Raw genomic sequence first — 57,671 nt, 5'->3', positions numbered from 1 at the left:
GTGTGTCATTCGTTTTTTCGTTCATGGGCGGTACTATAAGTTAAATTAGACCAGTCGTCTAGTGGTCGGTTTTCGAGGGTATATTTGGTCGTTGTTACAGTAGCTAAATAGCTAAATAGCTAAATATCTAAAGAGGCTTCAAATGTTCAGATATAAAAAAGCCCCGACATAGCGCGTATGTTGGGGCTTAAATCAATCACTTCGATTATTTGATAGAGATGAGTTCTACATCAAAAATCAGAGTCGATGATGGTGGGATAGGGCCTGAACCGCCTTTACCGTAAGCTAGAGTGCTTGGAATAAATAGACGAACTTTTTGGCCTTCAACCATGTAAGTCAAACCTTCTTGCCAGCCTTTAATTACTTGCTTAAGAGCAAATGAGATTGGCTCGCCGCGCTCAACAGAGCTGTCGAAAACAGTGCCGTCGATTAGCGTACCGTGGTAGTGAACCGTTACTTTGCTGTTCTTAGTTGGGTGCTCTGTGCCTGTACCTTCTTCAAGAACAAGGTATTGAAGACCGCTTTCAGTCGTAATCACGCCTTCTTTAGTGCCGTTTTCAATTAGAAATTGTTGGCCTTGTTCGAAGTTTTCTCCGCCAGACTTATGATTCGTCCAAGTACGGTAAATCATGAAACCCGCCAAAAGAAAGACAATGACCGGGATGACAAATTTAGACATAGTAAAACCTATTTATATTGAGTGCTGAATTTCGTAGTTAATACAAAATGTGTTAATCAGTTGACTAAAGCCGTGATTATGGTTGAGTCAAAAGGTAGTTGATCGTTTTTGCAATGCCAGCAACGTCTTGGTGACCTGCTGTTAGTACTTGGTATTTACCGTTGATGATAAAGGTTGGTACTGAGTTGATCTGACCTTTTACTGAGATCTCTTCTGCTTGCTTAACGTAGTCGAAAAGAGCGACTTGCTGTTCTTTATTCAGCTGGTATGGGCTAACCAAACCACGAGAAGTAAACGCTGTCTCTAGTGCTTGTTGACGCTGCTCAGGTGTTGCATCTGCACCCATTTGAACGGCACCAAATAGGTCGTCCATGAATGCGTGGTCAGGCGTCGCATCAAGCTGCATCACTGCTGTGTAGTAGATCATTGCGCTGATTTGAGCGCTTTCGTTGAACGTCACGTGCATCTTGCCAATAGTTTGGTCTGTCAGAGATTCAATCTCTGGAATGGCACTTTCCATTTGACGGCAGTGACCACAGTTAAGAGAGAAGATTTCAGTGATCGGAGACAAGTTAAATTCTGTTAGAGCAGTAGGAAGCGCTTCGTATTGAACGCCTTTTTGTGGCTCGTCTGTTTCACTACAACCCGCGATAATGAGTACGGCAGCGAGTGCTGTGATGAATTTAGTAAATGGTTTAAACATAATGTTTGCTCTAGCGTTGAGAAGTCGTGAGATTCTAACTATTTAGTACGAATTGGAAAACAATTATAAGGTAAATAAATGCAAACAGTTCGAACTAGCGGCTGAAGACAAGCTAGTAGACGGTTAACTGTGATCAACAGCACTTTTTTGGGTTCTGCTTTCTTTTCGTCTAAAGTTTTTCCCTCGGTGCCGATATAGACATTAGTGAATGGTTTATCTGCATGAGTGGTTGGTGAAGTAATGAGATATTTAGCGATAATGTTAAGCATAGCTTTGGCTGGGTGTGAAGCCACGTCACCAACTGACTTACTTGGCGGTGACATGCTAGAGACTGCACCACAAACCGATTACGACTTGATGCATCCTGAATGGGGTGTGGTTCAAACGACTCATGTAGCAAGTAATCGTGGCTACTCGATTCAGAGCAGCACTCATCAACACAGAACCATCACGACCAACTACGGACGTGGCGTTTCGACTAACGATCCACTGGAAGTCTTTTTAAGACAAAACCGTATCGATTTTGAAGTGTTGCCGGGCAACCATGTGATGGTAAAGCTTGAGCAGCACGTGAACTTTAAAACAGGTTCAGCATTCCCTGAGCCAGCTTATAATCAATGGCTAGATACGCTAGGCAGCTACCTTGCTCAGCGCCAAGATATTGATGTGGTGATTGAAGGGCACACCGATAACACGGGCACAGATCGAATCAATGATCCGCTTTCAGAGCAACGAGCAAAAGAAGTGAAGGCTCGATTAGAGAGTAACTATGTGTCGAGTCGTTCTATTTATACTCGTGGCTTCGGTGAGTATGTTCCAGCTTGTACGAACGCTTCTGCGCAAGGCAAGGCGTGTAACCGCCGTGTGGAATTGATGCTGATTGTAGCGAAGTAGTCGTTTGAGTTTTCGCTCCCAATTTGAAGCGATTAACGCCAAATAACAGACATAAAAAATCCCTCACATTCGAGGGATTTTTTGTATCTGACTTTTGTTGCTTTATTGCTTATGCAAACTGCTTTTCTAAGTAAGTCACGATATCTGAAGATTCGTACATCCACTCAGTTTTACCGTCTTTTTCGATACGTAGACAAGGCACTTTCACACGACCGCCGCCAGCTTCAAGCTCAGCACGGTGTTGCTCGTTGTTTTTTGCATCACGAAGTTCAAATTGAACCGACTGACGTTTCATCGCGCGGCGCACCTTCACACAAAATGGGCACGCTTCGAATTGGTATAACGTGTGCGTTTTTGCTTGCTCATTTACTTTGCTTTGTTCTTCTTGAGAACGCTTCACACCACGTGGGCTGAAAACAAAATTCAATAACAAGATGACACGACCTAAAAACCAACGGATAAACTTCATAACTCTCTCTACATATTTAAAATTAGCGTTACAATTTGCAGCATTATATACACAAGTTTTGTCAGATGCTCGCAACAAACCGCTAATATCTATTTTGTCCGTTCGATCGTATGAGACTTAGCCACATTTAGCCCTAAACGCTTAGACAGTCGAGTCAGATTTGCTCGGTCTGTTTTCAGAACTCGCCCTGCTTGTGCCCAGTTAAAGTTGGCATCTTCCAACACCTCAGTAATGATACTGCGTTGAAAATCGTCCGTTGCACCACGTAGCCCTGCAGAAAGGTCGATCGTTGGTGTCGATAATGGTGTGTTTTTCACCTGAGTCGTCGCAATTGGCTGATCTTGGTCTAGAGGACCACAATCTTCCTTGGTGATTGTCACCAGGTTTTTATTGGTGCTGCGCGCTAACGCTTTCAATGCGGAACGACTGATCACATGCTCAAGTTCACGCACGTTACCCGGCCAACCATAACGGTTTAGGAAAGAAAGAACGTCGGAGCGGAATTTAACTTGGTTGATACCAAGTTTACGACGTGCCTGTTCTAGGAAGAAGCCTGCTAGCAAGCTGATGTCGTCACCTCGGTCTTTCAGAGCTGGCACTGCGATAGGGTACACACTCAATCGGTGGTATAAATCGGCTCTGAATCGACCGTCTTCAACTTCTTGCTTTAAGTCTCGGTTGGTTGCAGCTAAAACACGAACATCAATGGTTTGAATGTTGTCTTGGCCAACCGGTTGGATTTCGTTGTTTTGCAGCGCACGTAGGAGCTTACTTTGAGCGGCCAAAGGCAATTCACCAATCTCATCAAGGAACAGTGTGCCACCATCGGCTAAAGCAAATTTACCTAAGCGGTTTTTGTCTGCGCCAGTGAACGCGCCACGAACGTGACCAAACAGTTCACTCTCTACTAAGTTTTCAGAAATTGCAGCACAGTTTACGTAGACGAGTGGGTTACGTTTACGTTGAGATTGGTGGTGCAGGGTGCGAGCCACAAGCTCTTTACCAACCCCGGTGTCACCATGAATCAAGATATTAAACTCAGATGGAGCTACAACAGCGATGTCGTTCTTAAGCGCGACCATGGTGTCACTGTTACCAATCAACTCACCGCCGTCACGTTCCCACGCTTCTACGTTCAATTCTTCGAGTAATTGCTTTGACTGTTTTGCTTGATGCTCAAGTTGCGAGAAGGTCAGTGCCATCTGCATGGTTGAGGCTGCAATAGCTGCCAGTACTTCAAGGTTACGCGCCGGAATATTCGCGAAGACATCAGGTTTCAAGCTGTCTAGAGTCAGAATACCTAAGAGCTTATCGCCAAATAGCAAAGGCAAGCCCATACAAGCATGCATTGGTAAATCGCCATCATGGTCAATAAGCAAACCATCGAAAGGATCGGGTAAGGAGCTGTCAGCATCGAAACGAACAGGAGAGCGAGACGCGCAGATCTCTTCAAACCGTGGGTGTTCTGAAATGATAAAGCGACGACCGAACGTATCTCGGCTGAGCCCTTGCATTGCGATAGGTACTAGCGTGTCGCCTTGAAGGCTTAAAAGCGCGACACAATCACACGTTATGGTTTTGCGAATGGCATCGATCAGGCGATTGAAACGATCTTGATCGTTGACACCACTTGCGAGGCCAATGGTCATTTCCATGAGGGTAGATGCGGAGATATCTTGCATAAAAAACTCTAACTGTGTGTGTTTATCTACATAATAGAGTCTTATTGACTTAAAAAAAAGGTCTTTTTGACATTTTTATAAGATGAGTTTTGAGAAGAAAACCAGTAATGACGGGGATTGATAAAGTTGGCACTGATTGTGCAGAAGATACAGAGAAGCCCAATTATAGCGCTGATTAAACAGACTATTCTTGATCTCAATCAATCAGGTTGCATTAATCAGGTTTCGCGATTTTTTGAAATGAAAACGAGTCAAAATAACTCAGTTTCTAAAAATAACTAAGGTTTCAGAAAATCGATAAGTCATTCTTAATTTTTAGTAGTCAAAATGACATATAGGTCATAAGGCTCAGTGTTCGGAGTAAATTCATGCTTAACAATGCACATATCGAAATCATCAAATCTACTATTCCTCTACTTGAGAGCGCAGGCCCAGCTTTAACTCAGCATTTTTATCAACGTATGTTCACGCATAACCCTGAGTTGAAAGATATCTTCAATATGACTCACCAAAGAACAGGTCGCCAAGGCGTAGCACTGTTTGAAGCTATCGCGGCATATGCAAAGAACATTGAAAATCTAGCAGCGTTAACAACTGCCGTTGAACGTATTGCTCAGAAACACACAAGCTTTAACATTCAACCAGAGCACTACCAAATTGTTGGTTTGCACCTGATTGAGACATTACGTGAACTAGCTGCTGACGCCTTTACTCCAGAAGTGGAAGAAGCATGGACAGCCGCTTACCTATTCTTGGCGCAAGTATTCATCGATCGTGAAGCTGAACTTTACCTACAGCGTAAGCAAGCTGTTGGTGGTTGGGAAGCAGCGCGTGCGTTTGTGATTGCAGACAAAATCGAAGAGTCAGCGCTAGTAACAAGCTTTATCCTTCAGCCAAAAGACGGCGGTGAAGTTCTGGATTACACACCAGGTCAATACATCGGTATCGAAGTGAAACCAGAAGGCTCTCAATACAGCGAGATTCGTCAATACTCACTGTCTGATAAGCCAAACGGCAAGCAATACCGTATTTCTGTTAAACGTGAAGGACAAGGCCAAGAGACACAAGGCGTTGTATCTAACCACCTACACGATACGGTTGCTGTTGGTGATGAGGTTAGCCTATACGCACCAGCGGGTGACTTCATGTATCAAGAGCGCAGCAAGCCAGTAACACTTATCTCTGCAGGTGTTGGTGTAACGCCAATGCAGTCTATGCTTGAGTTCCTAAACACGGAAGATAAAAACGAGCCAGTACTTTACCTTCACGCTTGTGAGAACGTAGGCCAACACTCTTTCACGACTCGTGTTAAAGATATTGTTGCCGACAAAGGTTGGGAAGCGAAAACGTGGTACATGAACAAAGATGAATCTGCATGTGAAAACACGCATCAAGGTCAAATGGATCTAGCGTCTATCTCTGATACTAAAGGCTTTGAAGAGAGCGATTTCTACATCTGTGGTCCTGTTGGTTTCATGAAGAATATCGTAGAGCAGCTAGATGCAATGAAAGTTGACCGTTCACGCGTTCACTACGAAGTATTCGGCCCTCACGCTAACTTCTAATAGGTCTCGGCATTTCTAGTAACACTCGCCTGAACTATTAATACCTTGCCTATTCAAAGGCCTCACAGTGTGAGGCCTTTTTGGGTTTGGTTGGTTTTGTCTGACATCATCGACTACTGCAGAACACGATGGTTCAGCTAAGATCTTTTCGCTTTTATCTAAGAACGTTTCATCTTCTTGGACATGTAATCGGAATCGAAAAACTCAGGCCAGTACATTTTTACGTAACCACCGGCAACCCAAATCACTAGAATGGTGGCGATGGTTAGCTCAAAGAAACCAAACTTGTGTAGCCAATACCATTGTGGGTATTCCGCGCTGAAAAATGTAGTTAGACGATGCATGGCAATAGCGCTGATCACAGATGGGAAGGTGACGGCAGCAATCGAAGGTTGGAACTTCAAACGCATCAGGCGGATGTAACACAAGTAAATCAACAAAGTCATGGTGATGGCAATGCCCGCCAATGCACCTGTTAGAATCGGGTCTGGGTTGTCGAAGTTAACCAAGTAAGCGGCTAAAGATAAGTTAACCGGAGCTGCCATGATAGCGAGTGTTGGTCTTGCTCGGCGAGGAAGATTGCCTTCGAACACCAAGCGGTACAACACCACTGGCAACATAAGGAAATAGATACCAATACAAGTGACCGCAAGTGTTTCTGAAAATACGGTGTGCCCGAACTGTGTGCCAGCTAAGGAACTGCTGATCAAACCGACCGGATACAGAAACCAACTCGGTACAATGTTCGACATTTTGAAGTTGATGATCTGAAAACTGAAGAACAACACCATCATGGTAAAGTGAAGCAATAGCGCGCAGAACCAAACTGGGTAGGCGATAGCTGGCGATATCTCGGCTAAATAGTCGCACAGAATCAGTAAAGCCATGCTCATTGGTGCCATCAAGCTTCCGCTTAACGGGTGGCGAATATCATTAAGGAAGGTATTAAAGCTCGTTAAATAGCGCAGTAAAACAGGCAGCAATAATAGCGCGCCGAATGCAGCGAGGTAGGGACGAATTATCTCACCAATGCCCGGGATATATAACGCCCAAGCTTGTCCTAACCCAATAACGCCAAGTGCTAAAGACGCCTGAGATGGCGGCACATTTTTTACTTGGGTTAATCTTCTCCAGTTCAACGACTTGCTCCGACTTAGTTAATTACAGAATATTGGACTATTTGCCTTAGTTAGAGTGTGTAGGTCTTCCATCAATAGATTTTGAGGGCACTCAACTAATTTTGAGTGGATGATACCAAGTTTAACGTTTGCTTTTTTGATTTTGATACGGAATCGGGAGATTAAGCACGTTGAATGTGTGCTTTTGTTTCATGAGTCATTTGTAATTAACGTACTTCCTCTTGTTGAGGGAGATCTTGTTGTCTTAGTTTTTCGTTTTTCAGCGTACGGTTAAGCAGTTGACTGTAAATTGGCTGCCCACCTAACATTTGAGCAATGATTACCGCACCTAAGCAGGTGATGATCAACGGCAGGATCAGGTAGTAGTTATTGGTCATTTCAATAACTAACAGAATACCGGTGATAGGCGCTCGCACGGTGGCGGCAAATAAGGCTCCCATGCCAGCAATTGCAAACATACCCGGTTCAATATTCAGTTCAGGAAAGAATGCCGCCGCGATAAGCCCAAACGCGTAACCAAAGAGCGTTCCTAGAGCAAGCATTGGTGCAAAGATACCACCCGGTGCACCAGAGCCGAAACAAAGTAGCGTGGTGAGCACGCGCCCTAAGAAGATTAACAGCAGCACGTTTGCGCTGTAGTTGCCATTAGTGATGTTCGGGATGATACCAATACCACCGCCAGTCAACTCCGGTATATAGAGCAGCAATAAGCCAAAGCAACCGCCCAGCAGGGAACCTGTCATTAAGTAGCGTTTACGGTCATTCTTGTGTATTGCCACAAATAGGTCTTGCGAAAGTGTAATCAACTTATTGAAAATCACACCAAACATGCCGAACAACACGCCTAACAACAAGAATAACCACAGAGCATCCAGTTCAGGCGGTTGGTATTGAGGCATTGTGATAACGGCAGACTGCCCGTTGATTGATCGAAAAACGATGTTGGCTGAAACCGCGGAGATGATGACGGCTTTAATTGATATGAGTGAATAGCGAAACTGTGGTCTCATCTCCTCGACTACAAACATGATGCCAGCCAGTGGTGCGTTGAATGCGGCGGCTAAACCACCTGCGGCACCCGAAGCTAATAGTGAGTGGCGAGTGTCGTCATCTTTGACTCGAAAGATATCGGTGACCATGCGACCAATGCTGCCGCCCATTTGAACGGTTGGTCCTTCTCGACCTAAAACCATACCAGAGCCTAATGCGCCCATACCGCCAAAAAATTTTACTGGCAATACTCTCCACCATCGAACAGGGCGCATACCGTCCATCGCACCTTCAATTTCGGGGATGCCTGAGCCTGCAGCCTCTGGAGCAAAGCGGTGAACGAGGAAGTAACCAATAAAGGCAAATGCAGCACTAATAAGGAAAGCGGCTAGCCAAAGGGGTAAATAGCTACCGATTTCATCTTTAAGCCAATCGGTACGAGTTTCTGTGATGAAATGAACCGCGACTTCGAAATAGGTCCCCACTACGCCAGCAAGTACACCGACAATACAAGAAAGAAAGAGAACTGAAGCTGGGGTCTTATCTCTTGAGAGAAATTGATTAATAGCATCCCTTGGCATTTTTGCTAATAAGGACTGCTTAATTTTCTCTCTTCTGGTCATAGAAATAAGTTTCCTGAATGAGTTAAGGCGGGGTTGCATTAAATTATACGCTTCCTCCGCATATCCTATAGCAACAAAGATGAAAAGTTGAATTTCATTTATGGAATGTGCGTGTTACATAAATGGAATCTATGGTCAATAGTGGAATCACCGTCACAATTTTGATCGATTCTCTGGCGGCGGCTTGAATATCCCCAAAAATGAACCATAGTTAAATCGTAAAGCAACATAACGAACCGCAAGGAGAAGTGAGGTTTTACACACAATTTGGATGGATTCAGAAACAAAGTTTTAGTTCCTCGTTAAATGTTCAGGTCGATATTTAAGGCTTCCTGATTCGCGAACTCACGATTGAGTAACGAGGGTGAGGCGTACTGAGTAAGTACGCCTTTAGTTCGTCTGGAGCATCCCATTTCCACATTCTGCCTCTACTGTTTATCTCTTCTGATTATTTTCGCGCCAACCTCTATTAACGAATCTCAGTGTAAACAATCGATTGGGGTCAACTTTTTGGTGATTGAGTATATACTCCCTTAAAAAGGAGAACTGATATGACTAAAAAAGTTCCTACGAACATCATTACGGGTTTCTTGGGTGTTGGTAAAACGACAGCCATCTTGAACCTGCTAAAAAATAAACCTGAGAATGAAAACTGGGCTGTTCTGGTTAATGAGTTCGGGGAAATCGGTATTGACGGTGCATTAATGACAGATCAAGGCGCTTTGATTAAAGAAGTGCCGGGTGGATGCATGTGCTGTACTGCGGGCGTGCCTATGTCAGTGGGTATTAATGCCTTACTTCGCCAAAAGCCAGACCGTTTATTGATTGAGCCGACAGGGCTTGGTCACCCTAAACAGGTTATAGCGACACTGACTTCCGATCAGTACACACCATATGTCGATTTAAAAGCGACGCTTGGTTTGGTTGACCCACGAAATCTGTCTAATGAAAAGTACACCTCGAATCAGAATTTTAATGATCAACTAAATAGTGCAGATGTGATTCTTGGTACTAAGGTTGACCTTGTTCATTCTGAAGACATCGATGTGTTCAATGATTGGGTGACGGATCAAACGCCAGCAAAAGTCTTCCATAAGCTAATTCACGATGGTGAAGTGCCATTGGAAGTGTTAGACATTGAAAGAGTATACGGCAGTGCTTCATCTCATATTGAAGCGCATCATCACGATCACGCTGAACAAGAGCCTCAATTCCAACTTCCTCCTGGTGAAGCTTTCATCCGTAAAGAGAATAAAGGACAGGGCTATTTCAGTTGTGGTTGGTTGTTTGGCGCAGAGCATAAGTTCGACTTCGATGCGCTATTCTCTATGTTGTCAGATCTAACGGCCGAGCGTGTAAAAGCTGTCGTGAACACCGACCAAGGTTGCTACGCATTCAATGTGGCGAATCAAGTCGTGTCTGTGAACGAAATTACGCTTGATGGCTTTGAATCTCGACTGGAAGTGATCGACTCGCAGCTCATGCCATGGGGCGATCTCGAGCAGATTCTACTCAAGCTGTGTGGCATCAAATAGCCCTGTTTTTGCTGTTTGAACCAAGGATCTTGGTGTTTACCTCGTTGAAGGCGGGATAAACACCAGATTAAATGAGAAAGTTTGCGTTATATCACGATAAATGTGAGATAAATCACTCTAATTACTTTATAGTGCTCGGCTGAAATAAGAATGTAGGCTGTCTGCTTAAGGAACCCGTAACAATGTCATTTTCCTCTCAAGGTTTTGCTCCTGAATTAGTCAAAGCGTTGACTGAGTGTGGTTATGAAAAACTCACTCCAATTCAACAAAAAGCGATTCCAATGGCTCGTAAAGGCCATGATATTTTTGCTACTGCTCAAACCGGTACGGGTAAAACAGCGGCATTTTCATTGCCTGTTATCCAACACCTTTTGAACAGCGGTAAAAAGGCGTCTAGAGGAACGGCTCGCGGCCTTATTCTTGCTCCAACTCGTGAGCTTGCTGCGCAGATCGCTCAAAACATTAAAGACTACGTTAAATACACAGATCTAAGTGTTTCTGCGGTTTACGGTGGTAACAAGATGTCTTCACAAGTTCGTCAACTAGAACTGGGTGTGGATATTTTGGTTGCAACACCTGGCCGTTTAGAAGAGCACTTAGAAGCGGGTAACGTGTCTATTGCTAACCTAGAATTTCTAGTATTTGATGAAGCTGACCGTATCCTTGATATGGGCTTTATCAATGCCGTTCGTAAGATCATGTTGGATGTAGAAACATCACCGCAAATCATGATGTTCTCTGCAACGACTTCTACTCAGTTAAACCAACTGTCTGTTGATATTCTGCGTAAACCAAAACGTATTAGTGTTGAGCGCGAAAACTCAACGGCTGCTACTGTCGGCCACGTGGTTTACCCAGTGGATCAAGAGCGTAAAACAGAACTGCTTTCTGAGCTGATTGGTCGTAAAAACTGGCGCCAAGTGCTTGTTTTTGTTAACTACAAAGAAACAGCGAACGATGTAGTTAAAGAGCTTAAGCTAGACGGCATTAAAGCAGTACTGTGTCACGGTGATAAAGCGCAAAGTGCTCGTCGTCGTGCTCTAGACGATTTTAAAGAAGGTAAAGCGCGTGTAATGGTAGCAACCGACGTTGCGGCTCGTGGTCTTGATATCGAAGACTTACCACACGTAATTAACTACGACATGCCTTTCCTAGCGGAAGATTACGTTCACCGTATTGGCCGTACAGGTCGTGCAGGTAAGCAAGGTCACGCTGTCTCTTTCGTTAACCGCGAAGAAGAGCTGACTGTCGTTCAAGTTGAAAAACTGATTCAACAGCGCATTCGTCGTGTTGAACAACCGGGTTATGAACCGAAGAAACGTGATGCTTACATCGAGAAGCTGAACACTAAATCGGCTTACAAAAACCGTCAGGGTCGTAAGAACAACGCGAACGAAGAGCCACAAGATCAAGCAAGCGCTGAACGTCGTTTGACTATGATGAAGCGAATTAAAAACCGTCGTAAGTAATTACGGTTGGTGATTGAAAAGAGCCACTGTTATGTGGCTCTTTTTGTTTGTATTGATCGCAATATTGTTTATTGTCATTACTGCTTCGTTTCAACCTCGCTTCATTTCAAGCCCGATCAAGAAACAAGAACTAATAAATAAAAACAAGTCGATAAGGTAATAATATGGATAGCGCACTACTTTGGGCTTTTATTCCCACGTTTTTCTTCGTGTCAATCACGCCCGGTATGTGTATGACTTTGGCGTTGACACTTGGAATGAGTGTTGGATACAAGCGTACATTATGGATGATGATCGGTGAACTGGCTGGTGTCGCTGTGGTTTCTATTGCCGCGGTATTGGGTATCGCTTCGATCATGTTGAATTACCCATGGCTATTTACGGGCTTTAAATTTGTTGGTGCGGGTTACCTGTTTTATTTAGGCGTTCAGATGTGGCGTTCGAGAGGCAAACTGGCGATCAGTACTGACAACCAAACAACAAAAGTCAGCAATGATTGGGACTTGGTGGTTCAAGGTTTTGTCACTGCAATTGCGAACCCAAAAGGCTGGGCGTTTATGATTTCTTTGCTGCCTCCTTTTATTAACAGCAATAAAGACTTAGCACCGCAGTTACTCATTCTCGTGTCGATCATTCTGGTTTCTGAGTTTGTTTGCATGACTTTATACGCGACCGGCGGTAAGAGCTTAAAACATATGCTCGGCAAGGCGGATAACGTTAAGTTGATGAACCGTATTGCTGGTACGTTGATGATGGGTGTTGGTGTGTGGCTGTTCGTGAGTTAATTCTGAAAAGCGATAACGGTTAGAGATCTCCGACTCAGTCGTCCCTCCTTCTCGAGGATGACTAGAGCTTGGTATGACGAGCTCTTTGGATGATGATAAGTTTTTAAGGCTTGGTTCCTTACTTAAACCGAAGAATGCATAGAATATAAAAAGAGCAATAGGGCATTTGGCCTTATCGCTCTTTTTGATTTTACTGAGCTAGCGAACAGAAACTAGATAACAGAAATGTTTCTGCTCTTAGCTAGATTTGCGTATTAAACCGCGATTTCACCGCCGTCTTCACGACGAATCACAACCGTAGATGCTCTTGGACGAACATTGCCTTGAGTTTGTGCTGTTGCATCTTCAGACGATGGCCAGTTTGCAGGGTGTTGAATGTTCACAAACAGTGATTTGAAATCTGGGCTGATGGTAAAGCCAGTCACTTCACAACCGTTTGGACCCACAAAGAAGCGTTTAAGCTGTGCTTGGTTGTTTGCATCAATCACCGCACTGTTGCCGTTGTCATCCGTTAACTGAGATGGAACCACTGCCAGCATTTGGTCATTGGTGTAGCCAGTTACTTCGTCTGCGCCGTTATCTGTCTGAATCCACAAGATGCCACGAGCATCAAACGCTAAGCCGTCAGGGCTCGCGAATTGGTTCATGTCTGTTAGACCAGAGCGGTTAATAGACTTGTCTTCCACTGCTGGTGAACCAAATACGAAGATATCCCAATCGAACTCGCCTGCCGTTTTGCCTTCATCCCAACGGATAACATGACCGAACTTGTTGTCTACGCGAGGGTTCGCAGAGTTCGCTTCTTTACGCTTGTTGTTATTAGTCAGCGTTAGGTAAGCCGTACCCGTCATTGGGTCAACAGAGCACCATTCAGGGCGATCCATTGGCGTTGCACCAACAAGGTCGGCAGCGCCCGCTGTATTGATGATAAGCGCTGCTTGAGAGTCAAATGAATCACCTAGCTTGCCGCCGTTTGTAGTCTTGCTGCCCAACGTTAGTGGTAGCCACGTACCTGAACCGTCATCGTTGAACTTAGCCACATACAGCGTGCCTTTATCCATGTACTTGTCACCCGCACTTAGGCGATTACTCGGTTCTGCGTCACGCGGGTCCCATTTCTCTTCAGAAACAAATTTGTATAGGTATTCAAAGCGAGAATCGTGACCAGAGTAGAATACGATTGGCTCGCCTTCGGTCAACTTACCAAACGTACAGCCTTCGTGACGGAAACAACCCAGTGCAGAACGTTTCTTAGCGCGAGAGTTTGCTGTGTATGGGTCGATTTCAACAATGTAGCCGTGACCGTGTGCTTCGTTACGGTAATCGTCCATTGCTGACTCACCTGTTGGTGTTACGTCAAAGCGAGCAAATTCGTCTAGGCGTTCTTGTTTGTCACCAGAAAGCGTGTCCCAACCGTAACGTGTTTTGTCGGTAGCGATACCAATACGTTCTTGCGCTGGTGTTGTCTCGCCTTTGTTAACGAAATAACCCGGCCAGTTTTCTTCACACGTTAGGTAAGTGCCCCATGGTGTGTAGCCATTACCACAGTTGTTCAACGTGCCACGAGCTTGGCTGCCGTCTTGTGAGAACTTGGTTTTGGTAAATTCACTGTGTGCAACAGGACCAGACAGATCCATTACGGTCGCGCCTGTGTAGCGGCGGTTCAGAGGATCGTTATCGACCATCACCCATTGGTTGCCTTCAAGTTTTACACGAACCACACTCACGCCGTGTGCGTTGATCTCTTTACGTACTTCATCAAGGCTAGGGCGGTTGCCTTCATCGTATGTAGGACCATTAGCGTGCAGTGCTTTTTGGTCGATGTATTCGTGATTAATCACCAACAAACCGTCGTTGCTGTTGCCATTAAGCGGGAAGAAGTGCATGCCGTCGTGGTGCATGCCCAGTGAGTTTGCTTGATCTTGGGCGTTGTTGGTTCCATCTTTTAACCAAGCATTGCCTTGCTTGTTAAGTGGAGTACCCCAAGGAGCCAATACTTGTGCTGTATAGCCTTTTGGCACAACGACACTGTCTGTCAGTGAGCCTTTAACCGATTCGAATGCAAGTGTAGCAGTGCTTTTTTGCGGTGCGCTAGATGATGCTGTCGCCGCGTGCGCTGTGCTGTGGCCTGCTAAACCAAAAGCACCAAACGCCGTCATTGCACTGATGCCTAAACCGCCTTTGAGAACATTTCTTCTTGAAAGGTTCGCATCTAAAACTTCTTCGAAGGGTTTGTTTTTGCTCTTATTAAAACGAGTGCTATCAAATGTTTCCTTGCTCATCTCGACTGCTTCCTATTGGCTGATTTTATTATTCGTTATTCATGACTTACCCACCTACTAACTAATTGGTTAATAAGCTGGGTCAATGTGTGACTAATCGTGAAGCAGTTAAGTGACAGATTTTTATAGATTTGATTAAGGTTTTGTTTCTGTAGCACGATTTTTGCCATTAACACCCTTGTGTAATACAAAACTCTTGGGGATTGATGTGGAACTGTGTATAAATGCTTTATCAAACGAAAAGAGAGGCAGTTATGAAATTAGATAAAATCGAAAACAAAAATCGTCGCCTACGCAAAAAGCTATACCTAGGTGAATTCGCGATTCTGGGTTTTGAAGTAAGCTGCAAGACATCGATTACTGATTTTGATCAATACGATGTGTTCATTGATGAGTTCATTGATTTCATCGACAGCATCGGTCTGTGCTTTGGTGGCGGCGGCCTTGAGCTGTTTGAAGGTTTCTTATGCTCAATTGAGCGCTACCGTTCAGTAACAGAAGCAGAACAACTGCAAGTTGCTCAATGGCTTGAAGCTCGTGCTGAAGTAAGCAAAGTGGAAGTTAGCGAACTGATTGACGCAAACTACGCGTTCTAATTTGATGTTGTGTTGTTAGCTCGATTGAAAGGCCAAATACGGCTTAGGAAAGAGTAACAACAGTACGCTAGAATAAAGGCCGAATCGTTAAATCGATTCGGCCTTTTTGCGTTTTATTCGTTCCATTTCTATTCTTTATCTTCTTTTCTATCCCTTCTGACGTAAATGATAAATTGATATTTTTCGATTAAATATTAGTACTTTATCGCTATTTTTATTTGCAGTAATAAGTTTGGATAAACTTGTGAGAGTTTTATGAGAATTCAATGAAGTTGCTGATAGATTTGATCGTTATTCTTAGAGTCAACAACACCACAGTTCGTTCTGGCAAAGGTAACGGTATATCGCTGTTATTCGTTTTGTTGGCAACGATAGGACTCGATAAAGGATGGAATCAAAATGAATAAACGTACTCAAATCAGCTTAGTGATCAGCTCGGCTATGTTGGCCTTCGGAGCGGCTCAAGTTCAGGCTGCTGAGCTTGAAGTCACTGTCACTAATGCAACGAAAGGGATCTACTTTACGCCTATCTTAGCGGCGGCTCATGACTCAAGCTTGTTCATGTTTAGAACGGGTGAAACGGCTTCTTCGGAAGTAGAGTCCATGGCCGAAGGTGGCGATATTTCAGGTTTATCTGGTGTCATTGCCAACGCGGGAGGCGTGGTGGTTGAGAACCCAGCGGCCGGCATCCTCAATCCAGGCGTCGCAACTACGTTTGATATCAGTACTGGTGATTTAGAGTACCTATCATTGGGTGCAATGTTGCTGCCGACAAACGACGGCTTTGTTGGTCTAGATAGCTGGAAGATCCCAACTCAAGCGGGCACCTACAAAGCGACTCTAAATGGTTATGACGCAGGCACAGAAGCCAATGATGAGCTGGCGGGCAGTATGCCGAACCCTCCATTCATTACCTTTGGCGCTGGTGGCACAGGTGTAGAAACGGCAGTATCAAACGCTAAGGTTCATATTCATCCAGGTAACATTGGTGATGGTGATGGTGATGCGGCGGGCGGCATCAGTGACCTCGATAGCAGTAGCCATCGATGGTTAAACCCTGTTGCAACTATCACCATTGTTGTGAAGTAAGGGGGATGTATGAAAGCTAGAATTCTATTTATCGCTGCATCAGTAGCTGTGTTAGCGGGTTGTCCGGACGATGACGACGATTACTATCGCTATGATGTGAGTGTTACTAACCTCACCCCCAATCAACCAATGTCACCACTCGCGGTGTTGACTCACAATACGAATTTTGATCTGTTTGAAGTTGGGCAAAGTGCCTCTGTCGATCTGGAATACTTGGCGGAAGGGGGTAGTAATGCACAATTGCTTGCGCTCAGTGACAGTGACGCCAATGTTTATCAAGGCATCTCAGGCAATGGACTGATTCTTTCAGGTGAGCAAGACACGGTGTCGATTCGTGTCGACCCAAATCAAGAAGGGTATATCTCAGTTGCTTCCATGTTGGTGAACACCAATGATGCGTTTGTCGGCGAATCCGGATTATCGCTCAAGTCATTAGCGGTGGGTGATACCTTTACCATGAACATGAATGTTTGGGATTCGGGAACTGAGCTGAACGATGAGCTTGCTGCAACCATTCCGGGACCAGCAGGCGGTGGTGAAGGTTTTAATACCACACGAGACGACACCGATATAGTGAGTTTTCACTCTGGCGTAATCAGCCAAGATGATGGCCTTACGACTTCTACTTTAAGTGCAAATCATCGTTTCCTTAACCCCGGTGCAAGAATCACCATTACTCGAACTCAGTAACAGGTTGAAAGCACGATGAAAGAATTCCTGCTCTGTTCCGGTCAATTGAAAGGTGGGCGGACTCAGAATAGAGCAGGGATCATGAATAGTGCTGCGGTAAATTTGATGGCAAACATATTGTTGGTTGAAGACGATGATGACTTGGCTGAACTGGTGCAGATGCATCTTAAGTTCCAAGGGCATAACGTAATCAGAGCTAATGTGATTGAAAAGGCTCAGGCGCTCTATAAAGAGGGTCATTTCGATTTGATCGTACTGGATCGTGGCTTACCAGACGGTGACGGACTCGATTTCTGTCGAATGTTGCGTCAGCAAGAGGATTGGACGCCAGTACTCATGCTAACCGCAAGAGACGCTGAGTTAGATAAGGTGTCAGGCTTAGAAGCCGGTGTTGATGACTACATAACGAAACCTTTCAGCGTTCTCGAGTTTCAAGCAAGAGTGAGGAACGTGCTTCGCCGTTTAAGCCATGTCGAATCAGCGACTCAAGAGGTTGTGACAGCAGAATCGATTATGAACTTTGGTGTGCTCACTATTCAACCTGAACGCCATCAGGTGTCACTCAATAACCAAGACGTACCGCTGACAGCTACCGAGTTTACCTTACTTCATTTCTTAGCAACCCGCCCGGGGCGTGTGTATAGCAAAGACGAGCTGCTCGATCATGTTTGGAATACTCATCACTCTGGCTATCACCATACCGTGTGTAGCACAGTCAACCGTCTAAGAACCAAGCTTGCGATGCCGAATAGTGATGATGATTTCATTAAAACCGTTTGGGGTGTTGGTTATAAGTTTGAGTCGAAAGCTTAGGCCTATGTGTCGCGTCCGAAGTTTACTAAAAGGCCAGTAACACCTAAGAGCCATCGAGGAGAGAACATGAGTTTCAAATCGCGTTTAGTGTTGTTCACCAGTTTGTGGTTTCTGCTCGTGAGTGTGGTGATTGCTTACACCTATAATTGGCAAAAAGAGACCATAGAACAAAGAACTAAACAAAGCTTACATAAAGAGCTCGCGGTTCACATGCGCGATGATAACCCTCTGATGATTGGTACCGACTACAACCCTAAAGCGCTCAAATCCATATTTCACACCTTGATGTTAATAGGGCCAGATTTCGATATCTACTTCCTCGACAGTCAGGGCAAAATTACGACTCATGCTGCGCCAGAAGGCACTGTGTTAGCCAACCAGATAGACTTAGCACCCATTCAACAGTTTTTAAACGACGAGCCTTATCCCATTCTGGGGGAAGATCCGATCAATCCCGGGGCTCGTAAGGTGTTTTCCGTAGCAGCGATTGAAGAGCTAGGTTCGACCGTCGGGTATCTGTACGTTTTGATTGGCAGTAATCGTCACACCGTGATTGCCAATTCGCAGGTCGACACGCCATACATTGTACTCGCGGGGCTCATGCTGATCTCTATTTTGGGTTTTGCAGTTGGGGCTTATCTATTGGTTAAACGTAGCCTGTTAAACCCAATAGAAGCAGTAACCAACAAGCTGCAACAACAAGCAGAGCAAGATTTTCGATTGGACCCGAACTTCATTCATCAAGTACCAGAATTGGTGCCGATTGCACGCTCGTATCAGTTGATGGCGAAGCACATTCAACAGCAATTTTTGCAACTTGAATATCAGTCGTCACATCGAAGACAAAGCTTATTACAGCTCAGTCATGATTTGAAAACGCCATTGTCGAGTGTATTGGGGTATCTAGAAACGTGGAGGATTCAAAACCCACATTCGGATCCACTCATAGATGTGGCATATCGCAATGGCAACAAGTTATCTGAACAGCTCCATTCGCTGTTAGATAGCGCCAAGAATGATAACCCGGTACCCACATATCAATACGCTTCAATCGATTTCAATGGGCTGATGAGCGAATGCTTAGAAACGATACAAAGCAAATATCGCCATAAAAATGTTGAGTTGAACATTAATATGCCTATTGGAATCAAGGCTGTGGGTGACAGTGATCTGCTTGAGAGGTTGATTTTGAATCTGTTAGATAATGCATTGAGGCATAGCCCAAGTGGCACTGTGGTGTCGTTAGATGTTGGTTTTGAAGCGGATTCCAAACGGGTGAAGGTGGTGATTCATAATGAGGTTGAACTGGAAGCGCCGAATGGTTCTTTGGGAATAGGAACCAAGATCGCGCAGTCGATACTGATGTTGCATCACAGTGTGCTAGAAACAACAAAGGCAGAGAACTCCTTTCAGCAAAGCTTTTACTTGCCTTCGGTATAGCTCTATCTGCCTTCGATTTAGCTTGATGTGTACTTACGTAGAAGTAACGTTAAGCGTCTTTTCTGTCTTCGTTACCTTCGTTCACTTTCGCGTAGAAGTGAAGCAGCTCAGTTAATTCTTTAACCCAGCCAAACGCATCTTTAGGTGCGTTCTTTAAGATCTTTTCTACTTTCTCACAGTGCACTTCGATTGCGATTGCTTCTTCAAGGTTGAAAGAAATTGAGTAGAAGTGCCAAAGCAGTAGGCGAGTCATTCGCTCGATGTTCTGTTGCGAGTTATCCGACTCTGAGAAGGCTAGGTTTACTTCACCAAGCGCGATAGCTGTCATTCGAAGCATTGCGTCAAATTTCGCTGATTGCATGCGTTCTTCGCTGGTGACTTCTTCTTGCTCGAACGTAAACAATTCCGTCATTGCATCTTCAGGTACAAGGCGATGAATCATTCTTAAACTAAATTCTTCTAGTTCATGGCGAGGCATGGTGATTAAGCAATTTAAGGTGTAGTCGCGTTGCATGGTGTTCTCTTGGATCTGCAAAAAGGTCGGACAGTTTAATGGAGAAGCGAGTTTAGAAAAAGCAGATTTTAGATAAGCCTGCGTTGGCAGGCTTATCTGTGTACTACAAGCCCTAAAATCGATGCTTAGGGGAACTGTATTTAGGTTTGAACGCAGTATCAGGCTTTGCTATGGCTTGGCGGTTGGTACTGCATCGACTGGTCGTTTCTCATGAATATGTTGCTCGCGACCAAACTGCCGATGCAAATAGAACCAAGGGCGAGCCAAGTCATCGCATTAGGAATCTCGTTGAATAGTGGGATCGCCAACAAGGTTGCCACTGCGGGTGTTGCACTGCCAAAAGCGGCAGAGCGTTCAGCCCCTAAGGTATTAACCGCATAAAGGTAAGTGAACGCAGCGATTAAACCCGCCCCAACGCCTTGCACTGTTGAATGAACGGCAAGCTCCGTGAAGGGCCAATTAGCGATTGGTGTGTCCATTAGGTGGCTTGGGAGGGTTCCAGTCAGGATTAGGACGAGTAAAAGCAAAGTAGAACAGAGAGAAATAAAACCGGCACTGACTAACGCATTAAGATTAGCGACACGGGCTGAGATGGTGAACATCGCCCACATTAAGCTTCCGCATAAAAACAACAAATGACCTTTGGTGTATTCGAAGTTGAAGCTGCTTAAGCTACTCCCTAAAAACAACAGTATGCCGAGCAAAACCAAACCTAAACCAACAACACGATGTCGGCTGAGTGGCTGCTTAAAAAAGAGTACCGCAATTCCTGTAACGAACAGAGGAAGCGTGCCCGGAACAAGAGCACTGCCATGAGATACCGGAACAAACTGCATGGCCGTTCCGGCAACAAGCAGATAAGGTAATCCGCTACCTACGAACATACCCGTTAGATACCGTTTAGGGACGACGGAAATTGCGCTGCGTGCTTTCCACATCAAAGGCAATAACACCAAAGCCGGTATGAGAAATCTTGTGAGAGCGATATCGGCAGGTGTTAAATCTGAATTTGCGCCGCCTTTAAGAGAAAGAAAAAAGCTCGCCCAAATGAGTAGGGTGACAGTAATAGATAAGTAGCCAAGATTCATAATTTAGAAGGAGAGTGGGTGATGACTCATTATGGAACAGTTGGTGTGCCACAGGTTGGCAAGTTTTGGCTAAACTTGAACTATCGTTGATGATTTCTGCTAATATTCACCAAATAATTAACGGATTTAACTAATGTTTGGCATTTACTATGGATAGAATTGATAGACATCTTCTCGAACTGCTACAAAAAGATGGCAGGTTAACCACGGCTGAACTTGCTGATGAAGTGGGTTTATCACCTTCGCCTTGTGCAAGACGAGTCAAAAGGCTAGAAGAAAAGGGCATTATTGACGGTTATCGTGTGAGCTTGTCACGAGAACAAGTCGGCATCGCAATGAGTGTGTTTGTTGAGGTGAGCCTAAACAACCACCAAGAAGTGTCGATAGATAAGTTTGAGGCGGCTGTTGTAGAGATGGAAGAGGTGATCAGTTGCCACGTTGTATCTGGGGCTTATGACTATTTGCTAGAAGTGGTTAGCCCGAACTTGATGGCCTACGAGGCATTTACAAGAAAACTTCAAAGGCTCTCTAACGTGAAAGATATTCATACCCACCTTGCGATAAGACAAGTAAAAGGCAATGCACCACTGCCAATTTATACCGATTAAGCCAAACTCTGAGCAGTAACACGAAGGCAGAATGAGCTGAAAACGAAATGGTTTACTCCTGAAGTAGAAGCGCGGTCAATATCAAAAATCATCCATTAAGTGTCAGGCTTCAGGCAATAAAAAACGGAGCACCTCGTGAAAGGTACTCCGTATATGATAGGTGCAAAACTTAGTGATACTTAAAGTTAGAGATTGAACAATCCCCAGTTTGTGCATTAATTCTGAATGAAAAAGCATGTGAATGATAATCCACGCCGTCATTCCAAATTGTCTCTCCAAATATCTTACATAGCTCTAGCTCACTTACTGAACCGAACTCTTCCATGTGTTTAGCTACAGATAAAAGTTTACCTCTTATCTCTGCAGTCCATTCCGTGTTACTCAAGCAGTTGAAAGCCATAGTCTTTTGCATATTACCTAGCCAAAATGTTTCTTGTTATTAAGTTATATGAAGATTCATGATAACAATTTTCTGGCGTTTGTAAATCTATTTTGTGATGAATATCTCACATACTCGCTTGCATTGGTCGGAAATTGAACTTCATTGTTGATAGATAGCACATTACTTTTACAACCTATTGATAAAGCTTTGATTAACGAGTTCTTAGAATATTATGAATGGGATTGAGCATATTTATCGGAAAAGTCCAGTCGAACGAGTGAGAGAATCTAATGGTGATTTCAGTTTGATGCATCGTTTGCTGGTTGGTTTATGTGGCGCGCTTCATCAATCATCGTCGCTTCTCTGCGGTATTTTGAAGACAGCTGACGGAATTTTTCACTGAGTGTATGGAGATCTCGGGAGAGTGATTGTGAGCTTTGTACGTGCACCTTTGCGCTTTCTGCCTGGCGCGGGAGTCTTGCTTTGGTGCAGTGTTTGGCGACGGCTTGCCATGAATACGCTAGAGAGTCAGCGCCTTCAAGTTCACTAGACACAACATACGCCTGTTGTAGCAAAACCTCGGAGACGTCATACGCGGTATTCATATGACTATTGAGCTGCACATTAAACCTTTCTTCGTACTTTGCCCAAAGCTCAATGATCTGCTTTTCATTAAAGTGTTTAGATAACAATGTCTGTGACTCATAGGTTGAAAGAACTTGGTTGAACTCTTTGGTGTACTGATTATAGCGACCTTCAAAAGAGAGCTGACGATCCAACAGTGTTTGCCAGTTTTCACGGTCACAATGATTCGCTAGAGCGACATTGGCACTAAAAGTTGCGCTTACAATGATAACTTTCCCCCAAAAACTCATGACTTTCCTCTACTTACCGTGCGCTCTATTGAGAGTATAGATGAGCAGCAGCATGAGTTGATGTACACTTGAGACATACCTATAACGGAAGAGCTGGTGGATTTGATGAAAAAAGCGCTGATCGCTTTACTTGTGTTGTTGTTGATGTTGGGCGGAGGGGGAGGAGCGGCATACTACTTCTTAGTCATGAATAAAGACCCAATCCCACAAGAGAAAACGGAAGAGCCGGCGTTAGAAGCTACCGAGCAATCTGAATCTGACCTTGTACCCATCATGGATCTTCAGCCTGAACCCGAGCAGACGGAATTTTACGTTTTGGAGAGAAAGCTTGAAGTGGTCGAGCAACCTGAAATTGATGGCTTGATAACAGATTACCTCTATAAAGGGGAAAAGGTGGTGGTACTCGAGAAACAAGGCGAATGGGCACGTATCTCAGACTATATAGTCCTTAAAGAAGGCGGCCCACAGACGGCGGAATGGGTCTCTATGTCAGGCTTATCGAATGATGAAGTCATTATTTCGGAAAAAGAAAGCAAAGAGATATTGGATTCCTATTTGGTTAAGTCTGATGACCTCAAGATCCATCAAGAAAAATTCCGTAATTCGGTGGCTAAACTGATCTCTGAGGGGGAGTGTGCCCCAAGTGATTTTGAAGAATTAGGCGGATGGGTGAAATCTGTTAAGTACAGCAATCGAGATGTCTATTTTATTTATTGTGGTGGGTTGTCCCTTGAAAACAAAATTTATCTTGATGTAAATACAAATGAAATATTTACGAAGTAAGATCCCACGCTCTATTTAATAATGCTATTTACTAAAGCCCACTCATAGGTTGAGTGGGCTTTTTTGTCTATCCATAATGTTCATCTTTCCCATTTAGAACGTTAATTATATCGAAGGTTATATAGAATAATTAGGAACCATTTATTAATGGCTAATAAGAGTTTTGTTATTATTCTCGTGATCAATCATTTCAAATTCCCACATTGCATTATTCTTGAAACAAGCTGAGAGATATAGATTTATCTCGTATTTACAAAGGCTTATCTGCTTGGTGATAAAAGTAAAATTAAACAAACCTTATTAATATCAGAGTCTTGCGTTGATTTACATAATTGTAACATTTTATTGGTTTTGGGATACAAGTCTAGTTTTTAATCATAATACGAAAATATTTTATATTTGTAATAATAATTTTTGATTTTGAGTTGTAGGGTTTAATTAAAGCAAAACGTAAAGTTTAATTATCAACTAAGACATTATCTTATTAACATCATTGTTATTTAATTGCTTGTAAGGGATGGAACCATTAATGAAAAAGCTTGCTTTAATTACAGGGTCAAAAGGCGGTATCGGCTCAGCAATTTCCTCTAAATTAGTTGCAGACGGCTATCGTGTTATCGCGACTTATTTTACTGGAAATTACCAATGTGCCTTGGATTGGTTTAACGAAAAACAATTCACCGAAGATCAAGTGAGATTGTTTGAATTAGATGTTACCAATACTGCGGAATGTGCGCTGAGCTTAAGCAAGTTGTTAGAAGAAGAAGGCACGGTGGATGTGCTGGTCAATAACGCAGGTATTACACGTGATAGCGTCTTTAAAAAGATGGATGCCGAAGCGTGGAAAGATGTGATTGAAACGAACTTAAACAGTTTGTTCAACGTGACTCAACCTTTGTTCGCTCCTATGTGTGAAAAGGGTAACTGCCGTGTCATCAACATCTCTTCCGTCAATGGTCTTAAAGGTCAATTTGGACAGACTAACTACTCAGCAGCGAAAGCTGGAATGATTGGTTTTTCTAAAGCTTTGGCTGCAGAAGGCGCTCGTAGCGGCGTAACCGTGAACGTGATTGCCCCTGGCTACACAGCAACTCCTATGGTTGAGCAAATGAAGCCTGAAGTACTGGATTCAATCAAGAACCAAATTCCGATGAAACGCTTAGCAACACCTGTTGAAATTGCAGACGCAGTGGGCTTTTTAGCGAGTGAATCTGGCGCGTACATTACAGGCGAAACATTGTCTGTGAATGGCGGCTTGTACATGCAGTAATTGGCGAAACTGAAGGGGTTGGAATGATGGAAAAAGTATTTATTGTTGCGGCTAAGCGCACTCCTATTGGTGCATTTACCGGGTCGCTAAAAAACGTATCTGCGGGTGAACTGGCTGGCGTTGCGATCAAAGGTGCACTTGAGTCTGTCGATCTTTCGTTAGATGCGATTGATGAAGTAATCGTCGGCAACGTGATTTCGGCAGGTCAAGGCATGGGGGTTGCACGTCAGGCTTCTATCTACGCTGGGCTTCCTGAAGAGACTCCAGCCTATGGTGTCAACATGATCTGCGGTAGTGGTATGAAATCAGTCATGGACGCTGCAGCTCATATTAAAGCTCAAGATGCAGAAATCGTGGTTGCTGCGGGTGTGGAAGTGATGTCTCAAATCCCTTTCGTGGTTCCGCCAAGTATTCGTAACGGACACAAGATGGGCGACATTTCGATGAAAGATCTGCTTGTTGGCGATGGTCTGACGGATGCGTTCAATCATTACCACATGGGTGTGACAGCAGAGAACATTGCGAATGCATTGAATATCTCGCGTCTTGCTCAAGACAACTACGCGCTAGAAAGCCAACAAAAAGCGGTAGCTGCGATTGAAGCGGGTAAGTTTAACGAGCAAATCGTGCCTGTAGAAGTTAAGCAGCGCAGACAAACCGTCACTTTTGATACCGATGAGTATCCGAAGTCAGACGCGACATTCGAAGGTCTGCAAAAGCTTCGTCCAGCTTTTGACCGTGAAGGGTCTGTTACGGCAGGTAACGCTTCGGGCATCAATGATGGAGCGAGTGCAATTATCTTAGCGTCTGAGTCGGCGGTAGCGAAATATGGTCTAACACCTTTAGTGGAACTGACCAGCTACGCACAGTCAGGTTTGGACCCAAAAATCATGGGTTTAGGCCCAGTAGAAGCCGTTTCTAAAACGCTTGATAAAGCGAATCTCACTCTAGAAGAAGTAGATTTGTTTGAATTGAATGAAGCGTTTGCAGCACAAGCTCTTGGCGTAATGTACCAATTGTCAGAGCAGCATGACTTACCGCTTGATGAGTTCAAGCCAAAGGTCAATGTGAATGGTGGTGCAATCGCGCTTGGCCATCCTTTAGGTGCTTCAGGCAATCGAATTATTGTTTCACTCATCCATGAAATGCTTGAACAGAAAACGACTTATGGCGTTGCTTCACTCTGTGTGGGTGGAGGAATGGGAACCGCTGTTTTGCTAAAAGGTATTGAAGGTTAGAGCCTGATATATCGGTAGCAAGCTTAAATATCGGATCAGCTTTTCAAAGCATCGCGAGTTAATCGATGAGCGTTGGCTGAAACGATAGTGACACAAATTTATTAAACTATGTATTCATCAGGAGTTACTTATGTACACGGATATTTTCAAAACAATTACTGACCAAACTGAAAAGCAATTTGAACCGTACTTAAAGTTCAACAAGTTGGTTGCAAAGAACGTCCAAACGATGACAGAACTGCAAATGAATGCAATGCAGACTTACACGAACATGGGTCTTGCGCAAATGAAAGCAGTGACTGAAATCAAAGACGTGACTAGCCTAACGGCGTTCAACAGCCAGCAACTAGCAGCGCTAACTCAATTGTCTCAACAGATGATGAGTGATAGCTCAAAAATGCAAGCTGCTGCAAAAGAGTTCAAAGAAGATGTTGAAACACTAACAACTGAAAACTTGAAAACAGTTACACCTGCATAAATAAAATCGCCATCGAGTCAGCACAGTGTTTACTGTGAGGCTAGGTGGCGATTTTCCGATTATTGGAGTCATGTTATGTTTCAACACTTCTTTTCGGACTACCTTGTTAAACTTCAACAAACAAACCAGCAATGGTGGGAAAACTTTGAACAAAACAAGGAAGCCGCGCAATCTCCCCTAAATCAAGCGATGCAAGAGTTGAATTTTGATGATGCGTCAAAAATCTTCGAGCAAGCCGCTAACCAACCCGCCGTTCTCCTTCAGTTACAATCCCAGTGGTGGGAACAGCAACTTAAGATTTGGCAAAATGCCGCACTGATGGGTAATACCGAAAGCGTCATTACTGAAGAGCGCAGTGATAAACGCTTTATTGATGAAGCGTGGAAAAATGACCCGTTTTACAGCTTTATCAAGCAGTCTTATTTGTTATTCAGCAAAAGCTATATAGACACCATTAATTCAATCGAAGGCATAGACGAGAAAACCAAGGAACGTGTGGCGTTCTTTTCACGTCAGGCTATCAATGCTCTTTCTCCTAGTAACTTCATTGCGACTAACCCAGAGTTGATGAAGCTAACGCTTGAGCGCAATGGTGAGAACTTGCTAGATGGGCTAGAGCAGCTACAAGCTGACGTTGAAGCGAGCGCGGATATCCTCAAGATCCGTATGACCAACAATAATGCCTTCCGATTAGGTGTTGATGTTGCGAACACGGAAGGTGATGTCGTTTTTCAAAATGATCTGTTCGAGCTTATTCAATACTACCCAAAAACACCTCAGGTGAACGCCACGCCTTTGTTGATCGTTCCTCCATTCATCAATAAGTACTACATTCTCGACCTTCGTGAAAAGAACTCAATGGTTCGTTGGTTGCTTGAGCAAGGGCACAGCGTCTTCATGATGTCTTGGCGCAACCCAGGTGAAGCGCAAAAAGACTTAGAGTTCGGTGACTATGTCACGGAAGGCGTAGCGAAAGCCGTGACGGCAATTGAAGATATCACGGGTAAAGAGCAAATCAATGCTGCAGGTTACTGCATTGGTGGTACTGTTCTCGCTTCAACGGTCGCTTACTATGCTGCTAAAAGAATGAAGAAACGCATTAAAACTGCGACCTTTTTTACGACTCTATTAGACTTCTCTCAGCCGGGAGAGGTTGGCGCATATATCAATGAAACGATCATTAACGCCATTGAGAAACAGAACGATGCTAAAGGATTCATGGATGGTCGTTCATTAAGCGTGACATTCAGTTTGCTTCGTGAAAACAGCCTGTACTGGAACTACTACATTGATAACTACCTAAAAGGCAGCAGCCCAATGGAGTTTGATCTGTTGTACTGGAACAGTGACAGCACTAACGTTGCAGCTAAATGCCATAATTTCTTGCTGCGTGAGCTTTACCTTGAGAATAAACTTGTTCAAGACAAAGGCGTGAAAGTAGGCGGTGTCTGGATTGATCTCAATAAGATAAAAATACCAAGCTACTTCATTTCAGCGAAAGAAGATCATATCGCGCTTTGGCAGGGGACTTACCGTGGTGCCTTGAATACCGGTGGCAACAAGACGTTCGTGCTTGGTGAATCTGGTCATATCGCGGGTATTGTTAACCATCCAGATAAGAAGAAGTACGGGTTCTGGCTGAATGACAACCTAGACGACTCGGCGGATGAGTGGCTAACTAATGCGACTCATAATGAGGGGTCTTGGTGGACACACTGGAATCAGTGGCTACAAGGTTTTGAAACTGACGAAAAAATCGAACCTTTCAATCAAGGCTCAGAGCTTAATCCTGTGATTGGCAAAGCGCCAGGCAACTATGTAAAACAGGTGCTGCCGATTGTCGATCAAGAGCAGGTTGATAAAGAGACCGCAGAGAAAGAAGCGCCAGAAAACGAAGCTTAGGGCGTTAAGTCACATTCAATTATAAAGATACACAACGTCAGATAATAAAAAAGCCACTGAAATCAGTGGCTTTTTCGTATCAACTCATATCAGAATTATCTGGTAGAAGTTGATGGAATCTCGATTGTTAATCGATTTCTTTGTCTTTACCCATAGATAAAATCCAAAGAGATACGGCTGCAACACCTGCAAAGCCACCAAGAATGATAACTGGCATAGCGCTGTAACCTAGGATGTGCCAAATTACGCTTTCTAAAGTACTCATTCAATCGCTCCTTATTGCCAGCCTTCAACGCCGTGCATGTCTGGTAGTTTGTGTGCAATACCTTTGTGACAGTCTACACACGTTTTTTCACCAGAAGCTAGCGCAGTCGAGTGTTGTTTCGCACTACGGGGGCTCTGCTCTGAGAAGTCCATGTAATCGAACTGGTGACAGTTACGACACTCAAGCGAATCGTTCTTCTTCAATCGAGCCCATTCGCGTTCCGCTAGGTGAGCACGACGTGCTTTGAACTTTTCTTCAGTATTGATGGTTTTCGCAATAAAGTGTGCGTATAGCTCTTTAGATGCTTGAACCTTACGAACAATTTTATCTGTCCATTCATGAGGAACGTGACAGTCTGAACAGATAGCACGAACACCAGAACGGTTAGAGTAGTGAATTGTCTCTTGGATTTCAGCAACGATAGGTGCGTGACAGCCAGAACAGAATTCTTCCGTGTTGGTTGCCTCCATACCCGTGTTGAATGCACCCCAGAACAAAAGACCACCCGAGAAACCCAAGAACAAAACAACGCCTACGGCTGCTTTGCTTGGTGTCGCAAGTCTTTTCCAAAACGCTTTAAGTAATTTTATCATATATAGCCTCTCTTACAGTCCGGCTACGATTAACGCAGTGAATCTACAGGTTTGAACTCGTTCTCAACTAGTGGCTTAGCATTAGCTTGAGGTACGTGACACTGTAGACAGAAGTAACGACGAGGTGATACGTCTGCAAGTACCGCATCTTCACGGTTCATGTAGTGAGTTACACTCACTTTAGTAGCACCCATTTCTTTTGCGTTTTTCCAGCTGTGGCAAGAAAGACACTTGTTAGCGTTAAGAGAAACTTCATAGCTACGAATAGTATGAGGCACTAGAGGTGGTTGGTATACGTAGTCACTCTCAAGTACTTGGTCACGAGGGAACTTTTTGAAGTCATCTGCTGCGCGAGTTGCTTCAAGTTCACTTGCACCACGTAGAGATTCTACGCCACCAATGCCGCCTGGGTTATCCAGTTCAGCTTCAGCTTCAGCTTGAACTGCACCAGCTAGCAAAAGACCAGCTGATAGTAGGGCAGTAATCAGTTTTTTCATGGTTAATTTCTCCGCCTAAAGGCTAATTCTTTGAGTGGACTACTTCTTTCAAAAAGTAACGAAAAAGCAGTCGCAATATTAAAAACGTCAGATCTACGAGCTAAGTGGTAAGAACATATTGTCCTTAAGCGACCTTAGTGATCTTAACTGGACACTTCTTGTAATCCGTCTGTTTAGACAGAGGATCCGTTGCATCCAAGATCAACTTGTTGATCAGAATTCTTGCATCAAAGAATGGTACGAATACCAAGCCTTGTGGTGGACGGTTACGACCACGAGTTTCAACACGAACGCGTACTTCACCACGTTTGTTTTCGATAAGAACTTCATCACCACGGCGAAGACCACGAGCTTTAGCATCAGCAGGGTGGATGTAACAAAGTGCATCCGGTACTGCTTTGTAAAGTTCTGGTACACGACGAGTCATAGTACCTGTGTGCCAGTGCTCAAGAACACGACCTGTACATAGCCACATATCGTATTCATCGTTTGGTACTTCAGGTGGCGCTTCGTATGGTGCATTGATGATCAGTGCTTTACCATCTGGTTTGCCGTAGAAGTCCCAATCAGAACCTTTCTTAGCATATGGATCTGAACCTTCTTTAAAGCGCCATAGTGTCTCTTTACCGTCAACAACAGGCCAACGTAGACCACGAACTTGGTGGTAGCGATCGTATGGTGCTAAATCGTGACCGTGGCCGCGACCAAAGGCTGCGTATTCTTCGAATAGACCTTTTTGAACGTAGAAACCTTGAGCTTGTGCATCGTCGTTAAGCTCTTGAGCTTCAGACAGTGGGAATGCATCAACGTTGCCGTTTTTGTAAAGCACGTCGTACATGGTTTTGCCACGGTACTCAGGCATTTTCGCAACCAGTTCTTCACCCCAAACTTCTTCAATAGTGAAGCGCTTAGAGAATTCCATGATTTGCCATAGGTCAGACTTAGCTTCACCTACAGTTTTCACTTGTTGGTACCATGCTTGTGTACGACGCTCTGCGTTACCGTAAGCGCCTTCTTTCTCAATCCACATTGCTGTTGGAAGGATGAGGTCAGCCGCTTGAGCTGTTGCCGTTGGGTACGGGTCAGAACATACAATGAAGTTATCTGGGTTACGGTAACCTGGCAGACGTTCAGTGTTGATGTTTGGACCCGCTTGCATGTTGTTGTTACACATTACCCAGTAAGCGTTGATTTTACCGTCTTTCAACATACGGTCTTGAAGAACAGCGTGAGCGCCGGGTACCGGTGGAATGGTGCCTTCTGGAAGTTTCCAGATATCTTCTGCAATTTTACGGTGTTTAGGGTTAGCAACCACCATATCGGCAGGTAAACGGTGAGCGAATGTACCAACTTCACGCGCTGTACCACACGCTGACGGTTGGCCAGTTAGTGAGAATGGGCTGTTACCTGGAGTAGAAATCTTACCTGTAAGAAGGTGGATGTTGTATACAAGGCTGTTCATCCATACGCCACGAGTATGTTGGTTCATACCCATAGTCCAAAGTGACATTACTTTGATGTTTGGATCGGCATATTGCTTAGCCAGCTTGATAAGGTCTTCTTGAGATACACCTGACATTTCAGACGCTTTCTCAACTGTGTATTCAGCAACAGACGCTTTGTAGTCTTCGAAAGAGATAGCAGTCATTTCGCCTGAGTTAGGGTTTGCGGCTGCTTTCTGTAGTGGATCATCGTCACGCAGACCGTAACCGATGTCTGTCGTTGCTTGCTTGAAGTTCGTGTGCTTGTTCACGAAGTCCCAGTTAACGGCATCGTTTTGAATGATGTAGTTAGCAATGAAGTTAGCAATTGCTAGATCTGATTGAGGTTCGAAGATGTAACCCGTGTCTGCAAGCTCGAAAGAACGGTGGTAGTAAGTAGACAGTACGTTTACTTTAACGTGTGGGTGGCTTAGACGACGGTCTGTAATACGAGTCCATAGTACTGGGTGCATTTCTGCCATGTTTGAACCCCACAGTACGAATGCGTCTGCGTGTTCAAAGTCATCGTAACAACCCATTGGCTCATCAATACCGAAAGTGCGCATGAAGCCTACTACAGCAGAAGCCATACAGTGACGAGCGTTTGGATCTATGTTGTTTGAACGGAAACCCGCTTTCATCATCTTAACGGCTGCGTAGCCTTCCATTACTGTCCATTGGCCTGAACCGAACATACCAACACCTGTTGGACCGTTCTTCTTCAGTGAAGCTTTCCATTTCTCAGCCATCACGTCGAACGCTTTGTCCCAAGATACGGGTGCGAAATCACCATCTTTATGGAACTCACCGTCTTTCATGCGAAGTAGAGGAGTCTCAAGACGGTCTTTACCGTACATGATTTTTGAAAGGAAGTAGCCTTTAATACAGTTAAGACCTTTGTTTACAGGAGCTTCTGGATCGCCTTGAGTCGCAACCACTTTACCGTTTTGAGTACCTACTAGTACTGAACAGCCCGTACCACAAAAACGACAAGGCGCTTTATCCCACGTGATTTTTGTTTGATCAGAGCTAGCAATCAGGTTGGTTGCTGTTGCCGGTAGAGTTACACCTGCAACGGCTGCCGCTGATGCAGCTGCGTTTGCTTTCACAAACGCACGTCTTGTCATTTTCATACTTCACCCTCAAGTTGAGAATTGTTGCTTCCAGTTTCTAAATCCGTTTCGTCCAGTCCAGTCTCGATTTGGTGATAAACCAAAGCTGTCCCTAAAACGTTCGTAATATTATTAATTTCTTCGATGGTGTCCGTTACAAAACCTTGGTTCTCGGTTTCTAGGACCACGATGATTTTGCCTTCAGGGCTGCTGCCGTAAATCTCTGCATTATCGAATTGCTCGATTTGTGCTTTGATCTCGTCTAGATGCTCTGGGCTCACATGCACGACTAAACTTGATATATGCACTTCATTTAGTGCCATAAATTGCTCTCGTTATTTTTGTTTTATGCATTACTCACAAGAATAGCCGAAGTAGGGCAAATTGCTACGCAGGCCCCACAACCGCTACACTCATCTAACTCGATTTTTGGTAGAGCAACACTGCCTGCTCTAAGTTCAAATTGAATGGCCATAGGTTCACACATGTCACCACAGCTTCGGCATTCAACATTTTGTTGCGCTAAACACTTATCAGAGATTTGTGCTTTTGCTTGCCAAGGCTCTCCTTGCTTTGGCTTAAAAATGGGTTCGGGACAAACATCTGCACATTGATAGCAGAACGTACACTCATCAATAGAGAAATCTACAGTGGGAAAACCACCATCGCCTACAATGATTATCTTAGTCTCACAACTCTCGATGCATTTACCGCAGCGAGTACAGTCATCTGTAAAGCTTTCTAGGCTGTCAATCCAAGGCAAACGAATCTGGCTTGAGTCAACTTTTCGTCTTGAAAAAAGACGGCGTTTTGATAGATCTACCACTAGATACCTATAGATGTTACTAAGATGTTGTAATTGTAGGTCATTATTCTATTAATATCTTGTAATGAGTCCTCACAAGTAGTGTAGTTTTAGAAACAATTGTATAAATACCCCCTAAGGGCTAATTGGGGGCATATATTGTCTTAGATCAATAAATTACGGAGCGAGTGATCACATATTGAATGGAGCTATGATTTTTGATGTGTGACAATACGATATCGCTGGCAAGTCATTTATCAATAGGAAGGCACTTTTGCTTATAAAACCGGTTTCATCTGTAACAAGTACGATAGCAAAATCTTTGCTCTCTATACTGCTGTTGTCGGTTGCTACGACTGGCTTTGCCATCTTTACTTTGGCTTCAAGTTTGAATGATGCGGAAGCGGTTAACGTGGCCGGTTCAATGCGAATGCAAAGCTACCGTTTAGCCCATGATATTCAAATAGAATCTGTCGATTATGAATCTCATATTCGTGAATTCGAAAGTTCTCTTTACTCGCCATCCATGACCAATTTGGTCAGTTGGAATGTTCCGACAGACATCACAGAAGATTACTATTTAATTATCGGCCGTTGGCATGAGCTAAAACAGGTCTTGAATAGCGAAGAGCGCGATCACTATCTCGTGTTGGTTGAAAACTTCGTGGCTGAAATCGATGGCTTCGTTTATAAGCTGCAAGAGTTCTCTGAAGACAAGTTAATAAAGTTAGCGTGGGCTGGTGGTATCGGCCTTGGTGGGATTCTGGTCATATCTCTTTTTGTTGTTCACTTTGTACGTAAACAGGTTGTTAAACCGCTACATGCTCTTGTCGGTGCGAGCCAAAGAATCAAAAACAGCGACTTCGAGGTAGAACTCAAGGTGACCAGTAACAACGAAATGGGCATTTTGACCAAAACCTTCAACTCGATGGCCAAAGATTTAGGCGTGCTTTATCGAAACCTTGAAGATGTGGTGGATGCAAAGACGATTGAGCTGCAAAATGCGAACCAGTCGCTGCAGGCACTTTATAACTCGTCACAAGAGCTCACGGTGACGCGTATTGCTCCTGAAAACTTCCGAGCTATCTTGCAGCATCTCGTGAGCTTGGAAGGGATTGGATCACTGAGGCTCGAGATTGTCGATAACTCAGGCCGTTCATTGATTATGGATGAAGGTTACGATTCGAATTTAGACTACGAAAAGTTTGAGATGAAACTCGACGATAACGAACTTATTCTCGGCTATTTATACTGTTCATATCACCACGGGCACTCAACTAAAGCTCTGATCGAAAGCTTCATTCAACTGCTATCGAGAGCGATCTACTACAATCGTGCTCAAAAGAAAGCTGAACAGCTTATTATCATGGAAGAGCGTGCCACGATTGCACGTGAACTCCACGATTCATTGGCTCAATCACTGTCGTACTTGAAAATTCAAGTTACACTATTAAAGCGTGTGATTGGCAAACTGCCAGAGCAACAGCACCGAGAGCAATCTGAACAAATCGCGTCTGAGATCGGAAACGGCTTAGCCGACGCTTATACCCAGTTAAGAGAGCTACTCACCACATTTAGGTTGACCATTAAAGAGGGCAACTTTGGAGACGCCTTAAGTACCATGCTTGAGGCGCTCAGCGAGAGAACCGATGCGAAGATTAACCTCACTAATAATCTCTCATCGATCGAGCTTGATGCGCATAGTCAGGTTCACTTGCTTCAATTGATTCGTGAAGCAACAATAAATGCAATAAAACACGCCAATGCCGACTTGATAGATGTATGCTGTATCGATGAGGACGGTGAAGTATTAGTCGTGATAAAAGATAATGGAGATGGCTTTGACTCAAGTAGTTCTAAGATGAACCACTACGGGATGAGCATTATGCATGAGCGTGCGGTAAGACTGAATGGCGACTTGACGATTGAAGCGGCGCAAGGTGAAGGCTGTACAGTCATATTGAAATATAAAAGTTTGAAGGAAGTTAAAGTTGACGATTTGTAAAGTAATGCTGGTTGATGATCATCCATTGATGCGCAGAGGTATAAGCCAATTACTGAGCTTTGAAGACGAATTCGAAGTGATTGCAGAAGCAAGTAACGGCACTGAAGCGGTTGCTCTTGCTCATGAAGAAGAACCTGATTTGATCCTTTTGGATCTCAATATGAAGGGCATGTCTGGTTTAGATACCTTGAAAGCACTTCGCACTGACGGTTCTAGCGCAAACATTGTTATTCTAACGGTTTCTGATAGCCCTGCAGACATTGAAGCGATTGTAAAAGCAGGCGCTGATGGCTACTTGTTGAAAGACACTGAACCCGATGAGTTAATTGAACTGCTTAAGCAAGCACACAGCGGTGACAAGGCTTACAGCAGTGTGGTTGCTCGTTACCTAAATGATGCTGGAAGCCGCAATGATATCTTCGAACAACTGACTGAACGTGAAATGCAGATCCTTCAAGAAGTCGCGAAAGGTTACCGTAATAAGCAGATCGCCGATCACCTGTTTATTTCTGAATCGACAGTTAAGGTACATATGAAAAGCTTGTTGAAAAAGCTGCAAGTGCCTTCCCGTACCGCTGCAACGGTTCTGTATCTAGAACGCTATGGTGAAATGAAGTAGGGCTTGTTCCTTTGAGATAACACTATTTCAAGCCTGACTGTTTATACATTTTGTACATGTCTCGATAGTTTTAACGATGTTGAGAAAGTGACATTAAAAAAGGCGCTGAACTTATTAAGTTCAGCGCCTTTTTGTTTACGCATTTTATATTCAGTATTGGTGTTCGTTTGTTCTTCGTTCTTTGAGATTAGAAACTTAAGGCTTACGCCGACATTGGAACCAATACAAGCGTACCGAAGATAACCGTAATAAGACCACAGATTACGGGTACAGACGTACGTTTTACGACTTCAAATGGGCTGATTTTACCCATACCAGAAGTCGCTACGATTACGCCAGATACTGGTGAAATTGTACGACCTAGGTTCGATGCTTGAAGCATTGGGATGATTAGGAACGCTGGGTTCAAGCCCATTTTCGCCGCTAATGATGGAGCCAGTTCTACGAATGCATAGAAAGGTGCATTACCTGAACCTGTCGCAATTGCCGCAGCAACCGTTAGACCTGTGAGGATAAGCATCAATGCGATGCCGCCTGCGCCTGCAGATTCGGCAAGACCGATTAGGTTATCAATTGCACCGATAGACATTAGACCTTGAGCAAATACGCCCGCCGCAACCAACAGCATTACCACGCCTTTGAACGCGTCAGCCATGCCTTGGTAGCAAGAGTCTAGATCTTCTAGTGTTTTCTCGCCGTCAAACTTCTTAACAACGTAATCGATAACTGCGCCTACGAAGATAGAACCTACCACAATAGTGTAGATATCAAGTGAAAGCCCTGGAATCGTACGACCGTTGAATAGGAAAACGCCGATGATAGGTAGGAATGGAAGTGCAGCGTAGAAAGCCGGCGCCGTTGTTTCGATTTCAGAAACGTCTACTTTTTCCATTGGTGTGTTTTCTTTCTTATCTAGGTATTTGTTCCAGAAGAAAGCCGCACCCGCCATCACGATGATCGCACAGATAGAAACAGGCAGTACCGTTTGAACAGCAAACACATCAAGAGACATGCCTGATTTTTCTGCCGCGATAACCACATCACCAGACGTTGGTGAAAGAATGATGGCTGCAGGTGACGCACAAACTGCAACTGCCGCTGGGCGAGAAATACCCATTGCCGTCATCATTGGGAATAGGGTTGCCATCAATAGCACACCAAGACCCGTTGCAGAACTTACTGCTAGAGACATCAGACACGCTACGATGTAAGCCGCAACAAGAAGTACATAGGGAGATTTGATCGCAGCAAGCGGTTTAGAGAACTGTTTCACTACCACGTTGTTAGCACCAATGTGCGTCATGTAAGAAGCAAAACCACAAAGAAGCATGATTTGCATGCCTAGGCCGCCCCCGCGGTACTGAAGCATGTATTTAACAAATTCTAGTGAGTCGGTAACCATGTTACCTGTTGAAGCTACCTTAGCTGGTAAGACTGTGTGACCAATAAGGCCGGTGATAAGAAGTAGGGCAAGGCCAGCAGTTAGTAATACACCCGCCGCTTTATAGCCTTTTACAATAAAGTAACCAACAGCAATAGTAATCACTAATCCGATCAAGAGCTCTAACATAGAAATCTCCACAAAGTTTAAAAAATATAAGAAAGTGTTTCAGAATATGACAATGAATGTACAGAAAACTGCACTGTGGCACGAGGCATAGTTGAGGTTGATATGATCTAAGACAAACATTTTTTCGATGTTAATTGTGGTTGTAAATTGTGAATAACTACTGTTGTTTAGATGTTAATAAACAAATTTTGTGGCTTGTCAGAATATAACTTGGATCACCTTTGATTGTTCTATTTGCATATGGTGGTGTTATTTTATAAATCGCGAGTATTTTTTGTACTTTGGAAGGAAACGTGTAACGAAGTGGGTGTTTATCGGAGTAAAGAGGTGAGAATCTTAGCTTTTAAGCTTACTTACATTTAAAGATTACTTATGTTTAACGCCTACTTACTTCCCATAAGTAAGCGCTAAAACACAAGTTATAATAAGGCGATTCTTCAGCTTCTTCGTTTAACTCAGAACCTTCATTTAATACGACTTCGTCCTCGAGTACCACTTCTTCAACTTCTTCTGCGAATAGGGGCATAGAGAAAGCGATTAGAACTAAAGGTAGCTTTGGTAGGAATCGTGTGTATGAAATTGTATTTGCTAATGGGTGCGATGTTCGTGAGATAGTGTGTTTCGACATAATGGTTTTGTATATAAAGTGATTTAACACGACGAACTAAGTGTTAGTCTGATGAGTAGACAGTGATCGAATCGAACCGTTGGTATTGTCGGCGCAGGCTCCATCGCAATCGACTCCCAATTCATTTTTGGGGTCGGAATGGTATGCACGGATTGGATTAAGTGGAGGTGCTGATTGAATAAGCTCACTTCACTTACAGCGTCCTCAAGTTGTTTGGTATTCATCTACATTCCTGTCGACTGTTGTTCTTGTAATTTGGCGCTTAGTTTATGGTCAAAGCGCGCGAACAGTATTTAAATGAATATGAATGATCTTTCGTGAGGTTGCTTGATATTGATTTAGGAATATTTGGGAGGGAAAGTTGGGTTTACTATTGAACTAACAGCACAGAAACACAGAGAACAAGGCGCTCTCTGTGTTGGTCATCTACTGTTATAGAAACTTGCTGATGAGTATTATCTCTGGCGTCTTGCGACCAAAGTAAATCGGTAATCGTTAGATGTGAAGTAGTTACGGCTGTACTCGAACACTGTGTTATTGGCGAGGTAACCTCGAGTACGTTTTTCAATGATAGGCTGAGTTGGGTCAATCCCTAACTGTTTAGCAACGTCTTCAGGCGGAAGAATCGGCACCAGTTCTTGCTCACTTCTATCAATCACCATGCCTTTGGTGTTCTCAATAAAGTCGTACTTTGATGTCTGCATCACTTGATAGGTGAGATCTGGGAATAGGGCAACAGGTAACCAAGTTTCTTCAACCGTGATTGGATTGTTGTCTATGAAGCGAACACGCTTTACGTAGAAAACTAATTCGCCTTCTTTAATATCTAGATGTTCAGACATCGCCAAAGAACAGGGCTTCATTTCAAAGGCTAGAACATCACTGTGTGTAACCACATCCAAATGCGCCCACTTTTCTTGAAAGCTCGACTGTTTGTAGATGTCGTAATTGATCTTGTTCTCTTTGACGTAAGTACCGCTGCCTTGAACGCTTTCAAGCTCATCGTTTTCGATCAGTAGTTTCAGTGCTTGCCTAACCGTTACACGGCTTACCGAGAATACTTCACGCAATTGCGCTTCTGTTGGGAGTGCTTCACCAACTTTGTATTCTCCAGAACTGATCTTTTCTCTTATTGCATCGGCGATTTGGCGATACATAGGGAGTCTTGCCATTTTTGCCTCATTTGTGCGCTAGGACAACTAGACTTTGATTAACAACCTGTACCTTAAATACGTAAATTTGCTCTATATAAGCCTTGCTTTAAAGGTTAGTGTGAGCGTCGTATCGGCGTTTTGTAGTACATATAATACAAATTAAACGATACATAACAAGCTTTCTTAAAGGATTTACCAATACGATTTAAATACAAATTAAATACAAATATGTATTGATGAGATCGTGATCACGGATTAAATGTCTTGAAGTTGTATTATTCTTCTCGTCGACAGGGACGACTGTCGTACTAATCCGTGACTATGGGACAAAGGTTATGAAACTTACTACTCTAACGAATAAGTCGCTCGTAAATCTGCAAACTACGTTTAGCAGTCGAGAAGAAGCGATTTACGCACTTGCTGACCAACTGGATCAGCAAGGCAAACTGCATAACAAGCAAGAGTACCTTGATGCAGTATTTGCTCGTGAAGAGCAAGGCCCGACAGCGCTTGGCGAAGGCTTAGCAGTACCGCATGGCAAGACTGACGCGGTTAAAGAAGCTGGCTTCGCTGTAGCAACGCTTAAAGAAGACATGAAATGGAAAGGCTTGGATGAAGACGAAGATGTAAATCTTATCTTCCTAATTGCGATTCCAAATGCAGAAGCGGGTTCTACCCACATGCATCTGCTTACTGCATTGACAACTACATTGGTTGATGACGATGTTCGCGAAGCTGTATTAAAAGCGACAACCGCTGAAGAAATCTTTGCGCTTCTTGATGGCGACAATCAACAAGAAGAAAAACAAGACAACTTAGATACAAATGCGCCGACAATTGTATGTGTTACTGCTTGCCCAGCAGGCATTGCTCACACCTATATGGCGGCTGAGTACCTAGAAAAAGCGGGAAAAAAGCTTGGCTACAAGGTTCATGTTGAAAAGCAGGGCGCAAACGGTATTGAAGATCGCTTAACTGCGGAACAACTTAACAATGCTGTGGCGTGTGTTTTTGCTGCTGAAGTTGCGATTAAAGAATCTGAGCGCTTTAACGGCATTCCTCGTGTTGAAACACCAGTTGCAGAACCGATTAAACACGGTGAGCGCATTCTTAATGAAGCGATTGAAGAGTCGAAAAAAGGTAATGGTGCAGAACGCACAGTGGCTACTGACAACAAGCCTAAAAAGTTGCCACTGAAAACTGAGCTTAAACAAGCACTGCTTTCTGGTATTTCTTACGCAGTTCCTCTGATCGTTGCTGGTGGTACTGTTCTTGCGGTTGCTGTTCTTATCGCACAAATTTTTGACCTGCAAGATCTTTACGCAACAAAAGATTCTTGGCTATGGATGTATCGCAAACTAGGTGGCGGCCTACTGGGTACATTGATGGTGCCAGTACTGGCGGCTTACACAGCTTATTCACTAGCAGACAAGCCCGCACTTGGCCCTGGTTTTGCCGCAGGTATTGCAGCAAACATCATTGGCTCTGGTTTCCTAGGCGGTGTTGTTGGTGGTTTGATTGCTGGTTATGTGATGCGTTGGGTAAAAGAGCATGTTCGCTTAGGTCCTGCGTTTAACGGATTCCTTACTTTCTACCTTTACCCTGTGATTGGTACTTTGGTAGCGGGTAGCTTGATGCTATTTGTTATCGGTAAACCTGTAGCGTTCCTAAACCAAGGTCTAACGGATTGGTTGAACGGTATGTCAGGCACCAATGCGCTGTTATTGGGTGCGATTCTTGGTCTGTTTGTATCATTCGACTTAGGTGGTCCGGTAAACAAAGCCGCTTACGCATTCTGTTTAGGTGCAATGGCGAACGGTGTTTATGGCCCTTACGCAATCTTTGGTTCAGTAAAAATGGTATCGGCGTTCACTGTAACGGCTTCAACCATGATTGCTCCACGCCTATTCAAAGACTTTGAGATTGAAACCGGTAAATCGACATGGCTACTTGGCCTTGCGGGTATTACCGAAGGTGCAATCCCAATGGCGATTGAAGATCCAATCCGTGTAATCGGCTCATTCTTACTAGGATCAGTGGTTACAGGTGCGATGGTTGGCGCGGCAGGTATTGGTCTATCGACTCCGGGTGCAGGTATCTTCTCTATCTTCTTGTTACACGATTCAGGTTTGGGCGCATTCTCTGCTGCTGCAATCTGGTTCGGTGCTGCGATTGTCGGCACAGTGATTTCAACTGTTACTCTTCTGATGTGGCGTGGTCACGCTGTAAAAAAGGGTAAGTTTGAAGCAAGTACTGCAACACAGAACTAACTGAATTTTGAGCTAGCTCCTAACTCACTGCGAAATCAATATATAAAAAATAACAAACAACTGGCTGCCCTAAATACCTGTGCTCCTAACGGTTTTATTCACACAGATTCTGGGCGTGGTTTTCTGCACCCTAAATTTAGTGGCAGCCAATTTTAACCCCTTGAAAAAATTTAATTTAGTCGTATTTGGGTTCGAACTTTAGTTTTACTCGAAGCGACACATTTAGGTAAATGATTATGACTACATCACGCGTACATATTACTCCTCACATGCACTGGGATCGTGAATGGTATTTCACAACAGAAGAGTCTCGTATTCTTCTTGTGAACAACATGGAAGAAATCATGAACCGTCTGGAGAGCGATCCAGAATACAAATACTACGTTCTAGATGGTCAAACCGCCGTTTTAGAAGACTACTTCGCAATCAAACCAGAAAACACAGAGCGCGTAAAAGCATTGGTTGAAGCGAGCAAGTTAATTATTGGCCCTTGGTATTCTCAAACCGACACAATGCAAGTTTCTGGTGAGTCAATTGTACGCAACATGATGTATGGTATTCGTGACTGTATGAAGTTTGGCGATGCAATGAAGATTGGTTACCTACCAGATTCATTCAGCATGAGCTCACAGCTGCCAATGATCTACAACGGCTTCGACATCACGCGTGCAATGTTCTGGCGTGGTTGTTCAGAGCGTCATGGCACCGACAAAACAGAATTCTTATGGCAGTCTAATGACGGCAGTGAAGTGGTGGCACAAGTGCTTCCGCTGGGTTACGCGATTGGTAAATACCTTCCACAAGACGAAGAAGGCTTGCGTGCTCGTTTAGATAAGTACTTCCCAGTGCTAGAAAAGCCATCGGTGACTAAAGATATCTTGCTACCGAACGGCCACGACCAAATGCCGATTCAAAAAGACATCTTTGAAGTAATGGACAAGCTTCGCGAAATCTACCCAGATCGTGAATTCTCAATGAGCCGTTACGAAGAAGTGTTCGAGAAAGTAGAAGCGGCGCGCGACCAACTCGACACAATCAAAGGCGAGTTCAACGACGGTAAATACATGCGTGTTCACCGTACGATCTCTTCTACGCGTATGGACATCAAACTGATCCACGCAGAAATCGAAAACAAGATTGTAAACATCTTAGAACCGCTAGCGTCTATCGCTTGGACATTAGGTTTTGAATACCACCACGGTTTGATTGAGAAAATGTGGAAAGAGAGCATGAAGAACCACGCTCATGACTCTATTGGTTGCTGTTGTTCAGACAAGGTACACGCTGAAATCTTAAACCGTTACATCCTTGCTGACGACATGGCGACCAACCTGATTCACTTCTACAAGCGTAAGATTGTTGACCACATGCCAGATCGCGAAGGTTGCGACAAACTGGCGATGTTCAACCTTTCTCCATACGAGCGTGAAGAAGTGGTTAACACCACTATCACTATCCGTGCTCAAGAGTTCTCTATCTTTGATGAAAACGAAAACCCAGTTGAGTACTTCATCCAAGACAAGCGCCAAATTGACCCGGGTAAAGTAGACCGTCAAATCGTTCACTACGGTAACTACGACCCGTTCATGGAGTTTGATATTCAAATCAAACGCATTGTGCCAGCGATGGGCTTCACCACGTTACACATCCAAGGTAACGAGAAGGGTGCAGTAAAAGTTGCAGAACAAAAAGACTACTTACTAGAGAACGAGTACTACCGAATCAATGTAAACGACAACGGTACTCTGACTATTTTCGATAAAGAGACAGAGCAAGTATTCGACCAAGTACTTCGTTTGGAAGACGGTTCTGATGACGGTGATGAGTACGATTACTCTCCATCTCGTCAAGAATGGTTACTGTATTCAGACGAGTTCCCAGTCGAAACATCGATTGACCACCAAGGCTTCCAATCGGTAGCGAACATCGCTTTCCGAATGAACGTACCTGCAAACCTTGCAGAGCGTGAAGAACGCACGGGTCAAAACGGATTCGTTGAAGCGCAATGCCAAGTGGTATTGAAGCAAGGTTCTCGCCGCATTGAAGTACGTATGGAACTAGACAACCAAGCCGACGACCACCGTGTACGTGTCTTAGTACCAACGCCATTCGTTTCTGAAACTGTGGTTGCAGACAACCAGTTCGGTTGTATTACTCGACCAACCAATGACCCTGCTATGGCGGTTTGGGAAGAAGAGAAGTGGAAAGAAGCACCGGTTCCGGTTTACCAACTGATGAACTTCGCTGCATTAGAAAACGGCAAAGCGGGCATGGCGATCATGTCGAATGGTCTACGTGAATTTGAGGTGATTGCATCTCAAGGTGACGAAAACCGAGATACCTTCGCACTGACACTGTTCCGTGGTATCGGCGTGTTGGGTAAAGAAGAGCTATTGCTTCGCCCAGGCCGTCCATCAGGCATCAAGATTCCGACACCAGATTCGCAAGTGCGCGGTAAGTTAGTGTGTGACTTCACGTTGTGCGGTTTCTCTGGTAACCATATTGACGCGAACATCATGGCGCAAGCACGTGACAATGTCACTCAAATCGAATGCTACAACAAGATCCCTTACAACGCGATGAAGCTCAACGTGGGTGAGCAGAACCTACCTATGAGTTTTAGCCTTCTGTCTAAGCAACAATCAGGCGCGGTGTTGAGTGTGCTGAAGAAAGCGGAAGACGAAGATGCACTGATCATGCGTGTCTACAACCCGGCAGAATCGGGTTCAGTATCGGATTCAATCTCTTTTACTCAAGCGGTTTCAAGCTGGAAAGAGACAAGCATGGACGAGCGCGTACGCGAAGGTGATGTAGCATCTGAAGAGTTCGGCCAGATAGCACCTTGCCAAGCAAAAACATTCCAAATCAAATTCTAATTTCGATAACCCGCTCACCTTGGTGGGCGGGAATGGTGAACGACAATGAAAATTGTAATTGCCCCTGATTCATTTAAAGAATCACTCGACGCTCATCAAGTTGCGTCTTGCATTGAGCGTGGATTTGCCGATGTTTTCCCTTACGCAGAGCTTGTGAAAATGCCACTCGCCGATGGCGGAGAAGGCACGGTAGACGTGTTGCTAGAGGCGCTCAATGGTAAGAAGCAACGGCTGCACACGACGGATCCAATCGGGCGTGAATGTACGGCTTATTGGGCTTCGTTGGAACAGACTGTTGATGGCGCCAACGTAAAAACTGCCTTGGTGGAATTTGCTCAAGCATCGGGTTTAGACCTATTAACCGTAGAAGAAAGAGCACCGTTAACCGCATCTTCGTTTGGTACTGGGCTATTGATCAAAGATGTACTAGATCAAGGTGTTGAACAAATCATTATTGGTTTGGGCGGCAGCGCAACCAATGATGCAGGTGCTGGCATCTTACAAGCGTTGGGAGGCAAGTTATTAGACAAGCAAGGCAACGAGCTATCTGGTGGCGGCGCCGAATTAAGCCGGTTAGCAAGCATCGATCTTGAAGGACTGCACCCTAGATGCAAAGAAGTGACGTTCGTGGTCGCGTGTGATGTGAATAATCCATTATGTGGCGAAAGCGGAGCCAGTACTGTGTTTGGTCCGCAAAAAGGCGCATCAAAAGCTCAAGTTGAACAACTTGATACTGCGATCGGGCACTTTGCCGATATCGCTCAAGCACATACGGGTACTAATCATCGCGACACAGCTGGATTTGGTGCTGCTGGTGGTACACCTCTGGGGTTAAGTCTTGCATTCAATATCCAAATTAAAGCGGGTATTGAGGTGGTATTAGATGCCTTGGATGCAGATAAGGTTCTTGAAGGTGCTTCACTGGTCGTGACCGGAGAGGGGCAGATGGACAACCAAACCCTGCAAGGTAAAACACCTTTCGGCATCGCTCAGCGAGCTCAAAAGTTGAGTATTCCAACCATTGGAATTGCGGGCTCTTTGGGGCAAGACGTTGAAAAACTTTACGGCTCAATGTCTAGCTTATTTGGAACCGTACGTTCACCTCAGTCTTTAGACCAAGTTTTATCAGAAGCGAATCAAAACCTGACTCGCACTGCCCGTAATATCGCCGCCACGCTCAAGCTTGGTAGCCAGATTTTTAATGAGAAGTAATTATGTCTCTATTTAAACTCGACAACGTTATTCAAAACTACGCATGGGGAAGCAAAGACTCCATTAACCAATTGTTTGGTATTGTGAACCCAAACCAGGAACCTCAAGCAGAAATTTGGATGGGTGCTCATCCAAATGGTTGTTCAAAGGTAGGCGATACCGGTGAATCGCTTTCTCACATGATTGATGAAAACAAAATCGATGTCTTAGGCGGATACACGGCGGCTCGTTTCGGTGAATTGCCTTTCTTGTTTAAGGTGTTGGCCGCTGAAACACCGTTATCGATTCAGGTTCACCCGAACAAGCGAAAATCAGAATTAGGTTTTGAGCGTGAGAATGCACTTGGTATCCCTTTGAATGCGTCTAATCGCAACTACAAAGATCCAAACCATAAACCTGAGTTGGTTTATGCGTTGACCTTCTACAAAGCGATGAATGGCTTTCGTCCAATCGACGACATTATTGCCTTGTTCGAAGAAGCGGATATTCCTTCGTTAGCGATTGAGCTTAATGTACTAAAAGCCAATGCCGACAGTGATTCTTTGAAGTCGTTCTTTAGCGCCATTATGTCTCTTGAAGGTGACCGCAAAGCGTCTGCGCTTAATGAGCTTTATGCTGCACATGCGCGACCAGCCAAAACGGTCATGGGGCGTGAAGCTCTTCAATACAGCATCGAATTCAAACAGCATTATCCAGGTGATATTGGCTTATTTGCGCCATTAATGCTTAACACGGTTGAGCTGGCGCCCGGTGAAGCGATGTTCCTGTTCGCAGAAACCCCACATGCTTATGTTCAAGGTACGGGTTTAGAGATTATGGCAAACTCAGACAATGTGCTGCGTGCCGGTCTCACTCCCAAATATATCGATGTCCCTGAGCTTATCGACAACACAATCTTTGAGCCGATTAAGCCAGAAGATATCCGCCTTAAGCCTGTATTGAAAGAGGGCAAGATGAGTTATCCGATTCCAGTGGATGACTTTGGCTTTGATATCTTGTCTGCGACTGATGAGAGCAAGTCACAGTATCTACGTAGCGCGGAGATCTTGTTCTGTGTGGAAGGAGAGGCGACCGTCACTTCAGAAGGGCGGTCAGTTTCTCTTAAGCCCGGAGAATCGGTCTTTGTAAGTAGTAATTCAAGTGTTTACCAATATCAAGGGAATGGCATTTTGGCTCGTGCTTTTAACTAGTGCCCCCGTGCTAGCGATCAGCAAAAGAAATGTCAGAGTGCCACTGTAAAGTGGTACTCAATATTGGATTGATGGTTGTTACCTATCTGTCTTTGACAGTCATGATTATTGACCATACCCGCTACTCTGGCGGGTTTTTTCATTATTAGAATGAGCAGATATAAGCTTGTAGAAAAGACAAACCCTGCGATCAGAGCAGGGCTTTTTATTGAATTAGTACTGAGTGACTGGTTAGGCAATGTGCGTCATTTTATTAAGCACAAAGGCTTCAATACAACCTTCAGTCGCAGCCATGTAGTCAGCGATGTGTTGGCTCGCTAAGTGTTTCTCTAGATGAACTTCAGACTCCCAGTTCTCATGAAAAACGAAGTGAGCAGGGTTACTGTTATCTTGGTGCAGATCGTAGTTAATACAGCCGTCTTCAACACGGGTTTTATCGATCAATTTAATCATCTCAGCTTTTACAAGCTCAGTTTTGTCTTCTTTAGAGACGATCGTTGCAATAATAGTCAGTTTGCTCATTTTCAATTCCTTCGCTTTAAACTCGGTAAGTTTAAGTAATATAAGTATAAATTTAGAATGAAGAAAGAGTTCTGAAATCCAATAACTATGGTTCTTACCATCCACAATTCAAACTCGAGAGCATAGGGCCAGAGCCGAGTAGGTTATGCTTATTAAAAAAAGCCCTCATAGCAATATGAGGGCTTTTGAATAAGAATCAAACTGTGTTGTTACTGGGGTGTTAAGCGTACTGTTTTAGCTTAAGCGTATTGCTCAACCGTCATTGCCCAATTTTTCTTCTGTTGTTCGAAATTCATTTTGATTTGCTGATAACGAACCTTAAGAACAGAGTGTTCGTACTTCTTCACAACGTCTTCGCGCTTGCTTTCAAGTAGCTGTTTTTTAACTTCGTAATATTCGTTCATGTTTGATACTAGAGCATCAAACTCTTGTTGAAGCTTCTCTGCGATTTGTTGCTTGTCGGCACGATGCATGATTTTTTGCTGGGTGCGTTTAAGTAACATTGACGCTTCAGCTTTCTCAATACGAGCTTGAGGGGTTTTCTTAAGCTTACTTGCCAGTCCCATCAACGAAGCACTCTTAATCAACCATTTTGTTGGATCGTATTGCCACCAGTAGATGCCGTTACGGTAGTCGTTCTCAAAGATGTGGTGGAAGTTGTGGTAGCCTTCGCCGAAAGTGAGTACTGCTAACACACCGTTATCACGCGCTGTGTTTTTGTCAGTAAAAGGTTGGCTACCCCAGATGTGAGCAAGAGAGTTAATAAAGAATGTTGTGTGGTGGTTAAGTACCAAACGAACTGCACCTACGATTAACAACATGCCAATCACGTCACCGTAAATCACGCCTAAAGCGATAGGAACACCGAAATTCATTAGTAATGCTAACAGAACATAGTGCTTGTGCTGCCACATAACAATCTTATCTTTTTTAAGGTCACGGCAGTTTTCGTAGTTTTCGTACATTGAGGTGCTGTAATTACGAATCATCCAGCCAATGTGTGAGTACCAAAATCCACGTTTTGCAGAGTATGGGTCTTTGTCGTTGTTATCGACATGCTTGTGGTGAACACGGTGATCAGAAGACCAGTGTAGCGCGCTGTTCTGCAGGGCAAATGCACCACCTAATGCAAACAGGAATCTTAGGCTTGAATGCGCTTCAAACGCTTTATGTGACCATAAGCGGTGATAACCTGTCGTGATTGAAAGGTTACAGAACGTAAAGCAGATTGCTAGCCATATCCAGTGCTCCATGCCATAGCCAAAAAAGTAGCCATAAACGGGAGCCGCTACAACAGCAAGCAGCATACTAAAAGAGAACACAAAAATATTGAGCCAGATTAATGGCGGCTTTTTTGTAGATTGTTTGTCGGCACTATTCATTAGCAAATTTCCATTGGGCTTACATCTGTGCGCTAGAATATCAGCGTACACGTGTAAGTCAATATTGAAAGTGTAAACGTGTATTAGTATGTTTTGCTTAAATATTGTATAAAGGTAGTGTGAAATGTAGTAGCAAGTCATAAATGGAAGTACTAAGGGCTAATAAATGGAAATTAAGGTAGCTGAATATAAAGATTATGAGCGGATTGCCCAATTACACGCGGATAGCTGGAAGCTATATTACCGTGGCATTCTTGCTGATGATTACCTAGAACATGATGTTTTGGAGGACAGATCTGTTATTTGGCAGACTCGTTTGATTAATCCTCCTTTCAACCAACATGTTTTATTGCTTGAGGAAGGCGGTTTACTGGTTGGTTTTGTCTGCGCGTTCGGTAATCACAACTTTGAGCGTGGTACGTTCATCGATGCGTTACATGTAGATAATAATTATCGTGGACGAGGTGTAGGCAAGCGTCTGTTGTCTGAATTGTCGAAGTGGTTGCAGCAATACTATTCGGACTCAGGGCTTTACCTAGAGGTGATGTCTGAGAACCACCAAGCGATTGCTTTTTATCAGGCGATTGGTGGCAAAGAAGAACTAGAGCAAGTTTGGAACGCACCATGTGGCAGCCAAGTGAATGAAAAAGTGATTTCTTGGAGCTCTCCCGTTGAACTTGAACAGAAAACAGCGAGCGTTGTGTATTCTTAGTCGATTCTTGTTGAATACTGTTTTTTTGCTGAGTAGCAGGTTCTTAACGAAGCTATTTTAAAGCAGAAGAACAAAGACAAAAGCCCCGAGTATTAAGTTGCTCGGGGCTTTTTTGATTGAATTAGTGGTCGTTTTAATGATTCGCAAAGATGCGTGAAATATTGGGCGATTAATCACACCATGTGATCTTATTCCTACCGCCTTTTTTCGAAATGTAGAGTGCTTGGTCAGCGTCGTCGATAAGCTGCTCGACAGAACCAAGGGCTTGATGGGCATGTTTCACACCGATTGAAATTGTTACTTCTAATCTAAGGCGAGTAGGGGATTCTAAAAGGGCATTAACCAGCGATTCAATTGAAGCCTCGGTTTCTCCTTGGACCAGCACCAAAAACTCTTCACCGCCGTATCGAAAGCAGTTACTGCTAGTCGGTAGTCGTTTTTGAATCTCATCGGCCAGTTCTTTAATCACCATGTCACCCATTTGATGGCCGTAGGTGTCGTTAATCGATTTGAAATAATCAATATCTATCATGAGCGATGTAATGGATCGCTGACGGTCTATGCTCGGTTCTATCACCTGATGAAGATAAAGGCGGTTGTAACAGCCCGTTAGTGCGTCTTGATAGGAAAGGGCCTCGAACATATTAGATTGCTTGCGAAGCTGAATCGCTTGTTTGCGGAGTTGCTCGGATTGAGCGAAACGTTTGTGTACTTCCAGGTCACGTCTAACACAGGCCGCTGAGATTAGGATGTAAGCCGAGATATAAACGGAAATTGTTTCTATTTCATGCTCTGGCTCCGCTTCATAAAGCAGTGGCGCAAGGCCGATGAGATAAGCCAAAAAGATAAACGACAGCGTAGATATACTGTATCTGGCTGACAATCTTGAAAACGTACCAATGTAGATCATCACTAAAATGATGCCACCTTGGTAATCGAAGTTGTTCAGCTCGATGGCTAGTCGACCGATATAGACCAAGAAAAGTGAGCTAATTACAAGGAAGGCACTTTCTACGAGTTTCAAAACGTTGGGTTTGTTTGTAATACAGTATCTGGCGGCGGCCATCATCAATAAAAAAAGTATGACTCGGAAAATGATAGGCGTAATGCACTCGCTACCAAAGTGGATGTAGTCGGTGACGATAAAAGCACAGAATATTGAGATAGGGATGTAGATGAAATTTATGTACGGCAAATAAATTTCATTATCGAAATAGGTTTTAAATCTTTGATTCTTGAACCCAGAATAAGAGCGCATTGAGAAATTAGCCGAGATTGATACACAATAATTTGCGTAGTATGTCACAGTCTTTGGGATTGTAAACAACCATTTCTATAGATTTGTCAGTATGTTAGCTAGATCAACAAACGGTAGCGGGCAATATTCACGCTCTATTATCGATAGAGCGTGAATATCTAGAGGCTGGTGTAAGAGTGGTAAACAGAAATTAAAGCAGATTATAAAAACTAATCGCGATTAACGCTTGTTCTTCAGGTAACGCTTACGACGCTCTTCTTTTTTCTTAATCTGTTGTTCCGCTTTCAGCGCAGCCGCTTCTTCAACTTCGATCAGCTCTTGTGTGATCATTTCTGGCAACTCAAGCGTTACCTTACCTAAAGTGCCATTACGCAATTCGTGAAGCAGGATTTCTGAACATTTGTGAATGTCGATATGACCACCGGCACGAAGTGCACCACGCTTACGGCCAATCGCTTCCATCAGTTCGATGTCAGACTCTGGCAGCTCTTCAATTTGGTAACGCTCTTGCAAAAGGTTAGGGTACTGCTTTGCTAGGTATTCTACTGTGTAGAATGCCACTTCATCGTATTCCATTGCTGTATCTTTTACAGCACCTGTTGCAGCCAAGCGGAAGCCACTGTGTGGGTTTTCTACTTTAGGCCAAAGGATTCCTGGAGTGTCTGAAAGGATCACGCCATTCTGCAGGTTGATACGTTGTTGACGACGAGTTACCGCAGGTTGGTTACCAGTAACCGCAATCGTACGTCCAGCCAAGCAGTTGATGATGGTCGATTTACCCACGTTCGGGATGCCCATGATCATTGTACGAATGTTTTTGCCCATCTGTTCACGGTGCGGTGCCAGTTTACGTACCAGCTCCATAACGTGGTTAACTTCTTCTTTTACGCTAGTCGTAATCGCAATCGCTTTAACGCCTTGCTCCTTCTCGAAGTGCTCAATCCAACGTTGAGTCAGTTCAGGATCTGCAAGGTCACGCTTGTTCAGCACTTTTACACAAGGCTTATCGCCGCGCAGTGAAGAGATCATTGGGTTTTCACTACTGAACGGGATACGAGCGTCCAGTACTTCGATGATCACATCAACTTGTGGGATAACTTCTTCGATTTCTTTGCGGGCTTTATGCATGTGACCCGGAAACCATTGAATAGACATAGAGATAAACCTTGATAAATATATTTGCTGCACATTGTAAGGGTTGGATGATACGTGTAAAGGTATATCTATCCCGACCTTCAATGAGCTCAGTGAGTTTGCTTGAAGTATAGGCGACTTGGTGATGTTTATTTAGCTGATGATTGACCTAATGAAGGTGGGAGCCGCTAATCTTGTGAAGCGTAAAAAGCTGCTATGTCTCTCAAGTCTTGATCATTAAGCTTACTCAGTTGTGCTCGCATCATATCCGCATAATCGCCCTGCCTATCTCCGTTTTGATACGCTTTCATTGTATTAAAGAGATAGGTTGGATCTTGACCAGAAAGCTTAGGATAGGAGTTATTAGTCGATTGACTGGTAGGGTTATGACAAAAAACGCAGCTTGGTGATTTAACTTTACCTAGTTCAGCGTCGCCAAAATCAGAGGCATGAAGGTTAGAGGAAAGAGCTAGCAATATTAGAGCGAAGGTTGGGTAATGCACGTTTTTACTCCGGTAAAAACATGATTATAAAGCTTCCCCTAAGGGGAAGCTCAAGTCTTATTTGTTCTGGGTGAACATTTAGTATGGCTTAAAGCGCATTTTCCAACTTAGTTAGGAAAGTAGCGATGTGTTCTGAACTGATATCTCTATGAGTAACAAATCGAACAGGATTCCCTGGTGACATCGTAATGCCTTGTTCGCCCAGTTCGCGTGCGATTCGGTTGATATCCACAGACTCATCTAACTTAGCAAATACAATGTTAGTTTGAATAAAATCAGGGTTAACAGAAAAACCTTCTAGCTTGCTTAACCCAATCGCTAGGTTTTTTGCGTTCTCGTGGTCAGCTTTAAGTTGAGTAACGTTCTCTGTTAAAGCCATTTTACCTGCAGCGGCAAGAATACCAGCTTGGCGCATACCGCCGCCGACCATTTTACGTAGTCGACGTGCTTTAGCGATGTATTCTTTGTTGCCAAGAAGTAGTGAGCCGATCGGAGCGCCTAAACCTTTTGATAAGCAAATCGTCATAGAGTCAAAGTGCTGTGCGATCTCTTTGATGTGCACATCTAATGCGACTGCGGCGTTATAGACGCGAGCGCCATCTAGGTGCATTTTTAAGTCATGTTGGTTTACGAACTCACGCGCATCCGCTAGGTAAGACATTGGCAGCACTTTACCATTGATCGTGTTTTCTAAACTAAGAAGCTTGGTACGAGCAAAGTGACTGTCATCGGGCTTAATTGCTGCGGCAAGCTTTTTAAAGTCTAAAGTACCGTCTGGTTTGTTCTCGATTGGTTGAGGTTGAATAGAACCAAGTACCGCAGCGCCGCCAGCTTCGTACTTATAGTTGTGCGCTTGTTGGCCGCAAAGGTATTCATCACCACGCTCACAATGCGCCATTAAGCCAAGAAGGTTGGCTTGTGTACCTGAAGAGGTAAACATTGCCGCTTCAAAGCCTGTCTCATTTGCTGCCCACTGTTCTAGTTCGTTGACGGTTGGGTCATCGCCATAAACATCATCGCCCACTTCTGCGTTTGCCATTGCGTCACGCATAGCTTGCGAAGGTTTAGTTACGGTATCAGAACGAAAGTCCATGTTTCTCTCCTAGAGTACTTTAGGTAGCCATATAATTGGCTATAGATGGCCACATAGTTGGGCTTTACTTAAACAAGCGATAGTTTTGGTATCAGTGATTTGATCGTGTCGTATTTTATCGTGCAGTTCTTCTAAACTCAGTTCGATCACTTCTATTACTTCATCGTCATCGCATTCAAAGCGGGTAGTGAGGCTTAAGTCTTTTGCGACAAACAGATGTTGTATCTCATCACAGAAGCCAGCCAAAGGGGTGACTTGCCCCAAGCTTTGAAAATAAGTTGCACTGTAACCTGTTTCTTCTTCCAGTTCGCGTTGGGCACATTGAAGAGGTGTCTCATCTATTTCCATCGTGCCTGCGGGTAGTTCCAAAAGCCATTTCTTTAGAGAAGGGCGGAACTGGTTAATGAGGATGATTTTTCCAGACGAAGTGATAGGAAGAATAACTGCCGCGCCAGGGTGATTGATTGTTGTATGTTTTACCACGACGTTCGTAGGGAGCGTCACGTTCTCCTCTATGAGAGAAATACTTTTCCATTTATGGATAACTTTACTCATGCAGTCTGGCCACATTCCTTGCCAATTTTTCGTATAACGGAAGACGTGCACCACCATAACGTCTATGGTGTCGAAAATAAAAGAAAAATTAGGTTTCGTATTAGATTTAGTTTCACGCCGTTCGTGATGTTACTCTCATAATTGGAATCTATGATTGCGCCAAAATTACCGACGTAACCATCTGATATAAATGCAACTCAATAATAAAATGCACTTGTAACAAAGCGCTAACAAATGTATAAAAACAATTCTACACTCTCAACTGTTCAAAGATTTTCGGAGTAACGCATGAACCCTTCTATTTCTTCACATGCTGACAAGGCGCTACTCTCTGAAAGAATCAATAAATTAGCGCATGCTCTGTCTGATGGTGTCTACGAAAGAGAAGACACCATTAAGCTTTGTTTACTGGCTGCTTTGGCTGGTGAAAGCGTGTTTCTATTAGGCCCTCCGGGCATCGCAAAAAGCCTTATCGCGAAACGTCTCATTCAGGCTTTTGATAACAGCAGCTATTTCGAATATTTGATGACTCGTTTCTCTACTCCCGAGGAAGTGTTCGGCCCACTAAGTATCCAAGAATTAAAAGACAACGGTCGTTACGTAAGACTCACCGAAGGCTACCTACCAACTGCACAAGTCGTCTTCCTCGATGAGATCTGGAAAGCCGGCCCTGCAATCCTAAACACGCTACTTACTGTCGTTAACGAAAAGACTTTCAAAAACGGCAGTGATATTGAACGTGTACCGATGCGTCTACTAGTATCGGCATCCAACGAACTTCCAGATGAAGACAGCGGCTTGGAAGCACTTTATGACCGTATGTTGGTACGCGTGTTCGTGAACCGTATTCAAAACAAACAAAACTTCAAATCGATGCTGACGACGGGTACTTCTCAAGAAGCGGTAATTCCAAAAGGTTTGGCGATTACGGACATTGAATACCATCAATGGCAGAAAGAGCTCGATAAGCTGGAACTGACAGACAATTCGTTTGATAAGTTGTTTGAACTAAAAACCATGCTTGAAGAGACGGTTAAGAAGCAAGGCTCTGCTTCAGAGTCAGAATTGTATGTATCAGATAGACGCTGGAAGAAGGCCGTTAAACTATTGAAAGCGAGTGCGTTCTTCAGTGGTCGCGATAGCGTGAACCCGCTGGATATTATGCTTCTGCAAGATTGTTTGTGGCATAGCCCAGAATCACGTGATGTGGTTCGTAGCGTGGTGAAAGACTTTGCATTGAACCGAGCGTTTGATCAACAAGAGTCGAAAGCTCAAATTGAAATGTCTCGTGAAGAGTTAGAAGAGATTCAAGACGATGTTGAATCAACGTTGTCGGTGTCACTTTCTATGGAGTCAACCAGTGGCTTGTTGCGTAAAGATGTTTACCAGAATGACATCAAGAACGCGAAAATGTACAGCGTGGGCAGTGCTTACAATCTAGTGAAACTGGTTATGCTGCAAAGCAACATGTCGGTTTCTGAATCTGAGAAAGGCGATAGTCGTTGGGTGTATGTCGCCAAAGATGATTTTGACCGTGTTCTTAAAGAAGGTCACGGTGATATTTACGGTTACGTAAACGAAAATAAAAACCTATGCCGTTTAAAACTCGACTTGGATGCATCAAACCAATTAGTGATTAAAGACATCGCCAATCGCTCTGTATTGGTGAGTGTGGTTACTACTGACGGTTTAGACCAAGAACTGTACAACAAGTGGTTGAGTGGCGCTGAGAAAGCCTTAGAACAGTTAACTGAAGCTGAATTCAAGTTAAAACGCGTTCGTACTGAATTCCATGATGCATTACCTCATAACTATATTGACCCTGATTTACCAAAAGCGATGGAAGCAAGTTTGCAATCGGTAACGCAAGATCTTGAAACCACGAAAGTGAAGAGTGCCAAGATCGCTCAGCGTATTAAGTTTATGAGCCAGTACTTCGAGTAAGAGGAGAGCATATGTTAGGAGCAGACGGCTTAAACCTCGCTTTGATGGTAGCTGATTCCGGAATCATTGATACCGCGATGAATGATCTCATCGCTCGTTCTCAAGTCATGATGGCTGCAGAGAACAAAGGTGTGAAAACATCAGTGAAAAACCACTTAGTCAAATGGCGCGGTAAAGTAAAAAAACGCGTCACCAAGGTGTGTGAAACTGATCGATTCCAAGAGGAAATCGCCCTTTATCAAGAAGTGATTTACTGGGATGAACCTCAGTTCTTTGATGAGATAGACAGTGTTATCAAAAAACTTGAGTGGCACTCAGCGTTTTATCTACAAGCTAGACGCCTTATGGAGAACAACAAGGGTGTTTATAACGCGATGTTTCCACACTACTTTTGCGACCAATGGTACCAATCACTATCAGATGCGATTAAACAAGCTCAAGTAACTGAACTTGAAACAAGCAAAGAAAAAGTCTTAGCAGATCTTTATCAGCGCATGGAAACCATGAAAAACATGGATAAAGTGACTGAGTCGGGTGATGAAGGCAGTGTAGGGCGCTTGTGGGACATGGCTTCTGCCAAATTAAGCAAAACAGACCTTACCATCATGAAACGTCATGCTGAGTTCTTGAATAAGCACAAGGGCTTGCAAGAGATCGCTGAAAAGCTAGGCCGTATGGCTGGTGAGGAAGATGATCCTTCGCTACACAAAGCCCCTGTAGAAGAATTGCAGGTGGTTGAAGAGAAAAGCGATGAAGCGGTCGATGATATTGTCGGGATTCATGAAAGTGATGACCTTAACAAGATGCTGCCAAACGAAACCATGTTCTTAGCTTATCCTGAACTTGAGGTTATCTTTTACAAGCACTTGGCCGACAAGCGTTTACTGAGCTATCGCTCGCAAGGTAAATCACGCACGTTACGCAAAGTGAAGGCGCAAAAACCAGATAGCAAGAACATCGATATTGAAAAGGGCCCGTTTATCGTCTGTGTGGACGCTTCGGGTTCTATGAGTGGTTTCCCTGAGCAGTCTGCTAAAGCAATGGCTTATGCCTTAATGCAAATTGCTCTTGCAGAAGAGAGAGACTGTTATGTGATTCTTTTTTCTTCTGAGCAGATTACCTATGAGTTAACCAGGCAAGATGGCCTACGTGAAGCGAGCGACTTCTTAAGTTACTCATTCCACGGCGGTACGGATTTGGAACCTGTTCTCATGAAGTCGATTGACCTAATGACTGGTGATAAATACAAGAATGCCGATTTAATCGTACTTTCTGACTTTATTGCGCCGAAACAATCAGACGAAATGATTGCTCAGGTTGAAAAGTTGAAAGAACACAAAAACCGTTTCCATGCGGTTAGTCTTTCTAAGTATGGCAACCCTCAACTTATGACTATGTTTGACCACTGCTGGGCGTATCATCCGAGTCTTGTCGGTCGTTTCATGAAGAAGTGGTAGCGCTAGAACATCTTGTTTAACTCGATTTTGCTGTGTGTTTTTTGATTAAAGAGATCGAACATGCAGCAATTTGATTTAAATGTCAGCAAACGGAATTTAAATTCACTTTTTTGTTTGACTATCTCCCCTCAATCCGTAAAGTAGGCACCCGAACACAGCGGTGCGGCTTACTTAAGTCCCTAAAGTGTTGAATTAAAAAAGGCGCCTTGGCAGAGTGGCTATGCAGCGGATTGCAAATCCGTGGACCTCGGTT

At 44.0% G+C, this 57,671-nt stretch carries 55 protein-coding genes (1 of these 55 running past the window's edge); 26 read left to right on the top strand and 29 right to left on the bottom strand.

Features of this window, described 5'->3' with window-relative positions:
• The 3 genes from AB6D58_RS10810 to AB6D58_RS10800 all read right to left on the bottom strand — a co-directional run.
• Positions 1-25: the beginning of a TetR/AcrR family transcriptional regulator gene (locus AB6D58_RS10810; RefSeq protein ID WP_017062643.1), read on the bottom strand. Its footprint begins 566 nt before the window's first position; 25 of the gene's 591 nt are visible here — the first part of the coding sequence; its start codon is at positions 23-25; its stop codon lies beyond the left edge, outside the window.
• A 180-nt stretch (positions 26-205) separates the two neighbouring features.
• Positions 206-679: an FKBP-type peptidyl-prolyl cis-trans isomerase gene (locus tag AB6D58_RS10805; protein ID WP_017062642.1), complete on the bottom strand. Its 474-nt coding sequence runs from the start codon at positions 677-679 to the stop codon at positions 206-208.
• A gap of 76 nt (positions 680-755) precedes the next feature.
• On the bottom strand, positions 756-1,382 hold the full coding sequence (locus AB6D58_RS10800) for a thioredoxin domain-containing protein (RefSeq protein ID WP_017062641.1): 627 nt from the start codon (positions 1,380-1,382) through the stop codon (positions 756-758).
• A 258-nt stretch (positions 1,383-1,640) separates the two neighbouring features.
• On the opposite strand from AB6D58_RS10800, the gene AB6D58_RS10795 reads away from it, so the two are divergent.
• Positions 1,641-2,276 carry an OmpA family protein gene (locus tag AB6D58_RS10795; protein WP_104216162.1) on the top strand — a complete coding sequence of 212 codons (636 nt, stop codon included), beginning with the start codon at positions 1,641-1,643 and terminating at the stop codon, positions 2,274-2,276.
• Positions 2,277-2,385: 109 nt separating this feature from the next.
• On the opposite strand, the gene AB6D58_RS10790 is transcribed toward AB6D58_RS10795, so the two are convergent.
• Both AB6D58_RS10790 and norR read right to left on the bottom strand, forming a co-directional pair.
• Positions 2,386-2,745 carry a glutaredoxin gene (locus AB6D58_RS10790; protein WP_017062638.1) on the bottom strand — a complete coding sequence of 120 codons (360 nt, stop codon included), beginning with the start codon at positions 2,743-2,745 and terminating at the stop codon, positions 2,386-2,388.
• Positions 2,746-2,834: 89 nt separating this feature from the next.
• Positions 2,835-4,427, bottom strand: coding sequence for a nitric oxide reductase transcriptional regulator NorR (gene norR / locus AB6D58_RS10785; protein WP_017062637.1), 1,593 nt, complete (start codon positions 4,425-4,427; stop codon positions 2,835-2,837).
• Between the two features lie 368 nt (positions 4,428-4,795).
• Between norR and hmpA the strand changes: the two genes are divergently transcribed.
• A complete protein-coding gene (gene hmpA / locus AB6D58_RS10780) occupies positions 4,796-5,992 on the top strand; it encodes an NO-inducible flavohemoprotein (protein ID WP_017062636.1) in 1,197 nt (398 codons plus the stop codon).
• A gap of 158 nt (positions 5,993-6,150) precedes the next feature.
• Here the strand turns inward: hmpA and AB6D58_RS10775 are convergent, their stop codons facing one another.
• The gene (locus tag AB6D58_RS10775; protein WP_136979877.1) at positions 6,151-7,098 is read right to left on the bottom strand and encodes a TDT family transporter; all 948 of its coding nucleotides are present in this window, start codon (positions 7,096-7,098) and stop codon (positions 6,151-6,153) included.
• A 239-nt stretch (positions 7,099-7,337) separates the two neighbouring features.
• Complete coding sequence (gene clcA, locus AB6D58_RS10770; RefSeq protein WP_136981891.1) at positions 7,338-8,744, bottom strand: H(+)/Cl(-) exchange transporter ClcA; 1,407 nt, start codon at positions 8,742-8,744, stop codon at positions 7,338-7,340.
• 551 nt (positions 8,745-9,295) lie between these two features.
• On the opposite strand from clcA, the gene AB6D58_RS10765 reads away from it, so the two are divergent.
• From AB6D58_RS10765 to AB6D58_RS10755, 3 genes are all read left to right on the top strand, one after another.
• Positions 9,296-10,279, top strand: a complete 984-nt coding sequence (locus tag AB6D58_RS10765; RefSeq protein WP_017069160.1) for a GTP-binding protein — start codon at positions 9,296-9,298, stop codon at positions 10,277-10,279.
• Between the two features lie 182 nt (positions 10,280-10,461).
• A complete protein-coding gene (locus tag AB6D58_RS10760) occupies positions 10,462-11,748 on the top strand; it encodes a DEAD/DEAH box helicase (protein WP_017062632.1) in 1,287 nt (428 codons plus the stop codon).
• A gap of 164 nt (positions 11,749-11,912) precedes the next feature.
• Complete coding sequence (locus AB6D58_RS10755) at positions 11,913-12,533, top strand: LysE family translocator (RefSeq protein WP_017062631.1); 621 nt, start codon at positions 11,913-11,915, stop codon at positions 12,531-12,533.
• A 254-nt stretch (positions 12,534-12,787) separates the two neighbouring features.
• Here AB6D58_RS10755 and AB6D58_RS10750 read toward each other — a convergent pair whose 3' ends face one another.
• Entirely contained in the window at positions 12,788-14,815 is a 2,028-nt protein-coding gene (locus tag AB6D58_RS10750) for a PhoX family phosphatase (RefSeq protein ID WP_104216297.1), read from the bottom strand.
• A gap of 254 nt (positions 14,816-15,069) precedes the next feature.
• Here AB6D58_RS10750 and AB6D58_RS10745 point away from each other — a divergent pair, with 254 nt between their 5' ends.
• The 6 genes from AB6D58_RS10745 (at position 15,070) to AB6D58_RS10720 (ending at position 19,443) form a co-directional block, all read left to right on the top strand.
• Positions 15,070-15,411, top strand: a complete 342-nt coding sequence (locus AB6D58_RS10745; RefSeq protein WP_017062629.1) for a YggL family protein — start codon at positions 15,070-15,072, stop codon at positions 15,409-15,411.
• A gap of 266 nt (positions 15,412-15,677) precedes the next feature.
• Entirely contained in the window at positions 15,678-15,818 is a 141-nt protein-coding gene (locus tag AB6D58_RS10740) for a hypothetical protein (protein WP_017067451.1), read from the top strand.
• A complete protein-coding gene (locus AB6D58_RS10735) occupies positions 15,811-16,500 on the top strand; it encodes a spondin domain-containing protein (RefSeq protein ID WP_372157248.1) in 690 nt (229 codons plus the stop codon). The genes AB6D58_RS10740 and AB6D58_RS10735 overlap by 8 nt, the downstream gene beginning before the upstream one ends.
• Before the next feature lie 9 nt (positions 16,501-16,509).
• Positions 16,510-17,190: a spondin domain-containing protein gene (locus AB6D58_RS10730; RefSeq protein ID WP_017072230.1), complete on the top strand. Its 681-nt coding sequence runs from the start codon at positions 16,510-16,512 to the stop codon at positions 17,188-17,190.
• Between the two features lie 81 nt (positions 17,191-17,271).
• Positions 17,272-18,003, top strand: coding sequence for a response regulator transcription factor (locus AB6D58_RS10725; protein ID WP_017067448.1), 732 nt, complete (start codon positions 17,272-17,274; stop codon positions 18,001-18,003).
• A 66-nt stretch (positions 18,004-18,069) separates the two neighbouring features.
• A complete protein-coding gene (locus AB6D58_RS10720) occupies positions 18,070-19,443 on the top strand; it encodes a HAMP domain-containing sensor histidine kinase (RefSeq protein WP_104216299.1) in 1,374 nt (457 codons plus the stop codon).
• A 49-nt stretch (positions 19,444-19,492) separates the two neighbouring features.
• Here the strand turns inward: AB6D58_RS10720 and AB6D58_RS10715 are convergent, their stop codons facing one another.
• Both AB6D58_RS10715 and AB6D58_RS10710 read right to left on the bottom strand, forming a co-directional pair.
• The gene (locus AB6D58_RS10715; RefSeq protein ID WP_017064489.1) at positions 19,493-19,957 is read right to left on the bottom strand and encodes a hypothetical protein; all 465 of its coding nucleotides are present in this window, start codon (positions 19,955-19,957) and stop codon (positions 19,493-19,495) included.
• A gap of 158 nt (positions 19,958-20,115) precedes the next feature.
• The gene (locus AB6D58_RS10710; protein WP_372157246.1) at positions 20,116-21,045 is read right to left on the bottom strand and encodes a DMT family transporter; all 930 of its coding nucleotides are present in this window, start codon (positions 21,043-21,045) and stop codon (positions 20,116-20,118) included.
• 149 nt (positions 21,046-21,194) lie between these two features.
• Between AB6D58_RS10710 and AB6D58_RS10705 the strand changes: the two genes are divergently transcribed.
• Entirely contained in the window at positions 21,195-21,653 is a 459-nt protein-coding gene (locus AB6D58_RS10705; RefSeq protein WP_017062622.1) for an Lrp/AsnC family transcriptional regulator, read from the top strand.
• A gap of 169 nt (positions 21,654-21,822) precedes the next feature.
• Here the strand turns inward: AB6D58_RS10705 and AB6D58_RS10700 are convergent, their stop codons facing one another.
• Positions 21,823-22,065 carry a hypothetical protein gene (locus AB6D58_RS10700; RefSeq protein ID WP_017062621.1) on the bottom strand — a complete coding sequence of 81 codons (243 nt, stop codon included), beginning with the start codon at positions 22,063-22,065 and terminating at the stop codon, positions 21,823-21,825.
• Between the two features lie 269 nt (positions 22,066-22,334).
• Positions 22,335-22,910, bottom strand: coding sequence for a hypothetical protein (locus AB6D58_RS10695; protein ID WP_136979883.1), 576 nt, complete (start codon positions 22,908-22,910; stop codon positions 22,335-22,337).
• Between the two features lie 96 nt (positions 22,911-23,006).
• On the opposite strand from AB6D58_RS10695, the gene AB6D58_RS10690 reads away from it, so the two are divergent.
• From AB6D58_RS10690 to phaC, 5 genes are all read left to right on the top strand, one after another.
• Positions 23,007-23,693, top strand: a complete 687-nt coding sequence (locus tag AB6D58_RS10690; RefSeq protein WP_372157244.1) for an SH3 domain-containing protein — start codon at positions 23,007-23,009, stop codon at positions 23,691-23,693.
• 529 nt (positions 23,694-24,222) lie between these two features.
• Entirely contained in the window at positions 24,223-24,963 is a 741-nt protein-coding gene (locus AB6D58_RS10685) for an SDR family oxidoreductase (protein WP_017062618.1), read from the top strand.
• Between the two features lie 26 nt (positions 24,964-24,989).
• Positions 24,990-26,201, top strand: a complete 1,212-nt coding sequence (locus AB6D58_RS10680) for an acetyl-CoA C-acetyltransferase (RefSeq protein WP_372157274.1) — start codon at positions 24,990-24,992, stop codon at positions 26,199-26,201.
• 130 nt (positions 26,202-26,331) lie between these two features.
• Positions 26,332-26,679, top strand: coding sequence for a phasin family protein (locus tag AB6D58_RS10675; protein WP_017062616.1), 348 nt, complete (start codon positions 26,332-26,334; stop codon positions 26,677-26,679).
• A gap of 75 nt (positions 26,680-26,754) precedes the next feature.
• Positions 26,755-28,581, top strand: coding sequence for a class I poly(R)-hydroxyalkanoic acid synthase (phaC, locus tag AB6D58_RS10670; RefSeq protein ID WP_017072236.1), 1,827 nt, complete (start codon positions 26,755-26,757; stop codon positions 28,579-28,581).
• Positions 28,582-28,708: 127 nt separating this feature from the next.
• Here phaC and AB6D58_RS10665 read toward each other — a convergent pair whose 3' ends face one another.
• From AB6D58_RS10665 to napF, 6 genes are all read right to left on the bottom strand, one after another.
• Entirely contained in the window at positions 28,709-28,846 is a 138-nt protein-coding gene (locus AB6D58_RS10665; RefSeq protein ID WP_010430103.1) for a TIGR02808 family protein, read from the bottom strand.
• Between the two features lie 11 nt (positions 28,847-28,857).
• Positions 28,858-29,439 (bottom strand): NapC/NirT family cytochrome c, encoded by a 582-nt coding sequence (locus tag AB6D58_RS10660; RefSeq protein ID WP_009845456.1) that lies wholly within the window; start codon positions 29,437-29,439, stop codon positions 28,858-28,860.
• Positions 29,440-29,468: 29 nt separating this feature from the next.
• Entirely contained in the window at positions 29,469-29,936 is a 468-nt protein-coding gene (locus AB6D58_RS10655) for a nitrate reductase cytochrome c-type subunit (protein WP_102320773.1), read from the bottom strand.
• Positions 29,937-30,060: 124 nt separating this feature from the next.
• Positions 30,061-32,550 carry a periplasmic nitrate reductase subunit alpha gene (napA, locus tag AB6D58_RS10650; protein WP_102393131.1) on the bottom strand — a complete coding sequence of 830 codons (2,490 nt, stop codon included), beginning with the start codon at positions 32,548-32,550 and terminating at the stop codon, positions 30,061-30,063.
• On the bottom strand, positions 32,547-32,852 hold the full coding sequence (locus AB6D58_RS10645; protein WP_019824440.1) for a chaperone NapD: 306 nt from the start codon (positions 32,850-32,852) through the stop codon (positions 32,547-32,549). Before AB6D58_RS10645 ends, napA begins: the two co-directional genes overlap by 4 nt.
• Before the next feature lie 23 nt (positions 32,853-32,875).
• The gene (gene napF, locus AB6D58_RS10640; protein WP_017062611.1) at positions 32,876-33,355 is read right to left on the bottom strand and encodes a ferredoxin-type protein NapF; all 480 of its coding nucleotides are present in this window, start codon (positions 33,353-33,355) and stop codon (positions 32,876-32,878) included.
• Between the two features lie 253 nt (positions 33,356-33,608).
• On the opposite strand from napF, the gene narQ reads away from it, so the two are divergent.
• Together narQ and AB6D58_RS10630 are read left to right on the top strand one after the other, a co-directional pair.
• Entirely contained in the window at positions 33,609-35,339 is a 1,731-nt protein-coding gene (gene narQ, locus AB6D58_RS10635; RefSeq protein ID WP_102320775.1) for a nitrate/nitrite two-component system sensor histidine kinase NarQ, read from the top strand.
• Entirely contained in the window at positions 35,326-35,958 is a 633-nt protein-coding gene (locus AB6D58_RS10630) for a response regulator (protein WP_017062609.1), read from the top strand. The genes narQ and AB6D58_RS10630 overlap by 14 nt, the downstream gene beginning before the upstream one ends.
• A 202-nt stretch (positions 35,959-36,160) precedes the next feature.
• On the opposite strand, the gene dcuC is transcribed toward AB6D58_RS10630, so the two are convergent.
• The 4 genes from dcuC to AB6D58_RS10610 all read right to left on the bottom strand — a co-directional run bounded on the left by dcuC (position 36,161) and on the right by AB6D58_RS10610 (position 39,328).
• Positions 36,161-37,528, bottom strand: a complete 1,368-nt coding sequence (gene dcuC / locus AB6D58_RS10625) for an anaerobic C4-dicarboxylate transporter DcuC (protein ID WP_017062608.1) — start codon at positions 37,526-37,528, stop codon at positions 36,161-36,163.
• A gap of 376 nt (positions 37,529-37,904) precedes the next feature.
• The gene (locus AB6D58_RS10620; RefSeq protein WP_133151380.1) at positions 37,905-38,156 is read right to left on the bottom strand and encodes a hypothetical protein; all 252 of its coding nucleotides are present in this window, start codon (positions 38,154-38,156) and stop codon (positions 37,905-37,907) included.
• Positions 38,157-38,179: 23 nt separating this feature from the next.
• On the bottom strand, positions 38,180-38,380 hold the full coding sequence (locus tag AB6D58_RS10615; RefSeq protein ID WP_102320776.1) for a hypothetical protein: 201 nt from the start codon (positions 38,378-38,380) through the stop codon (positions 38,180-38,182).
• Positions 38,381-38,611: 231 nt separating this feature from the next.
• On the bottom strand, positions 38,612-39,328 hold the full coding sequence (locus AB6D58_RS10610; protein ID WP_010430026.1) for a GntR family transcriptional regulator: 717 nt from the start codon (positions 39,326-39,328) through the stop codon (positions 38,612-38,614).
• 317 nt (positions 39,329-39,645) lie between these two features.
• On the opposite strand from AB6D58_RS10610, the gene mngA reads away from it, so the two are divergent.
• The 4 genes from mngA (at position 39,646) to manA (ending at position 46,858) form a co-directional block, all read left to right on the top strand.
• Positions 39,646-41,580, top strand: a complete 1,935-nt coding sequence (gene mngA / locus AB6D58_RS10605) for a PTS 2-O-a-mannosyl-D-glycerate transporter subunit IIABC (RefSeq protein ID WP_104216309.1) — start codon at positions 39,646-39,648, stop codon at positions 41,578-41,580.
• Positions 41,581-41,816: 236 nt separating this feature from the next.
• Positions 41,817-44,456, top strand: a complete 2,640-nt coding sequence (gene mngB, locus AB6D58_RS10600; RefSeq protein ID WP_372157242.1) for a mannosylglycerate hydrolase — start codon at positions 41,817-41,819, stop codon at positions 44,454-44,456.
• 45 nt (positions 44,457-44,501) lie between these two features.
• A complete protein-coding gene (locus AB6D58_RS10595; RefSeq protein ID WP_136978669.1) occupies positions 44,502-45,668 on the top strand; it encodes a glycerate kinase in 1,167 nt (388 codons plus the stop codon).
• A 2-nt stretch (positions 45,669-45,670) separates the two neighbouring features.
• Positions 45,671-46,858, top strand: coding sequence for a mannose-6-phosphate isomerase, class I (gene manA, locus AB6D58_RS10590; RefSeq protein WP_017070588.1), 1,188 nt, complete (start codon positions 45,671-45,673; stop codon positions 46,856-46,858).
• Positions 46,859-47,089: 231 nt separating this feature from the next.
• Here the strand turns inward: manA and AB6D58_RS10585 are convergent, their stop codons facing one another.
• Both AB6D58_RS10585 and AB6D58_RS10580 read right to left on the bottom strand, forming a co-directional pair.
• A complete protein-coding gene (locus tag AB6D58_RS10585; RefSeq protein ID WP_102428841.1) occupies positions 47,090-47,380 on the bottom strand; it encodes a putative quinol monooxygenase in 291 nt (96 codons plus the stop codon).
• A gap of 239 nt (positions 47,381-47,619) precedes the next feature.
• Positions 47,620-48,762, bottom strand: coding sequence for a fatty acid desaturase (locus tag AB6D58_RS10580; protein ID WP_017062601.1), 1,143 nt, complete (start codon positions 48,760-48,762; stop codon positions 47,620-47,622).
• Between the two features lie 166 nt (positions 48,763-48,928).
• Here AB6D58_RS10580 and AB6D58_RS10575 point away from each other — a divergent pair, with 166 nt between their 5' ends.
• Positions 48,929-49,474, top strand: a complete 546-nt coding sequence (locus tag AB6D58_RS10575) for an N-acetyltransferase (RefSeq protein ID WP_017062600.1) — start codon at positions 48,929-48,931, stop codon at positions 49,472-49,474.
• Positions 49,475-49,643: 169 nt separating this feature from the next.
• Here AB6D58_RS10575 and AB6D58_RS10570 read toward each other — a convergent pair whose 3' ends face one another.
• From AB6D58_RS10570 to AB6D58_RS10550, 5 genes are all read right to left on the bottom strand, one after another.
• Positions 49,644-50,669, bottom strand: a complete 1,026-nt coding sequence (locus AB6D58_RS10570; protein ID WP_372157240.1) for a GGDEF domain-containing protein — start codon at positions 50,667-50,669, stop codon at positions 49,644-49,646.
• 282 nt (positions 50,670-50,951) lie between these two features.
• Entirely contained in the window at positions 50,952-51,887 is a 936-nt protein-coding gene (gene ylqF / locus AB6D58_RS10565; RefSeq protein ID WP_029405588.1) for a ribosome biogenesis GTPase YlqF, read from the bottom strand.
• A gap of 167 nt (positions 51,888-52,054) precedes the next feature.
• Positions 52,055-52,369: a cytochrome c gene (locus AB6D58_RS10560; protein WP_102320782.1), complete on the bottom strand. Its 315-nt coding sequence runs from the start codon at positions 52,367-52,369 to the stop codon at positions 52,055-52,057.
• A gap of 88 nt (positions 52,370-52,457) precedes the next feature.
• Positions 52,458-53,462, bottom strand: a complete 1,005-nt coding sequence (gene ltaE, locus AB6D58_RS10555; RefSeq protein WP_372157238.1) for a low-specificity L-threonine aldolase — start codon at positions 53,460-53,462, stop codon at positions 52,458-52,460.
• Positions 53,463-53,501: 39 nt separating this feature from the next.
• The gene (locus AB6D58_RS10550) at positions 53,502-54,017 is read right to left on the bottom strand and encodes an NUDIX hydrolase (RefSeq protein WP_372139256.1); all 516 of its coding nucleotides are present in this window, start codon (positions 54,015-54,017) and stop codon (positions 53,502-53,504) included.
• A gap of 288 nt (positions 54,018-54,305) precedes the next feature.
• Between AB6D58_RS10550 and AB6D58_RS10545 the strand changes: the two genes are divergently transcribed.
• Both AB6D58_RS10545 and viaA read left to right on the top strand, forming a co-directional pair.
• A complete protein-coding gene (locus AB6D58_RS10545) occupies positions 54,306-55,961 on the top strand; it encodes an ATPase RavA domain-containing protein (protein ID WP_017067123.1) in 1,656 nt (551 codons plus the stop codon).
• 11 nt (positions 55,962-55,972) lie between these two features.
• Complete coding sequence (gene viaA, locus AB6D58_RS10540; RefSeq protein WP_017064542.1) at positions 55,973-57,418, top strand: ATPase RavA stimulator ViaA; 1,446 nt, start codon at positions 55,973-55,975, stop codon at positions 57,416-57,418.
• Positions 57,419-57,671: the final 253 nt, after the last annotated feature.

Source organism: Vibrio sp. 10N.239.312.D08, from assembly GCF_041466145.1.
In the GTDB taxonomy this organism is placed as follows: Bacteria; Pseudomonadota; Gammaproteobacteria; order Enterobacterales; family Vibrionaceae; genus Vibrio; species Vibrio crassostreae_C.
The sequence above is the reverse complement of the archived record's forward strand: the minus strand, read 5'-3'. Positions and strand labels throughout refer to the sequence as shown.

Bases quoted from the DNA above. Each gene is read 5' to 3' on its own strand.
- AB6D58_RS10740 (WP_017067451.1), top strand. From the start codon at position 15,678: ATGAAGTTGCTGATAGATTTGATCGTTATTCTTAGAGTCAACAACACC.
- AB6D58_RS10715 (WP_017064489.1), bottom strand. From the start codon at position 19,957: ATGCAACGCGACTACACCTTAAATTGCTTAATCACCATGCCTCGCCAT.
- AB6D58_RS10615 (WP_102320776.1), bottom strand. From the start codon at position 38,380: ATGAATACCAAACAACTTGAGGACGCTGTAAGTGAAGTGAGCTTATTC.
- AB6D58_RS10700 (WP_017062621.1), bottom strand. From the start codon at position 22,065: ATGCAAAAGACTATGGCTTTCAACTGCTTGAGTAACACGGAATGGACT.
- AB6D58_RS10725 (WP_017067448.1), top strand. From the start codon at position 17,272: ATGAATAGTGCTGCGGTAAATTTGATGGCAAACATATTGTTGGTTGAA.
- dcuC (WP_017062608.1), bottom strand. From the start codon at position 37,528: ATGTTAGAGCTCTTGATCGGATTAGTGATTACTATTGCTGTTGGTTAC.
- AB6D58_RS10760 (WP_017062632.1), top strand. From the start codon at position 10,462: ATGTCATTTTCCTCTCAAGGTTTTGCTCCTGAATTAGTCAAAGCGTTG.
- AB6D58_RS10730 (WP_017072230.1), top strand. From the start codon at position 16,510: ATGAAAGCTAGAATTCTATTTATCGCTGCATCAGTAGCTGTGTTAGCG.
- AB6D58_RS10710 (WP_372157246.1), bottom strand. From the start codon at position 21,045: ATGAATCTTGGCTACTTATCTATTACTGTCACCCTACTCATTTGGGCG.
- AB6D58_RS10750 (WP_104216297.1), bottom strand. From the start codon at position 14,815: ATGAGCAAGGAAACATTTGATAGCACTCGTTTTAATAAGAGCAAAAAC.
- AB6D58_RS10765 (WP_017069160.1), top strand. From the start codon at position 9,296: ATGACTAAAAAAGTTCCTACGAACATCATTACGGGTTTCTTGGGTGTT.
- AB6D58_RS10720 (WP_104216299.1), top strand. From the start codon at position 18,070: ATGAGTTTCAAATCGCGTTTAGTGTTGTTCACCAGTTTGTGGTTTCTG.
- AB6D58_RS10620 (WP_133151380.1), bottom strand. From the start codon at position 38,156: ATGTCGAAACACACTATCTCACGAACATCGCACCCATTAGCAAATACA.
- AB6D58_RS10800 (WP_017062641.1), bottom strand. From the start codon at position 1,382: ATGTTTAAACCATTTACTAAATTCATCACAGCACTCGCTGCCGTACTC.
- AB6D58_RS10645 (WP_019824440.1), bottom strand. From the start codon at position 32,852: ATGGCACTAAATGAAGTGCATATATCAAGTTTAGTCGTGCATGTGAGC.
- AB6D58_RS10595 (WP_136978669.1), top strand. From the start codon at position 44,502: ATGAAAATTGTAATTGCCCCTGATTCATTTAAAGAATCACTCGACGCT.
- AB6D58_RS10680 (WP_372157274.1), top strand. From the start codon at position 24,990: ATGGAAAAAGTATTTATTGTTGCGGCTAAGCGCACTCCTATTGGTGCA.
- AB6D58_RS10805 (WP_017062642.1), bottom strand. From the start codon at position 679: ATGTCTAAATTTGTCATCCCGGTCATTGTCTTTCTTTTGGCGGGTTTC.
- AB6D58_RS10545 (WP_017067123.1), top strand. From the start codon at position 54,306: ATGAACCCTTCTATTTCTTCACATGCTGACAAGGCGCTACTCTCTGAA.
- clcA (WP_136981891.1), bottom strand. From the start codon at position 8,744: ATGACCAGAAGAGAGAAAATTAAGCAGTCCTTATTAGCAAAAATGCCA.
- hmpA (WP_017062636.1), top strand. From the start codon at position 4,796: ATGCTTAACAATGCACATATCGAAATCATCAAATCTACTATTCCTCTA.
- AB6D58_RS10575 (WP_017062600.1), top strand. From the start codon at position 48,929: ATGGAAATTAAGGTAGCTGAATATAAAGATTATGAGCGGATTGCCCAA.
- AB6D58_RS10685 (WP_017062618.1), top strand. From the start codon at position 24,223: ATGAAAAAGCTTGCTTTAATTACAGGGTCAAAAGGCGGTATCGGCTCA.
- ltaE (WP_372157238.1), bottom strand. From the start codon at position 53,462: ATGGACTTTCGTTCTGATACCGTAACTAAACCTTCGCAAGCTATGCGT.
- AB6D58_RS10660 (WP_009845456.1), bottom strand. From the start codon at position 29,439: ATGATAAAATTACTTAAAGCGTTTTGGAAAAGACTTGCGACACCAAGC.
- phaC (WP_017072236.1), top strand. From the start codon at position 26,755: ATGTTTCAACACTTCTTTTCGGACTACCTTGTTAAACTTCAACAAACA.
- AB6D58_RS10790 (WP_017062638.1), bottom strand. From the start codon at position 2,745: ATGAAGTTTATCCGTTGGTTTTTAGGTCGTGTCATCTTGTTATTGAAT.
- AB6D58_RS10745 (WP_017062629.1), top strand. From the start codon at position 15,070: ATGAAATTAGATAAAATCGAAAACAAAAATCGTCGCCTACGCAAAAAG.
- AB6D58_RS10610 (WP_010430026.1), bottom strand. From the start codon at position 39,328: ATGGCAAGACTCCCTATGTATCGCCAAATCGCCGATGCAATAAGAGAA.
- AB6D58_RS10755 (WP_017062631.1), top strand. From the start codon at position 11,913: ATGGATAGCGCACTACTTTGGGCTTTTATTCCCACGTTTTTCTTCGTG.
- manA (WP_017070588.1), top strand. From the start codon at position 45,671: ATGTCTCTATTTAAACTCGACAACGTTATTCAAAACTACGCATGGGGA.
- norR (WP_017062637.1), bottom strand. From the start codon at position 4,427: ATGCAAGATATCTCCGCATCTACCCTCATGGAAATGACCATTGGCCTC.
- AB6D58_RS10550 (WP_372139256.1), bottom strand. From the start codon at position 54,017: ATGAGTAAAGTTATCCATAAATGGAAAAGTATTTCTCTCATAGAGGAG.
- mngA (WP_104216309.1), top strand. From the start codon at position 39,646: ATGAAACTTACTACTCTAACGAATAAGTCGCTCGTAAATCTGCAAACT.
- AB6D58_RS10695 (WP_136979883.1), bottom strand. From the start codon at position 22,910: ATGAGTTTTTGGGGGAAAGTTATCATTGTAAGCGCAACTTTTAGTGCC.
- AB6D58_RS10665 (WP_010430103.1), bottom strand. From the start codon at position 28,846: ATGAGTACTTTAGAAAGCGTAATTTGGCACATCCTAGGTTACAGCGCT.
- AB6D58_RS10655 (WP_102320773.1), bottom strand. From the start codon at position 29,936: ATGAAAAAACTGATTACTGCCCTACTATCAGCTGGTCTTTTGCTAGCT.
- AB6D58_RS10580 (WP_017062601.1), bottom strand. From the start codon at position 48,762: ATGAATAGTGCCGACAAACAATCTACAAAAAAGCCGCCATTAATCTGG.
- AB6D58_RS10795 (WP_104216162.1), top strand. From the start codon at position 1,641: ATGTTAAGCATAGCTTTGGCTGGGTGTGAAGCCACGTCACCAACTGAC.
- AB6D58_RS10675 (WP_017062616.1), top strand. From the start codon at position 26,332: ATGTACACGGATATTTTCAAAACAATTACTGACCAAACTGAAAAGCAA.
- AB6D58_RS10705 (WP_017062622.1), top strand. From the start codon at position 21,195: ATGGATAGAATTGATAGACATCTTCTCGAACTGCTACAAAAAGATGGC.
- AB6D58_RS10735 (WP_372157248.1), top strand. From the start codon at position 15,811: ATGAATAAACGTACTCAAATCAGCTTAGTGATCAGCTCGGCTATGTTG.
- AB6D58_RS10585 (WP_102428841.1), bottom strand. From the start codon at position 47,380: ATGAGCAAACTGACTATTATTGCAACGATCGTCTCTAAAGAAGACAAA.
- ylqF (WP_029405588.1), bottom strand. From the start codon at position 51,887: ATGTCTATTCAATGGTTTCCGGGTCACATGCATAAAGCCCGCAAAGAA.
- napA (WP_102393131.1), bottom strand. From the start codon at position 32,550: ATGAAAATGACAAGACGTGCGTTTGTGAAAGCAAACGCAGCTGCATCA.
- mngB (WP_372157242.1), top strand. From the start codon at position 41,817: ATGACTACATCACGCGTACATATTACTCCTCACATGCACTGGGATCGT.
- viaA (WP_017064542.1), top strand. From the start codon at position 55,973: ATGTTAGGAGCAGACGGCTTAAACCTCGCTTTGATGGTAGCTGATTCC.